Annotated in this window: 53 protein-coding genes (2 of these 53 running past the window's edge); 24 read left to right on the top strand and 29 right to left on the bottom strand. The window is 68.3% G+C overall.

Translation table 11 applies throughout. From position 1 onward, the window contains the following. Positions 1–645 carry the 5' portion of a response regulator transcription factor gene (locus LQZ85_RS00525; protein ID WP_056280043.1) on the bottom strand. 84 nt of this gene lie to the left of the window's left edge, so only the first 645 of its 729 coding nucleotides appear in the window; the start codon lies at positions 643–645; the stop codon falls past the left edge of the window. 163 nt (positions 646–808) lie between these two features. Between LQZ85_RS00525 and LQZ85_RS00520 the strand changes: the two genes are divergently transcribed. Both LQZ85_RS00520 and LQZ85_RS00515 read left to right on the top strand, forming a co-directional pair. After that, the gene (locus LQZ85_RS00520; RefSeq protein ID WP_056280045.1) at positions 809–2,281 is read left to right on the top strand and encodes an ABC transporter permease; all 1,473 of its coding nucleotides are present in this window, start codon (positions 809–811) and stop codon (positions 2,279–2,281) included. 40 nt (positions 2,282–2,321) lie between these two features. Beyond that, the gene (locus LQZ85_RS00515; protein ID WP_082586682.1) at positions 2,322–3,047 is read left to right on the top strand and encodes an ABC transporter ATP-binding protein; all 726 of its coding nucleotides are present in this window, start codon (positions 2,322–2,324) and stop codon (positions 3,045–3,047) included. Positions 3,048–3,103: 56 nt separating this feature from the next. Here the strand turns inward: LQZ85_RS00515 and gndA are convergent, their stop codons facing one another. Continuing rightward, positions 3,104–4,552 (bottom strand): NADP-dependent phosphogluconate dehydrogenase, encoded by a 1,449-nt coding sequence (gene gndA / locus LQZ85_RS00510; protein ID WP_053097041.1) that lies wholly within the window; start codon positions 4,550–4,552, stop codon positions 3,104–3,106. Between the two features lie 97 nt (positions 4,553–4,649). Beyond that, on the bottom strand, positions 4,650–4,775 hold the full coding sequence (locus LQZ85_RS17840) for a hypothetical protein (protein ID WP_256381367.1): 126 nt from the start codon (positions 4,773–4,775) through the stop codon (positions 4,650–4,652). 222 nt (positions 4,776–4,997) lie between these two features. Here LQZ85_RS17840 and LQZ85_RS00505 point away from each other — a divergent pair, with 222 nt between their 5' ends. Together LQZ85_RS00505 and pth are read left to right on the top strand one after the other, a co-directional pair. Continuing rightward, on the top strand, positions 4,998–5,606 hold the full coding sequence (locus LQZ85_RS00505; RefSeq protein ID WP_056280047.1) for a 50S ribosomal protein L25/general stress protein Ctc: 609 nt from the start codon (positions 4,998–5,000) through the stop codon (positions 5,604–5,606). A 120-nt stretch (positions 5,607–5,726) separates the two neighbouring features. Beyond that, positions 5,727–6,308: an aminoacyl-tRNA hydrolase gene (gene pth, locus LQZ85_RS00500; RefSeq protein ID WP_056280049.1), complete on the top strand. Its 582-nt coding sequence runs from the start codon at positions 5,727–5,729 to the stop codon at positions 6,306–6,308. A gap of 35 nt (positions 6,309–6,343) precedes the next feature. On the opposite strand, the gene LQZ85_RS00495 is transcribed toward pth, so the two are convergent. The 8 genes from LQZ85_RS00495 to sdhC all read right to left on the bottom strand — a co-directional run bounded on the left by LQZ85_RS00495 (position 6,344) and on the right by sdhC (position 13,828). After that, on the bottom strand, positions 6,344–7,096 hold the full coding sequence (locus tag LQZ85_RS00495) for a hypothetical protein (RefSeq protein ID WP_230100331.1): 753 nt from the start codon (positions 7,094–7,096) through the stop codon (positions 6,344–6,346). 24 nt (positions 7,097–7,120) lie between these two features. Continuing rightward, positions 7,121–8,125, bottom strand: coding sequence for a tryptophan--tRNA ligase (trpS, locus tag LQZ85_RS00490; protein WP_072591541.1), 1,005 nt, complete (start codon positions 8,123–8,125; stop codon positions 7,121–7,123). A gap of 77 nt (positions 8,126–8,202) precedes the next feature. Then, a complete protein-coding gene (locus LQZ85_RS00485) occupies positions 8,203–9,045 on the bottom strand; it encodes an exodeoxyribonuclease III (protein WP_053097033.1) in 843 nt (280 codons plus the stop codon). A 9-nt stretch (positions 9,046–9,054) separates the two neighbouring features. Beyond that, entirely contained in the window at positions 9,055–10,257 is a 1,203-nt protein-coding gene (locus tag LQZ85_RS00480) for a YihY/virulence factor BrkB family protein (protein ID WP_056280051.1), read from the bottom strand. 77 nt (positions 10,258–10,334) lie between these two features. Further along, entirely contained in the window at positions 10,335–11,102 is a 768-nt protein-coding gene (locus LQZ85_RS00475) for a succinate dehydrogenase iron-sulfur subunit (protein ID WP_053097029.1), read from the bottom strand. A 2-nt stretch (positions 11,103–11,104) separates the two neighbouring features. Further along, positions 11,105–12,931, bottom strand: coding sequence for a succinate dehydrogenase flavoprotein subunit (gene sdhA / locus LQZ85_RS00470; protein ID WP_053097027.1), 1,827 nt, complete (start codon positions 12,929–12,931; stop codon positions 11,105–11,107). A 19-nt stretch (positions 12,932–12,950) separates the two neighbouring features. Beyond that, entirely contained in the window at positions 12,951–13,394 is a 444-nt protein-coding gene (locus LQZ85_RS00465; RefSeq protein ID WP_053097025.1) for a succinate dehydrogenase hydrophobic membrane anchor subunit, read from the bottom strand. Continuing rightward, on the bottom strand, positions 13,394–13,828 hold the full coding sequence (gene sdhC, locus LQZ85_RS00460) for a succinate dehydrogenase, cytochrome b556 subunit (protein WP_072591539.1): 435 nt from the start codon (positions 13,826–13,828) through the stop codon (positions 13,394–13,396). The genes LQZ85_RS00465 and sdhC overlap by 1 nt, the downstream gene beginning before the upstream one ends. 179 nt (positions 13,829–14,007) lie before the next feature. Between sdhC and LQZ85_RS00455 the strand changes: the two genes are divergently transcribed. From LQZ85_RS00455 to LQZ85_RS00410, 10 genes are all read left to right on the top strand, one after another. Continuing rightward, the gene (locus tag LQZ85_RS00455) at positions 14,008–15,123 is read left to right on the top strand and encodes a mannose-1-phosphate guanylyltransferase (RefSeq protein ID WP_053097023.1); all 1,116 of its coding nucleotides are present in this window, start codon (positions 14,008–14,010) and stop codon (positions 15,121–15,123) included. Positions 15,124–15,270: 147 nt separating this feature from the next. After that, positions 15,271–16,383 carry a BMP family ABC transporter substrate-binding protein gene (locus LQZ85_RS00450; RefSeq protein WP_053097021.1) on the top strand — a complete coding sequence of 371 codons (1,113 nt, stop codon included), beginning with the start codon at positions 15,271–15,273 and terminating at the stop codon, positions 16,381–16,383. 161 nt (positions 16,384–16,544) lie between these two features. After that, complete coding sequence (locus LQZ85_RS00445) at positions 16,545–18,059, top strand: ABC transporter ATP-binding protein (protein WP_053097019.1); 1,515 nt, start codon at positions 16,545–16,547, stop codon at positions 18,057–18,059. Beyond that, positions 18,056–19,375: an ABC transporter permease gene (locus LQZ85_RS00440; RefSeq protein ID WP_056280053.1), complete on the top strand. Its 1,320-nt coding sequence runs from the start codon at positions 18,056–18,058 to the stop codon at positions 19,373–19,375. The genes LQZ85_RS00445 and LQZ85_RS00440 overlap by 4 nt, the downstream gene beginning before the upstream one ends. Next, positions 19,372–20,658, top strand: a complete 1,287-nt coding sequence (locus LQZ85_RS00435) for an ABC transporter permease (protein ID WP_056280054.1) — start codon at positions 19,372–19,374, stop codon at positions 20,656–20,658. Before LQZ85_RS00440 ends, LQZ85_RS00435 begins: the two co-directional genes overlap by 4 nt. A gap of 7 nt (positions 20,659–20,665) precedes the next feature. Then, complete coding sequence (locus LQZ85_RS00430) at positions 20,666–21,064, top strand: cytidine deaminase (RefSeq protein ID WP_042536471.1); 399 nt, start codon at positions 20,666–20,668, stop codon at positions 21,062–21,064. Beyond that, positions 21,061–22,353 (top strand): thymidine phosphorylase, encoded by a 1,293-nt coding sequence (locus LQZ85_RS00425; RefSeq protein WP_230100330.1) that lies wholly within the window; start codon positions 21,061–21,063, stop codon positions 22,351–22,353. The genes LQZ85_RS00430 and LQZ85_RS00425 overlap by 4 nt, the downstream gene beginning before the upstream one ends. Positions 22,354–22,405: 52 nt before the next feature. Continuing rightward, positions 22,406–23,521, top strand: coding sequence for an adenosine deaminase (locus tag LQZ85_RS00420; RefSeq protein ID WP_056280058.1), 1,116 nt, complete (start codon positions 22,406–22,408; stop codon positions 23,519–23,521). A gap of 3 nt (positions 23,522–23,524) precedes the next feature. Next, positions 23,525–24,628, top strand: a complete 1,104-nt coding sequence (locus LQZ85_RS00415; protein ID WP_056280060.1) for a polysaccharide deacetylase family protein — start codon at positions 23,525–23,527, stop codon at positions 24,626–24,628. Positions 24,629–24,657: 29 nt separating this feature from the next. Then, on the top strand, positions 24,658–25,515 hold the full coding sequence (locus LQZ85_RS00410; RefSeq protein ID WP_053097007.1) for a carbohydrate kinase family protein: 858 nt from the start codon (positions 24,658–24,660) through the stop codon (positions 25,513–25,515). Positions 25,516–25,534: 19 nt separating this feature from the next. Here the strand turns inward: LQZ85_RS00410 and LQZ85_RS00405 are convergent, their stop codons facing one another. The 8 genes from LQZ85_RS00405 to LQZ85_RS00370 all read right to left on the bottom strand — a co-directional run bounded on the left by LQZ85_RS00405 (position 25,535) and on the right by LQZ85_RS00370 (position 33,264). Beyond that, on the bottom strand, positions 25,535–26,284 hold the full coding sequence (locus tag LQZ85_RS00405) for an alpha/beta hydrolase (RefSeq protein ID WP_082586707.1): 750 nt from the start codon (positions 26,282–26,284) through the stop codon (positions 25,535–25,537). Positions 26,285–26,294: 10 nt separating this feature from the next. Then, entirely contained in the window at positions 26,295–27,614 is a 1,320-nt protein-coding gene (locus LQZ85_RS00400; protein WP_056280063.1) for an NAD(P)/FAD-dependent oxidoreductase, read from the bottom strand. An 85-nt stretch (positions 27,615–27,699) separates the two neighbouring features. Further along, a complete protein-coding gene (locus LQZ85_RS00395; RefSeq protein ID WP_056280064.1) occupies positions 27,700–28,857 on the bottom strand; it encodes a mannitol-1-phosphate 5-dehydrogenase in 1,158 nt (385 codons plus the stop codon). Continuing rightward, on the bottom strand, positions 28,857–29,288 hold the full coding sequence (locus LQZ85_RS00390) for a PTS sugar transporter subunit IIA (protein WP_056280066.1): 432 nt from the start codon (positions 29,286–29,288) through the stop codon (positions 28,857–28,859). Before LQZ85_RS00390 ends, LQZ85_RS00395 begins: the two co-directional genes overlap by 1 nt. A gap of 67 nt (positions 29,289–29,355) precedes the next feature. Beyond that, positions 29,356–30,990 carry a PTS mannitol transporter subunit IICB gene (locus LQZ85_RS00385; RefSeq protein WP_056280068.1) on the bottom strand — a complete coding sequence of 545 codons (1,635 nt, stop codon included), beginning with the start codon at positions 30,988–30,990 and terminating at the stop codon, positions 29,356–29,358. Next, positions 30,987–32,672, bottom strand: coding sequence for a phosphoenolpyruvate--protein phosphotransferase (gene ptsP / locus LQZ85_RS00380; protein ID WP_082586683.1), 1,686 nt, complete (start codon positions 32,670–32,672; stop codon positions 30,987–30,989). Before ptsP ends, LQZ85_RS00385 begins: the two co-directional genes overlap by 4 nt. Next, positions 32,669–32,950, bottom strand: coding sequence for an HPr family phosphocarrier protein (locus LQZ85_RS00375; RefSeq protein WP_053096995.1), 282 nt, complete (start codon positions 32,948–32,950; stop codon positions 32,669–32,671). The genes ptsP and LQZ85_RS00375 overlap by 4 nt, the downstream gene beginning before the upstream one ends. Further along, positions 32,947–33,264, bottom strand: a complete 318-nt coding sequence (locus LQZ85_RS00370; protein ID WP_053096993.1) for a hypothetical protein — start codon at positions 33,262–33,264, stop codon at positions 32,947–32,949. Before LQZ85_RS00370 ends, LQZ85_RS00375 begins: the two co-directional genes overlap by 4 nt. Before the next feature lie 165 nt (positions 33,265–33,429). Between LQZ85_RS00370 and LQZ85_RS00365 the strand changes: the two genes are divergently transcribed. Further along, positions 33,430–35,352: a PRD domain-containing protein gene (locus tag LQZ85_RS00365; RefSeq protein ID WP_056280070.1), complete on the top strand. Its 1,923-nt coding sequence runs from the start codon at positions 33,430–33,432 to the stop codon at positions 35,350–35,352. Between the two features lie 8 nt (positions 35,353–35,360). Here the strand turns inward: LQZ85_RS00365 and LQZ85_RS00360 are convergent, their stop codons facing one another. From LQZ85_RS00360 to LQZ85_RS00350, 3 genes are read right to left on the bottom strand one after another with little or no spacing between them, the layout of a single operon-like run. After that, positions 35,361–35,624 carry an HPr family phosphocarrier protein gene (locus tag LQZ85_RS00360; RefSeq protein WP_072591532.1) on the bottom strand — a complete coding sequence of 88 codons (264 nt, stop codon included), beginning with the start codon at positions 35,622–35,624 and terminating at the stop codon, positions 35,361–35,363. A gap of 5 nt (positions 35,625–35,629) precedes the next feature. Beyond that, a complete protein-coding gene (locus tag LQZ85_RS00355; protein WP_056280076.1) occupies positions 35,630–37,300 on the bottom strand; it encodes a phospho-sugar mutase in 1,671 nt (556 codons plus the stop codon). Continuing rightward, a complete protein-coding gene (locus LQZ85_RS00350) occupies positions 37,297–38,130 on the bottom strand; it encodes a purine-nucleoside phosphorylase (RefSeq protein ID WP_056280080.1) in 834 nt (277 codons plus the stop codon). The genes LQZ85_RS00355 and LQZ85_RS00350 overlap by 4 nt, the downstream gene beginning before the upstream one ends. A 48-nt stretch (positions 38,131–38,178) precedes the next feature. Between LQZ85_RS00350 and LQZ85_RS00345 the strand changes: the two genes are divergently transcribed. Further along, positions 38,179–39,633 (top strand): NAD(P)H-quinone dehydrogenase, encoded by a 1,455-nt coding sequence (locus LQZ85_RS00345; protein ID WP_200955185.1) that lies wholly within the window; start codon positions 38,179–38,181, stop codon positions 39,631–39,633. Between the two features lie 68 nt (positions 39,634–39,701). Here LQZ85_RS00345 and LQZ85_RS00340 read toward each other — a convergent pair whose 3' ends face one another. Continuing rightward, a complete protein-coding gene (locus LQZ85_RS00340) occupies positions 39,702–41,468 on the bottom strand; it encodes a biotin carboxylase N-terminal domain-containing protein (protein ID WP_056280083.1) in 1,767 nt (588 codons plus the stop codon). 78 nt (positions 41,469–41,546) lie between these two features. Beyond that, on the bottom strand, positions 41,547–42,185 hold the full coding sequence (locus tag LQZ85_RS00335) for a nucleoside triphosphate pyrophosphatase (RefSeq protein ID WP_056280325.1): 639 nt from the start codon (positions 42,183–42,185) through the stop codon (positions 41,547–41,549). Between the two features lie 23 nt (positions 42,186–42,208). Here LQZ85_RS00335 and LQZ85_RS00330 point away from each other — a divergent pair, with 23 nt between their 5' ends. The 5 genes from LQZ85_RS00330 to LQZ85_RS00310 all read left to right on the top strand — a co-directional run bounded on the left by LQZ85_RS00330 (position 42,209) and on the right by LQZ85_RS00310 (position 47,865). Further along, the gene (locus tag LQZ85_RS00330; protein WP_056280088.1) at positions 42,209–43,438 is read left to right on the top strand and encodes a TRAM domain-containing protein; all 1,230 of its coding nucleotides are present in this window, start codon (positions 42,209–42,211) and stop codon (positions 43,436–43,438) included. 40 nt (positions 43,439–43,478) lie between these two features. Next, positions 43,479–44,141: a response regulator transcription factor gene (locus tag LQZ85_RS00325; protein WP_053096978.1), complete on the top strand. Its 663-nt coding sequence runs from the start codon at positions 43,479–43,481 to the stop codon at positions 44,139–44,141. Continuing rightward, on the top strand, positions 44,131–45,360 hold the full coding sequence (locus LQZ85_RS00320; RefSeq protein WP_056280093.1) for an ATP-binding protein: 1,230 nt from the start codon (positions 44,131–44,133) through the stop codon (positions 45,358–45,360). Before LQZ85_RS00325 ends, LQZ85_RS00320 begins: the two co-directional genes overlap by 11 nt. Further along, positions 45,357–46,367: a hypothetical protein gene (locus LQZ85_RS00315; protein ID WP_056280096.1), complete on the top strand. Its 1,011-nt coding sequence runs from the start codon at positions 45,357–45,359 to the stop codon at positions 46,365–46,367. The genes LQZ85_RS00320 and LQZ85_RS00315 overlap by 4 nt, the downstream gene beginning before the upstream one ends. Positions 46,368–46,665: 298 nt before the next feature. Then, complete coding sequence (locus LQZ85_RS00310; RefSeq protein WP_053096975.1) at positions 46,666–47,865, top strand: ROK family transcriptional regulator; 1,200 nt, start codon at positions 46,666–46,668, stop codon at positions 47,863–47,865. Between the two features lie 198 nt (positions 47,866–48,063). Here the strand turns inward: LQZ85_RS00310 and LQZ85_RS00305 are convergent, their stop codons facing one another. The 4 genes from LQZ85_RS00305 to LQZ85_RS00290 form a co-directional block, all read right to left on the bottom strand. Then, positions 48,064–48,297 carry an acyl-CoA carboxylase subunit epsilon gene (locus LQZ85_RS00305; RefSeq protein WP_308418038.1) on the bottom strand — a complete coding sequence of 78 codons (234 nt, stop codon included), beginning with the start codon at positions 48,295–48,297 and terminating at the stop codon, positions 48,064–48,066. Continuing rightward, on the bottom strand, positions 48,294–49,892 hold the full coding sequence (locus tag LQZ85_RS00300) for an acyl-CoA carboxylase subunit beta (protein WP_053096973.1): 1,599 nt from the start codon (positions 49,890–49,892) through the stop codon (positions 48,294–48,296). Before LQZ85_RS00300 ends, LQZ85_RS00305 begins: the two co-directional genes overlap by 4 nt. A gap of 99 nt (positions 49,893–49,991) precedes the next feature. Continuing rightward, positions 49,992–50,966 carry a hypothetical protein gene (locus LQZ85_RS00295; RefSeq protein ID WP_056280098.1) on the bottom strand — a complete coding sequence of 325 codons (975 nt, stop codon included), beginning with the start codon at positions 50,964–50,966 and terminating at the stop codon, positions 49,992–49,994. 80 nt (positions 50,967–51,046) lie between these two features. Then, positions 51,047–51,739: a phosphocholine cytidylyltransferase family protein gene (locus LQZ85_RS00290; protein WP_053096968.1), complete on the bottom strand. Its 693-nt coding sequence runs from the start codon at positions 51,737–51,739 to the stop codon at positions 51,047–51,049. 251 nt (positions 51,740–51,990) lie between these two features. Between LQZ85_RS00290 and LQZ85_RS17915 the strand changes: the two genes are divergently transcribed. From LQZ85_RS17915 to LQZ85_RS00275, 3 genes are read left to right on the top strand one after another with little or no spacing between them, the layout of a single operon-like run. After that, on the top strand, positions 51,991–53,718 hold the full coding sequence (locus tag LQZ85_RS17915) for an ATP-binding cassette domain-containing protein (protein WP_321163944.1): 1,728 nt from the start codon (positions 51,991–51,993) through the stop codon (positions 53,716–53,718). Next, positions 53,694–55,259: a hypothetical protein gene (locus tag LQZ85_RS00280; RefSeq protein ID WP_056280101.1), complete on the top strand. Its 1,566-nt coding sequence runs from the start codon at positions 53,694–53,696 to the stop codon at positions 55,257–55,259. The genes LQZ85_RS17915 and LQZ85_RS00280 overlap by 25 nt, the downstream gene beginning before the upstream one ends. A 40-nt stretch (positions 55,260–55,299) precedes the next feature. Beyond that, complete coding sequence (locus LQZ85_RS00275) at positions 55,300–55,566, top strand: DUF3039 domain-containing protein (protein WP_053096965.1); 267 nt, start codon at positions 55,300–55,302, stop codon at positions 55,564–55,566. A 20-nt stretch (positions 55,567–55,586) separates the two neighbouring features. Here LQZ85_RS00275 and LQZ85_RS00270 read toward each other — a convergent pair whose 3' ends face one another. Beyond that, a protein-coding gene (locus LQZ85_RS00270; RefSeq protein ID WP_056280104.1) for a nicotinate phosphoribosyltransferase crosses the window boundary here: on the bottom strand, positions 55,587–56,794 show its 3' portion. It continues 118 nt past the right edge of the window; only the last 1,208 of its 1,326 coding nucleotides appear in the window; the start codon falls outside the window, past its right edge; the stop codon is at positions 55,587–55,589.

The raw sequence follows: 56,794 nt of genomic DNA, 5'->3' as shown, positions 1-56,794 counted from the left end.
GTACGAGATGTACAGCTCGACGACCGAGGACTTGCCGCCGAAGTCGTAGCTCCACACGCGATCGAGGATCTGCGCCTTCGACAGCACTCTGCGTTCGTTGCGCATGAGGTAGCGGAGCAGCTCGAACTCGGTCGCGGTCAGCTCGATCTCGGTGCCATCGCGCATGACCTCGTGGCTGTCCTCATTGAGGGTGAGGTCGGCGACGCGGAGGATCGACTGACCGTCGTCGGCGGTCGCGTGTCCCGTGCGACGGATGATCGCGCGCAGACGTGCGATGACCTCTTCGAGACTGAACGGCTTGGTGACATAGTCGTCGCCGCCGGCGGTGAGGCCGGCGACGCGGTCGCCCACGGCATCCTTCGCGGTCAGGAACAGCACGGGCACGAGGCTGCCCGACTCGCGGAGGCGCCGCAGCACGGCCATGCCGTCGAGGTCGGGCATCATGATGTCGAGCACGAGAGCGTCGGGTTCGAACTCGCGCGCGACCTGCAGAGCTTCGAGGCCGGACGACGCCGTGCGCACCTCCCAGCCCTCCATCCGCAGAGCCATCGCGAGCAGGTCGGTGAGCATCTGCTCGTCGTCGACGGCGAGGATGCGCAGGGGGGAGCCGTCGGGGCGGCGCAGTTCGGGAAGATCAGTGCTCATGAGTACATTCTGCGGAATCACCTATGGGGTTTCTATGGAGTGCGCTATGCGTCGCCTGTGAGAAAGCACCCATAGCCTTCTCATCATCGGTCCCTCGATATCGCAAAAGTCCGGTCTTTAGCGTCGACATCGGCCCCGCGAACGGCGCGGCAGAAGGAGACACATGTACGGGACATATCTGCGGCGCGAGTTGGCGGGCCGCAAGAAGCAGACGATGATCGTCGCGATCGGACTCGCGATCGCGATCGCCCTGGTGATCATCGTGAACGCCCTCACGGCAGGAGTTCGGGATGCGCAGGCGCAGGCGCTGGAATCGGTGTACGGCGTGGGCACCGACCTCACGGTCACCGGTGCCGCGGCGGAACCGGGGGAGGGCGGCGGGCAGCGCTTCGACTTCGGCTCGGAGGACGGCGCGACCGAGGGCGACACGACCACACTGAGCCAGTCGACTCTCATGACGGACTTCATGCGCGGCACGCTCGACGCGTCCGTGCTCGACACGGTGACCTCGACGGATGGCGTGATGGCGGCATCCGCTGCTCTCAGCCTCACGAACTCGACGTTCTCGGGCGAGCTGCCCAGCGGCGGGTTCGGCGAGCAGGACGCCACGACAGAGGGCACTGCGCCGGCCGAGGGTCAGGCGCCGCCGCAAGGTGGAGCGGGTGGCACGGGTGGCGGCTCGTTCGGCGTCGATTCATTCACCGTGCTCGGCATCGACCCGGCCGTGACGTCAGTGGGTCCGCTCGCCTCGGTCGAGGTCGGCGATGGCCGGGCTCTCGACACGGAAGACGCCGGGGCACTCGTCGCGCTCGTCGACGCGACGTACGCGACCACGAACGAGATCGCCGTCGGCGACACCATCGACGTCGCAGGCTCCGATGTGGAGATCGTGGGGATCGTGGCTTCCACCGCGGACTCCGCCGACACCGCTGCCGACGTCTATCTGCCCCTCGACACGGCGCAGGATCTCTCCGCAGCCGGAGACATCGTCTCCACGGTGTACGTGCAGGCCGAGTCCGCATCGTCGATCGACGCGGTGCAGGCGGCCCTCGCAGAAGAGCTGCCCGACGCGACGATCACCTCGCAGTCCGAGCTCGCCGCCACCGTCTCCGGTTCGCTGTCCAGTGCCACGTCGCTGATCACGAACCTCGGCACCTGGCTGTCGATCATCGTGCTCGCCGTGGCCGTGCTGCTCTCGGTGCTGCTGACGCTGTCCGGCGTCTCGCGCCGCACCCGCGAGTTCGGCACGCTCAAGGCGATCGGCTGGTCGAACGGTCGCGTCGTGCGCCAGGTCGCGGGCGAGTCGATCGTCCAGGGGCTGATCGGTGGCGTCGTGGGGCTCGCACTCGGCATCGCCGGCATCGTTGTGATCGATCTCGTGAAGCCGACCGTCGCGGCTGCTGCCGCGAGCACCGCGGAAGGTGGCCCCGGCGGGATGGGCGGCGGGCCCACCGGAGGTGGCGACATGTTCCAGACGCAACAGGCGGCCGACATCGTGCTGCACGCACCGTTCACACCGTGGGTGCTGGTCGCCGCGGTCGGCCTCGCCGTGCTCGGCGGTCTCGTGGCAGGAGCATTCGGAGGCTGGCGCGCGGCCCGCCTCAGCCCGGCAGAGGCACTGCGCTCCGTCGCCTGACGGACCCTCGATCACCCATCGCACGACAAGGAGATACGACATGACCATCGCAGACATCGCCCCTTCTGCGAGCGGCACGGATGCCGCGGCGCCGCTGTACCGCGCGCAGGGTGTCACTCGCACGTACACGCAGAAGGGACGCACGGTGAAGGCGCTCACGGGGGTCGACCTCACGATCCTTCCCGGTGAGTTCGTCACCATCCAGGGGCCGACCGGAGGGGGCAAGTCGACTCTCCTGCAGATGCTGGGCGCGCTCGACAAGCCCTCCTCCGGCTCGTTGAAGCTCGGTGACATCGAGCTGGCGTCAGCATCCGCGAGGGAGCTCAGCCGCATCCGTGCCCAAGAGATCGGCTTCGTGTTCCAAGGGTTCAACCTCATCCCCACGCTGACGGCGGCCGAGAACGTGGACATGGCCCTCGAGCCCACCGACCTGAGCCGGACCGAACGGACGGCTCGCGTCGCCGAGGCTCTCGCTCACGTCGGGCTCGCCGACCGCGGCGACCACCTGCCCACCGAGCTGTCGGGCGGTCAGCAGCAGCGTGTGGCGATCGCGCGGGCGATCGTGAAGCGACCCCGCGTGCTGCTCGCGGACGAGCCCACAGGCAACCTCGACGAGAGCATGCGTGATGAGATCCTCACGCTGCTCCAGGGGCTGTGCGCGGAAGGGATCACCATGATCGTCGTCACTCACGACTCGGCGGTGGCGCGCCGGGCCACCAGACGCCTTCGGCTGGCGAAGGGCACGGTGCAGGACATCACCCGGTGAGACATGACGAAGGCCCCGGCGGAATCGCCGGGGCCTTCTTCATGTCTGCGACGCGCTCAGTGCGTGTCTTCGGCTTCGATCTCGGTGCGGTCGCCCGACCACTGCGTGTGGAAGGTGCCCGGCTTGTCGATGCGCTTGTAGGTGTGCGCCCCGAAGAAGTCGCGCTGGCCCTGCACGAGGGCTGCGGGGAGGCGGTCGGCGCGGATGCCGTCGTAGTACGACAGCGACGACGAGAACGCCGGAGCCGGGATGCCGGCCTGTGCCGCCGCGACCACGACGCGACGCCACGGCGCCTGAGCGCGCGTGATCGCCTCGGTGAAGTACGGAGCCGTCAGCAGCACGGGAAGACCGGGCTCTGCCGCGTATGCATCGGCGATGCGGTTGAGGAACTGCGCACGGATGATGCAGCCGCCGCGCCAGATCTTGCTGATGGCGCCCAGGTCGATGTTCCAGCCGTATTCGGCAGCGCCCGCGCGGATCTCGTCGAAGCCCTGCGAGTACGCGACGATCTTCGATGCGTAGAGCGCGAGACGGACGTCCTCGATGAAAGCGGCCTCGTCGGCGACGACGAACTCCTCGTCCGGGCCCGGGAGGGCTCCGGCGACCTCGCGCTGCTCGGGGTGCGACGACAGCGAGCGGGCGAACGTGGCCTCGGCGATGCCGGAGACGGGAACGCCGAGCGACAGCGCGGTCTGGACGGTCCACGCTCCGGTGCCCTTGGCTCCGGCCTGGTCGAGGATGACGTCGACGAGCGGCTTGCCGGTCTCGGCATCGACCTGGCGCAGCACCTCTGCGGTGATCTCGATCAGGTACGACTCGAGCTCGCCCTTGTTCCATTCGGCGAAGATCTCGGCGATCTCGGCGGGCGACTTGCCCGTGCCGCGGCGGATGAGGTCATAGGCCTCGGCGATGAGCTGCATGTCGGCGTACTCGATGCCGTTGTGCACCATCTTGACGAAGTGTCCGGCACCGTCGTGTCCGACGTGCGTGACGCACGGCTCGCCCTCGGCGATCGCGGCGATCGACTTGAGGATCGGGCCGAGGGTGATCCACGACTCGTCCGAGCCGCCGGGCATGATCGACGGGCCCGTGAGTGCGCCCTCCTCGCCGCCCGAGATCCCGGCGCCGACGAAGTTGATTCCGGTCTCACGGACCGCCTTCTCGCGGCGGATCGTGTCGGGGAAGTACGCGTTGCCGCCGTCGACGATGATGTCGCCCGGCTCGAAGACCTCGACCAGCGAGTCGATCACGGCGTCCGTCGGGCCGCCGGCCTTGACCATGATGATCGCGGTGCGCGGCTTCTGCAGCGAGTCGGCGAACTCCTGGTAGGTCTGGGCGGGGATGAAGCCGGCCTCAGGGTGATCGGAGACGAGCGTCGCGGTCTTCTCGTAGCTGCGGTTGAAGATCGCCACCGTGTTGCCCTCGCGGCTGGCGAGGTTGCGGGCGAGGTTCGAACCCATGACGGCGAGTCCGACGACTCCGATGTTCGCTGATGCTTCGGGCACAGATGGCTCCTAGATCGAGAAGAAGGGGATGCTCCCAGATTATCGCGGCGTCCGGGGTGGTGCTCCCGTGTGACGGGTGGTGACGGACGCGAGGAGGTCAGTCCTTGCGGTATCCCGAGCGCCCCAGGGAGAACAGGGCCGCGAAGGTGAAGCCTGCGGCGCACACGGTCATCGCGCCGATGAGCCAGGCGATCGCGTGGGAGAAGAAGACGCCGTCGAGCATGAGAGAACTCCGTGTTCTGCAGAGAGGGGATCGGTGTTCTCAGCCTACCGGCTCATCCGGTACCATGAGAGGAGTACCTCGGCGAGGGATGCTTCTGCGCGTGCGCTGGCATCCGTTATCGACGCGGCGAAGCAAGCCGGTGGCTTTCCTCACGTGTCTGCGTTCGAGAACAATTCCAAGACCACCGCGTAGCTGTCGCTGCGTGCCCCGAAGGAGAACCCCATGTCTGAAGACACCAAGGTCAAGGCCGAGCTCCGCGAGAGCTTCGGCAAGGGCTTCGCCCGTCGTCTGCGCGCCGCAGGCAAGATCCCCGCCGTGATCTACGGCCACGGCACCGACCCGGTGCACGTCGCACTGCCCGGCCACCAGGTCTCGCTGATCATCCGCCGTGCGAACGCTCTGCTCGAGCTCGACATCGACGGCAGGGACCAGCTCGCCCTCGTCAAGGACGTCCAGCGCGACCCGGTGCACCAGATCATCGAGCACATCGACCTGCTCGTCGTCCGCAAGGGCGAGAAGGTCACGATCGACGTTCCCGTCGTCGTCACCGGAGAGTCGGCTCCCGGAACGATCGTCAACCAGGACGCGAACACGCTGTCGATCGAGGCCGAGGCCACGCATCTTCCGCAGAACGTCGAGGTCTCGGTCGAGGGTCTCGAGGACGGCACGCACATCACCGCCGCCGAGGTCAAGCTCCCCAAGGGATCGACGCTGCTGACCGACCCCGAGGTTCTCGTCGTCGCGATCTCGATCCCGGCCGAGGAGTCGCTCGAAGAGGACGAGGCCGGCGCCGACGAGGCTGCCGCCGAGGAGGCTCCCGCCGCGGAGTGATCTCCGCAGGCGCAGCGCACAGCTGACTGCAACACAGAGGGGGCGCGAGCATATCGCGCCCCCTCTGTCATATTCTGACCCGGGCACCGCGAAGGGCCCGCATTCCGAGAGGACGACCACATGGCATCCACCTGGCTCGTGGTGGGACTCGGCAACCCCGGCCCCCGATACGCGGATACGCGTCACAACATCGGCCAGATGGTCGTCGATGAGCTCGCCTCACGCCGCGGCGAGAACTTTCGGGAGCACAAGGGCGGCGCGCGCGTCGTCGAGACCTGGCTGCGCCCGGGCGGCGACAAGCTCGTGCTCGCCAAGCCGAACACGTTCATGAACGTGTCCGGGACGCCGGTCGCCGCCCTGGCGCGGTTCTACTCGGTGCCGCCGGAGCAGATCATCGTCGTCCACGATGAGCTCGACATCCCGTTCGACACCGTCAAGCTCAAGACCGGCGGAGGCCACGGCGGGCACAACGGCGTCCGAGACATCGCCCGTGCCATCACCACTCCGGATTTCCCGCGGGTGCGGGTCGGCATCGGTCGACCGATGGGGCGCCAGGACCCCGCGGACTGGGTGCTCTCGCCGTTCGGCAAGGACGAGCGCGCGAACCTGCCCATCCTCGTGTCCGACGCGGCGGACGCGGTCGAGCTGCTCGTCGAGGACGGACTGCTCGCCGCTCAGCAGAAGCACCACGCTCCACGGTGAGAGACGGGGCGGTGCACCCGTCGCGTGCCCCGCGGCTACGGCAGGAAGCCGGTCGCCGTTCCCGTCGACAGTGTCACCAGCAGCACGACCCAGAAGATGATCGGGCCGAGCACGGCGACCACGAGGGCGGCGATGCCCGCACCGCGCGCCTGCTTCTTGCGAATGGCGATGATGCCGATGACGATGGCGGCGATGCCGAGGATGGTCCCCGTCCAGAACGAGATCTCCGCCCACAGGACTTGGCCCCTCGCGGGAGAGAGGATCGACAGGAAGTCCGGTGCCGTCGTGTCGAGACCGCCCGGAAGACGACGTCCGATCTCGAAGCCCATGATGCCGGCGACGATCGGCGTGACCACGCTTGCCACGATCGCCAGGATCAAAGCCAGGATGCCGAGCAGCCCTGACTTCTTTTCCGCGATCACCGGTGCCTGGTATGCGCCCGCGGGCGCTGCGTAGCCTCCGACCGGAACCTGGTAGGCGCCGGGAGGAGCCGCCTGCGGTGCGGGAGCGCCCTGGTACGAGGGCGGAGCACCCTGATAGGCCGGGGGAGCGCTCTGGTATGAGGGCGGAGCACCCTGATAGGCCGGGGGAGCGCTCTGGTATGCGGGCGGAGCACCCTGATAGGCCGGGGGAGCGCTCTGGTATGCGGGCGGCGCCGGGGGAGTCGACGAGTACGCAGCGGGCGCTGGCGGCACGGGCGGAGCGAAGTGCTGCTGCTCGTCGGCCGATCGGGGCGCGGGAGGCACAGGGGGGACGGCACCGGACGGGGGCTGCTGCGGATCAGTCACGCCCCCATCCTATGGCTGGCCAGGTCAGACGCGACGAAGCAGTCCGACCCGGTCGTAGACCGCTCCGAGAGTGGCGTCGGCGACGGCATCCGCACGCGCGGCGTTCTGCGCGAGGATCCGATCGAGTTCAGCAGGGTCGTCGAGCAGCTCGAGCGCGCGGGCACGCACCGGCTCGAACTCGTTCACGACGACCTCGGCGAGTCCCTTCTTGAAGTCCCCGTAACCGCGGCCCGCGTACTCATCCTCGATCGCCGGAACCTGACGTCCCGACAGCGCGGCGTAGATGGTCAGCAGGTTGGACACGCCGGGCTTGGTGTCGCGGTCGAAGCGCACCGATCCTTCGTTGTCCGTGACGGCCCGCATGATCTTCTTCGCCGACTTCGCCGGGTCGTCGAGCATCCAGAGGACTCCCGCATCGCTCTCGGCGGACTTCGACATCTTCGACGTCGGGTTCTGCAGGTCGTAGATGCGCGCCGTGTCCTTCTGGATCACGGGGCGGGGCACGACGAACGTGTCCCCGAAACGGGAATTGAAGCGCTCGGCGAGGTCGCGGGTCAGCTCGACGTGCTGCTTCTGGTCGTCGCCGACCGGCACGACATCGGTCTGATACAGCAGGATGTCAGCTGCCATCAGAACCGGGTAGGTGAAGAGACCGACGCTGGTGGCATCCGCTCCGTAGCGCGCTGACTTGTCCTTGAACTGCGTCATGCGACCGGCTTCTCCGAAACCGGTGATCGTCGACAGGATCCAGGCCAGCTCGGCGTGCGCGCGGACGTGAGACTGCACGTAGAGCGTCGAGAGGGAGGGCTCGATGCCGGCGGCGATGTACTGAGCAGCGGTGCGGCGTGTCTTCTCGCGCAGCTCGGCGGGATCCTGTGCGACGGTGAGCGCATGCAGATCGACGACGGAGAAGTATGCGTCGTACGAGCTCTGCAGATCCCGCCACTGCAGGAGCGCTCCGATGTAATTGCCGATCTGAAGCGAGTCGGCGGAGGGCTGCATTCCTGAGTAAAGGCGAGGTTTCGTCACGACATCAATCCTAGGCGGCGCCGGTCGTGCCGGACCGCGCGAACCGGGTCCGTCCGAACCCGGGCGCCGCCTGCTGTTCAGTAGGTGTAATCGACGACCACCGGAGCATGGTCGCTCCAGCGCTCGTCATAGGCGGCCGCGCGGGCGACGTGATAGGCAGTGACCCGTTCGGCGAGAGCCGGAGTGGCGAGGTGGTAGTCGATGCGCCACCCGGAATCGTTGTCGAACGCCTGCCCGCGCATCGACCACCAGGTGTACGGCCCCTCGACCTCGCCGTGGAACACCCGGCCCACGTCGACCCAGCCGAGACCGGTGCCGGTCGAGCCGTCGACGCCCTCGACGGTCTCACCCGCCGCTCCGAGGAATCTGTCGAAGTACGCCCGCTCACGGGGCAGGAATCCCGCCTTCTTGCGGTTGCCGCGCCAGTTCTTGATGTCGAGTTCGCGGTGGCCCACGTTCAGGTCCCCGGTGACGAGCGCGAGTGCCCCGTCGTCCGCGCCGAGCTCGGCCAGTCGGGCACCGAACGCGTCGAGGAACTTCCACTTCTCCTCCTGCTTCGGAGTGTCGGCCTCGCCGCTGTGTACGTAAGCGCTCACGACCGTGAGAGGGCGGTCGCCGATGAGGAAGTCCGCTTCGATCCAGCGACCCTTCGAGTCGAAGTCGGCATCGCCGAAGTCGGTGCGCGAGGCGAGAGCCGGCAGCCGGCTGGCGATGGCCACGCCGGCGCGACCCTTGGCGGTCGCCTCGTCGTGCACGAACGTCCATCCGGGCAAGGCCGCTTCGAGATGCTCGTCCTGGCCGCGGACCTCCTGCAGAGTGAGGACGTCGACGTCTGCCGCGTCGAGCCACGCGCTCATGCCGTTGCGAGCCGCCGCTCGGATCCCGTTGACATTGACCGTGGCGATTCGCAGATGAGGCATGGTTCCAGCCTAACGAGCGCCACCGACATCGCGTGTCCGCTGCAGCTCGGCCAGCAGCCGCTGCGCGAGTGGCGACGCGGTGTCGACGGGCGGGGGCGCGGACGCCTCCAGCTCCGCCAGTTCCCGCTCCGCCGCCTGCACGGCTCGACGCGCGCCCCATACGCCGTACCAGGGTGCGGTGTCGCGTGCCGCGTGCGCGTCGCGGACGCGGATGCGGGCGGCCATTAGCAGGGTCTCATGCTCGACGATCCGACGCTCGGCCTCCGACTGAGCCAGCAGCGGCAGATCCCGGTCCTGGGCGGCGACGGCGATCCATGACGATGCCACGAGCATCACCACCCCGTTCACCCGGAACCACAGCAGCAGGCCGATGAAGATCGCGAACGTGGCCAGAAGCGGGTTGGAGGGCGTGTAGCTGAGGAGGAACCCTGCACCGTACTGCAGCACCGTCATCGCGGCGCCGCCGAGGATCGCGCCGGGCCAGATCGTGCGCCAGTGGAGCGTCGTCCCCGTGAGGAAGCGCACCATCGCGGCCAGAGCGGCGGACATCAGGACGAACGACACGATGACCGTGCCGATGCGGATGCTGAGGTTCAGCCCGTCGGATCCCGAGTCCCAGCCGAGGAGGCTCAGGAGCCAGCTCAGCATCGCCGCACTGGCGGAGCTGAGGATCGACCCCACGATGAGCGAGACGCCGAAGATCAGCGCGGCGAGAAGATCCCGAGCCTTGAGGATCACGTAACTGCGAGTGTCCGGAGGGAGGCCGAAAATGTCCCTCGTGGCGCGACGTGAGAAGGTCACCCACCCGATCGCGGTCCAGATCACCGTGCCGAGGGCGATGAGACCTGTCACTCCCAGGAGGCTGGCCGTGCTCGCGGCGATCTCCTTCACCTGATCCGGGGTGAACACCCCGCCCTGATCGAGGATCAGATTGGGAACGTAGCTGTTGATGATGACGATCAGACCGTCGACCGCCTCCGTGCTGCCACCGAGCCAGATCCCGATGATGGCGAAGGCGAGGTACACAGCCGCGAAGATCGCGAAGAGGGCCTGATAGCTGACCCCGGCAGCGAGAAGGAATCCGTTGTGCTGCAGGAAATGACGCCAGACACGCACGGGGAACAGGCCCAGAGTGCGCTGGGTCAGAGCGGTCGCCCTCTCCACGGCCGCGTCCAGGCGACCGGGCTCGGGGGCGGCGTGGTGTTCGGACACGTCCTCACCCTATCCAAGCGACGAGAACGGGCGGGCACCCATCAGGGTGCCCGCCCGTTCTCAGGTCGGCGACGGTGTCAGGGACGACCGCGCAGGACTGCCTGCTTGACCTCGGCGATGGCCTTCGTGACCTCGATGCCGCGGGGGCACGCCTCGGAGCAGTTGAAGGTCGTGCGGCAGCGCCAGACGCCCTCCTTGTCGTTGAGGATGTCGAGACGGACCGCAGCGTTGTCGTCGCGGGAGTCGAAGATGAACCGGTGCGCGTTCACGATCGCCGCCGGTCCGAAGTACTGTCCGTCGGTCCAGAAGACGGGGCACGACGAGGTGCATGCGGCGCACAGGATGCACTTGGTGGTGTCATCGAAGATCTCGCGATCGGCGATGCTCTGGACGCGCTCCTTGCCCTTCTCGGGCACCGAGTTCGCGACGAGGAACGGCTGCACCTCGCGGTACGACGCGAAGAAAGGCTCCATGTCGACGACGAGGTCCTTCTCGAGAGGCAGACCCTTGATCGCCTCGACGTAGATCGGCTTCGAGATGTCGAGATCCTTGATCAGCGTCTTGCAGGCGAGGCGGTTACGGCCGTTGATGCGCATGGCGTCGGAGCCGCAGATGCCGTGGGCGCACGAGCGCCGGAACGTCAGCGACCCGTCGACCTCCCACTTGATCTTGTGCAGTGCGTCGAGGACGCGGTCCGTGGAGTAGAGCTCCACGTCGTAGTCGACCCAGTGCGGCTCGGAGTCGATCTCCGGATCGAACCGGCGGATGTTGAACGTGACGATGAAGGACTGGATGCCCGTCTCCTCCGTCGTGTCCGCGGGAGCTTCGGCGATGGCGTTCGACATGCTCAGTACTTCCTCTCCATCGGCGGGTAGTTCAACTCGCCCTGCTCGTTCTTCGTGAAGACGACCGGCTTCCAGTCGAGCTTGATGTGATCGCTCGGAGTGGAGGAGTGCGGGTCACCCGTCAGGTAGGCCATCGTGTGCTGCATGTACTTCTCGTCGTCACGCGTGGGGAAGTCGTCGCGCATGTGGCCGCCACGGCTCTCCTCACGGTTCTGGGCCGCGTAGACGACGACCTCCGCGATGTCGAGGAGGAAGCCGAGCTCGACAGCCTCGAGCAGGTCGGTGTTGAACCGCTTGCCCTTGTCGTCGACGTGCACGTTCTTGTAGCGATCGCGCAGCTCGGCGATCACGCCGAGGACGTGCTCGAGCGAGTCGTGCGTGCGGAACACCTGCGCGCCCTTGTCCATCTCGTCCTGGAGCGCCTTGCGCAGGACGGCGATGCGCTCGGTTCCCTGGTTGTTGCGCAGGCCCTCGAGCATGTCGGAGACGAATGCCGCGGGGTTCTCGGGCAGCGGCACGAACTCGGCGGTCTTGACGTACTCCACCGCGTTGCGTCCTGCGCGCTTGCCGAACACGTTGATGTCGAGCAGCGAGTTGGTTCCGAGCCGGTTGGCGCCGTGCACCGAGACGCACGCGCATTCGCCGGCCGCGTAAAGGCCGGGCACGACGGTGGTGTTGTCGGCGAGCACCTCGGCGGCGTTGTTGGTGGGGATGCCGCCCATCGCGTAGTGCGCGGTCGGCATGACCGGAACCGGCTCCACGACCGGGTCGACGCCGAGGTACGTGCGTGCGAACTCGGTGATGTCGGGCAGCTTGGTCTCGAGGACCTCTGCGCCGAGGTGGGTGCAGTCGAGCAGCACGTAGTCCTTGTGCGGGCCGGCACCGCGGCCCTCCGCGACCTCCTGGACCATGCAGCGCGCGACGATGTCACGAGGCGCGAGGTCCTTGATGGTCGGAGCGTAGCGCTCCATGAAGCGCTCGCCCGATGCGTTGCGCAGGATCGCGCCCTCGCCTCGCGCTCCCTCGGTGAGGAGGATGCCGAGGCCGGCGAGACCTGTCGGGTGGAACTGGAAGAACTCGAGGTCCTCGAGGGGGAGGCCCTTGCGCCAGACGATGCCGACTCCGTCACCCGTCAGGGTGTGGGCGTTGGAGGTCGTCTTGAAGATCTTGCCGAAGCCGCCGGTCGCGAAGATCACGGCCTTGGCCTGGAACACGTGCAGCTCGCCCGTCGAGAGGTCGTAGGCGACGACGCCTGAGACCTGGGTCTTGCCGTCGGCATCCTTCACCGTGAGCAGATCGAGCACGTAGAACTCGTTGAAGAAGTTGATGCCGAGCTTGACGCAGTTCTGGAAGAGCGTCTGCAGGATCATGTGGCCGGTGCGGTCAGCGGCGTAGCAGGCCCGGCGTACCGGGGTCTTGCCGTGCTCGGCGGTGTGGCCGCCGAATCGACGCTGATCGATCTTGCCCTCGGGCGTGCGGTTGAAGGGGAGACCCATGTTCTCGAGGTCGATGACCGCGTCGATCGCCTCCTTGGCGAGGATCTCCGCCGCATCCTGGTCGACGAGGTAGTCGCCGCCCTTGACCGTGTCGAAGGTGTGCCACTCCCAGCTGTCCTCCTCGACGTTGGCCAGCGCCGCCGCCATGCCGCCCTGCGCCGCACCCGTGTGCGAGCGAGTGGGGTAGAGCTTGGAGATGACCGCGGTCTTCGCGCCGGAGCCGGCCTCGATGGCCGCTCGCATGCCGGCGCCGCCAGCGCCCACGATGACGATGTCGAACTGGTGGTAATGCACGCCGTCGCGCACGACGGAATCCTGGGTCTCGGTAGTCACTTCTCGTATGCCTTCTCTTCTACTTGCCCAGCGTCTGGCACTGTTCCCACAGTGTGCTCGACTCGGTCACGCCGAGGCACGGGTCGAAGGTGAAGACGACCAGGGTGCCGAGGATGATGAGCAGCGCCGCGGCCAGGCCGAGGGCCCAGGTCAGCGCCTTGCGAGCGGTGTTGTTCGTCACGTAGTCGTTGACGATCGTGCGCATGCCGTTGGCGCCGTGGATCAGTGCCAGCCACAGCATCAGGACGTCCCACCACTGCCAGAACGGCGTGGCGAACTTGCCCGCGATGAACGCGAAGTCGAGGGCATGGATGCCCTCGCCGACCATCAGGTTGATGAAGAGGTGGCCGAAGATCAGCACGACGAGCACGACGCCCGAGGCGCGCATGAACACCCAGCCCCACTTCTCGAGGTTGAAGCCGCGCTGACGGCGGATGGGCGCGGCGACGGTCTGAGCGGCCATCAGTGTCCTCCTCCGAAGCCGGCGAACGCGAGCATCAGGTGACGCGGCACGAAGCCGGCCATGATGATGCCCCAGACGAGGAGCACGCCCCAGAACAGCTGACGCTGGTACTTCGCGCCCTTCGACCAGAAGTCGACGGCGATGATGCGGAGGCCGTTCATCGCGTGGAACACGATGCCGGCGACCAGCACGACCTCGCCGAGGGCCATGATCGGGTTCTTGTAGGTTCCGATGACCGCGTTGTAGGCCTCGGGCGACACCCTGATGAGTGCAGTGTCGAGCACATGCACCAACAGGAAGAAGAAGATGGCGACTCCGGTGATGCGGTGAAGCACCCACGACCACATGCCCTCGCGACCCCGGTAGAGGGTGCCGCGCGGCGTCTTGGAAGTGGTTTCCGAAATCGACGGTGTCAAGCGAGCGCTTGTGGACACGGTCGTCCTCCCTGGATCGATGTGACTCGGTCGCGTGCGATGCGTCTTCCAAGCGTGAGCCTGCTGTCGTCAGGCACGGCCGATCGGACACCATCCTATTCCCGTGTGACGGGTGCGGGCGACGAAGGCGAGCCTAAGTGTCTCGATGTCGAGAGGTTTCGTCGGGATACCCTGACTCTGTGAGCGAACCTATCGAGGACTTCTACGCCGTCATTCCCGCCGGCGGCATCGGCAGCAGGCTGTGGCCTCTGTCCCGCGCGGACGCGCCGAAATTCCTGCACGACCTGACCGGCTCGGGGCACTCGCTGCTCCGGGACACCTGGGACCGGCTCGAGCCACTGGCCGGCGCCGATCGCATCGCCGTCGTCACCGGCCGGGCTCACCGGGCGGCGGTAGAGGCCGAACTGCCCGGAATACCGGATCTGAACGTCTTCCTCGAGTCCGAGCCGCGGGAGTCCGCCGCTGCGATCGGCCTCGCCGCGGCGATCCTGCACCGCCGTGATCCCGACGTCATCATCGGATCCTTCAGCGCCGACCACGTGATCCGCGGCACGCGGGTGTTCGAGTTCGCCGTGCGCGACGCCGTGGAGGTCGCGCGCGAGGGGTACATCTGCACGATCGGCATCTCGCCGACCGAGCCGGCCGTCGGCTTCGGCTACATCAAGAAGGGGCCGGAGCTGGTCGTCGACGGCGCGCGCGAGGCAGCCCTCGTCGAGAGCTTCGTGGAGAAGCCCGACCTCGCCACGGCTCAGGCGTACATCGCGGATCGCGGCTACCTCTGGAACGCGGGCATGTTCATCGCGAAGGCGAGCGTCCTCCTCGACGAACTCGCGGCCAACGAGCCGGAACTCCACGCCGGCCTGATCGAACTCGCCGAAGCCTGGGACGATCGCGATCGTCGGGGGTCTGCGGTCGATCGCATCTGGCCGGGACTGAAGAAGATCGCGATCGACTATGCGGTGGCCGAGCCGGCGGCACGTCGCGGACGCCTCGCAGTCGTACCTGGACACTTCGACTGGGACGACGTCGGGGACTTCGCCTCCCTCACCAAGCTCATCACGAACGGGCGCAAGAACGACCTGGCCGTGCTCGGCCCGAACGCCAGGGTGCTCTCCGACGCGGCCAGCGGCATCCTGGTCAGTCAGACATCGAGGGTGATCAGCCTCGTGGGCGTGCAGGACATCGTCGTGGTCGACACACCGGACGCTCTGCTCGTGACGACGGTGCAGCACGCGCAGCGCGTGAAGGGCGTGGTGGAGTCCCTGAAGCTGACCGGACGGGGCGACGTGCTCTGATGAGCAGGGGTCGCCGCTCATCGGCTGTCTTGGTTTCAGGTTTGTAACCATTCGTCAGCGCCTCGCCCTCGCACGTGCACAAAAGTCGAAACACTAGGTAACTTTGAGCGATCCGCGAGGGCCGCGGCACCGTTCAGGAGGCATGAGTTGACCATCTCCACCACCAAGAAGCTGCTCGGCGCAACCATCGCCGCTGGCGTCGTCTTCGCACTCGCCGGCTGCGGCCAGGCTCCGACCGAATCGGGCGGCACCGGCGGCGGCGAGGCTGAGTCCGACTTCCTTCCCTGCCTCGTCTCGGACGCGGGCGGCTGGAACGACAAGTCGTTCAACCAGTCCGCCAAGGAGGGCATGGATCGTGCCGCTGACGAGCTCGGCGTCAAGCCGCTCGAGTTCGAGTCGGCCAACGACAACGACTACGCGCCCAACCTCGAGACCGCCGTCTCGGAAGGCTGCTCGCTCATCGTCGCCGTCGGCTTCAAGCTGTCGGCCGCGACCGTCGAGTCGGCGCTCGCGAACCCCGAGATCAACTACGCGATCATCGACGACTACGCGGACAACGACTTCGACGGCACCACCGATGCCCCGAACATCAAGCCCCTCGTCTTCGACACCGCTCAGGCCGCCTACCTCGGCGGATACGCCGCTGCCGGCTGGTCGGCTGAGTCCGGCGTGAACAAGGTCGGCACCTTCGGCGGAATGCAGATCCCGTCGGTCGCCGTGTTCATGGACGGCTTCCAGCTCGGTGTCGAGAAGTACAACGAGGACAAGTCGGGCGCCGTCGAGGTCTTCGGCTGGGACACCGCCACGCAGAAGGGCTCGTTCACCGGTGGCTTCGACGCCAACGACACGGCCAAGCAGACCGCTCAGGGCGTGCTCGACCAGGGCGTCGACGTCATCCTTCCCGTCGGCGGACCGATCTACCAGAGCGCTGCGGCCGCTATCGCGGACAGCGGCAAGGACACGCTCCTCGTCGGTGTCGACAGCGACCTCGCCGTCGCCGATGAGAGCGTGGCGGACGTCACCCTCTTCTCGATCATGAAGGCCATCGACGTCGCGGTCGAGGATGCGACGATCGCCGCGTCCGAGGGCGACTTCGACCCGGCTCCCTACGTCGGCACGCTCGAGAACGAGGGTGTGAAGCTCTCGGGCTTCGGTTCCTTCGAGGGTGACCTGCCCGACGGTCTGCTCGACGAGATCTCGGCTCTGCAGGAGCAGATCATCGCCGGCGACATCACGGTGGAGTCCCCGAACTCCCCGTAATTCATCGAGTTCCAGCGCGGGGCGAGTGGTGCACGTGGCCACTCGCCCCGCGCCGTGGACGGACCATGACGACTGTTCACGGTGCATCCGGGTGATCCCCGTGCGATGCGCCGGAGATTCTTCGGACTCCTCTGGATGACACTTCTGGATAAGGTGCAGATATGAAGCTCGAACTTCGCGGTATCACCAAGCGGTTCGGAACCCTGGTGGCCAACGACCACATCGACCTGGTGGTCGAACCGGGTCAGATCCATGCGCTGCTCGGTGAGAACGGCGCAGGCAAGTCCACCCTGATGAACGTGCTCTACGGCCTCTATCAGGCCGACGAGGGCGAGATCCTCCTGGACGACGTCGTCCAGCGGTTCCGGGGCCCCGGCGACGCCATGAACGCCGGCATCGGAATGGTGCACCAGCACTTCATGCTCGTCCCCGTCTTCACGGTCGCCGAGAACGTGATGCTCGGCCACGAGCAGACCAAGGGACTCGGCACCCTCGACATCACGAAGGCGCGTGAGCACGTCCGCGCCGTCGCCGCCCGCTTCGGCTTCGACATCGACCCCGACGCGATCGTGGGCGATCTGCCCGTCGGCGTGCAGCAGCGGGTCGAGATCATCAAGGCGCTCTCGCGCGACGCGAAGGTCCTGGTCTTCGACGAGCCCACCGCCGTGCTCACGCCGCAGGAGACCGACGAGCTGATGGGCATCATGCGTCAGCTCCGCGACGAGGGCACGGCCATCGTCTTCATCACCCACAAGCTCCGCGAGGTGCGCGAGGTCGCCGACACCATCACGATCGTCCGCCTCGGCAAGATCGTCGGCGAGGCGTCGCCGTCCGCGACCAACGCGGAGCTCGCCTCCCTCATGGTCGGACGCGCCGTCGAGCTGACGGTGCACAAGGATCCGCCGCGGCTCGGCGAAGGCGGCCTCGAGGTCTCGGGGCTCCGGGTGCTCACCGCCGCGGGAGCGATCGTCGTCGACGGCGTCGACTTCTCGGTGCGACCCGGCGAGGTGCTCGCCGTCGCCGGCGTGCAGGGCAACGGTCAGACCGAGCTGGTCGAGGCCATCGTCGGCCTCGCGGCGAGGGTCGAGGGATCGATCACCCTCGGCGGCGCGGAACTGGTCGGCAAGAGCGTACGGGGCATCCTCGACGCCGGTGTCGGCTTCGTTCCGGAGGACCGCACGGAGGACGGGCTCGTGGCCGGGTTCTCGGTGGCGGAGAACCTGATCCTCGACCGCACGGGCGACGCCGACTTCAGCCGTGGTGGGACCATCCGCCGTGCCGCGCTCGACGACTTCGCCCGCGCGCGGATCAGCGAGTACGACATCCGGACCCAGGGACCGCACACGCCGGCCGGCACGCTCTCGGGCGGAAACCAGCAGAAGGTCGTGATCGCCCGCGAGATGAGTCGCGAGCTGAAGCTGCTCGTGGCTGCGCAGCCGACCCGCGGAGTCGATGTCGGCTCCATCGAGTTCATCCACAAGCGGATCATCGAGACCAGGGATGCGGGAATCCCCGTGGTCGTCGTCTCGACCGAGCTCGATGAGGTCGCGGCTCTCGCCGACCGCATCGCGGTCATGTACAGAGGCACCATCGTCGGGATCGTTCCCGGCGACACCCCGCGCGAGACGCTGGGACTGATGATGGCGGGCGCCGCCGAGGGAGAGGTGGCCGCATGAGCGGTATCACGCCACAGGGGAGTGGACCGGCGGGCGACGTGTCCGGCGACCAGCTCTCGCTGAACACGACCACGACGCAGCGCGACACGGGTGACGTCCCGCCGCCGCCGCGCGGCAACGTGATCCTCAAGGAGATGCTCCGCGGCAGCGCCGTCACGACGATCCTCGCGATCTTCCTCGCGCTGGTGGTCGGCGGCATCCTGATCGCCTTCACCAACGAAGACGTGATCGAGGCCTCCGGGTACTTCTTCTCGCGTCCGACCGACACGATCGCCGCCGCATGGAACGCCATCTACAACGGCTATGAGGCGCTGTTCCGCGGAGCGATCTTCAACGCACGAGGTGCGGACTTCGCCGCTCAGATCCGTCCGCTGACCAATACTCTCGGATTCGCCGCGCCGCTGATCGCCGCCGGTCTCGGTGTCGCCCTCGCGTTCCGCGTCGGTCTGTTCAACATCGGTGCCCGCGGCCAGATGCTGATCGGCGTCGCCGCGGCAGGACTCCTCACGTTCCAGCTCGACCTGCCGTTCTGGCTGCACATCCCCGTGACGCTGATCGCCGGCATCGCCGGTGGTGCGCTGTGGGGGGCGATCGCCGGTCTGCTGAAGGCACGCACGGGCGCCCACGAGGTCATCCTCACGATCATGCTCAACTATGTGGCGTACTACCTGCTGCTGTGGATGATCCGCACCCCCGGACTGCTCCAGAAGCCCGGAACGAACCAGGCGCTCGGCTATGCCACTCCTGAGAGCGCGCAGTTCCCCTCGCTCCTCGGCCCGCAGTTCCCTCTGCTCGACCTCGGATTCGTGATCGTCATCATCGCGACCCTGTTCGTCTGGTGGCTGATCGAGCGCTCCTCCCTCGGCATGCGGATGCGCGCCGTGGGCGAGAACCCGCACGCCGCGCGTGCGGCCGGCATCAGCGTCCAGCGCGTCTACGTCTACGCCATGCTCCTCGCCGGTGGTCTCGCCGGTCTCGCGGGCATGAACCAGGTGCAGGGCGCCGTCACGACCGGCATCACCGAGACGATCGACGCCGGCATCGGCTTCGACGCCATCACGGTCGCACTGCTCGGCCGCAGTCGCGCCTGGGGCACGTTCGCGGCCGGCATCCTGTTCGGCGCACTGAAGGCAGGCTCGTTCTCGATGCAGGCTCAGGACATCCCGGTCGACATCGTGCTCGTCGTGCAGTCGCTCGTCGTGCTGTTCATCGCCGCGCCGCCGCTGCTGCGCACGGTGTTCTTCCTTCCCAAGACCGACGCGGAGAAGGCGGCCAAGGCGAGAGCCAAAGCCGCGAAGAAGGCGGTGACCGCATGACCTCCCTCGTCCAGAGCGAAGCCGCCGACGGAACCGTGCAGCTCGCCACCGTGCGCGAGCGGCACCTGAAGGCGCCGATCGTCCTCGCCGCAGCCACGGTGCTGCTGGCGCTCCTCTTCCTGCTCGTGCCTCGCAGCGGCACCAGCAGCTTCCGGCTGAACGACCCGTCGTCGCCGTTCGCACTGCCCGATATCGCTCTGCCGACCGGGCCGACCAGCTGGGTCGTGATCGTGATCCTCGCGCTGCTGTCGGTGCTCGCGTTCCTTCGGGCGTGGTCGTATCGCAAGCCGTCGATCTGGCTGGTGATCGCGTTCAGCGTGCTCGCCGTCTTCGGGTTCCTCGTCTGGGCGGGCGCGGGTGGACTCGTGCCCGTCAGCAGCCTGCTCTTCGGAGCCGTCTCGCTCTCCGTCCCGCTCGTGTTCGGCGCGCTCGGCGGCGTCATCGGCGAGCGCGCGGGTGTGGTCAACGTCGCGATCGAGGGTCAGCTCCTGCTCGGAGCGTTCGCGGCCGCTCTGCTCTCGAGCGTCACGGGCAGCCCGTTCGTCGGACTCCTCGGAGCGATGCTGGGCGGCGTGCTCGTCGCCGCGGTGCTGGCCGCATTCGCGATCAAGTACCTCGTCGAGCAGGTCATCGTCGGTGTCGTGCTCAACGTGCTCGTCAGCGGCCTCACCGGATTCCTCTACGGCGCACTGCTCGCGCCGAACGAGGCCGCCCTCAACACGCCGGTGCGCTTCAGCCGCATCGAGATCCCGCTGCTGAGCGACATCCCCATCATCGGCCCGGTGCTCTTCAATCAGACCTTCATCGTGTACCTGATGTTCATCACCGTCGCGATCGTCGCCTGGGGGCTCTACCGCACGAAGTGGGGACTCCGCGTCCGTGCGGTCGGCGAGCACCCGCAGGCCGCGGACACGGTCGGCATCAAGGTCAATGCGACCCGGTTCTGGAATGTGCTGCTCGCGGGCGCGATCGCCGGAATCGGTGGAGCGTACTTCACGCTGGTCTCGGTGCCGCAGTTCGGCAAGGACATGACCGCCGGCCTCGGCTTCATCGCCCTCGCCGCGGTGATCTTCGGCCGGTGGGATCCGATCCGCGCGACGCTCGCGGCGCTGCTGTTCGGCTTCGCCACGAACCTGCAGAACCTGCTGTCGATCCTCAAGACCCCCATCCCCGGCGAGTTCATGCTGATGCTCCCGTATGTCGTGACGCTGCTCGCGGTCGCCGGCTTCGCCGGTCAGATCCGCGGTCCGGCAGCCAGCGGCAAGCCGTACATCAAGTCCTAGGAGAGACATGACAGACATCGACTGGGACGAGCTCCGTCAGGTCGCGACCGACGCCATGACCAAGGCCTATGCGCCGTACTCCCGCTACCGCGTCGGAGCCGCCGCGCTCGTCGGCGACGGCCGCATCGTGGCCGGCTGCAACGTCGAGAACGCCTCGTACGGGGTGACGCTGTGCGCCGAGTGCGCGCTGGTGGGCGACCTGCACATGTCGGGCGGCGGCCAGCTCGTCGCCTTCGTGTGCGTCAACAACGACGGGCAGACCATCATGCCGTGCGGCCGTTGCCGTCAGCTGCTCTACGAACACGCGATGCCCGGAATGCTGCTGGAGACCGTCTCCGGCATCCGGACCATCGACGAAGTACTGCCGGACGCCTTCGGCCCCCGAGACCTGGAGGACGCCCGATGAGCGTTGAGCCCTTCGACGCCGTCGATGTGATCCGTGCCAAGCGCGACGGCGGTGCGGTGCCCGAGAAGGCGCTGCGCTGGATGGTCGACGCCTACACCCGCGGCTACGTCTCGGACGCACAGATGGCGTCGTTCGCGATGGCGATCTTCCAGCGCGGCATGGAGCGCGACGAGATCCGCGTGCTGACCGACGCGATGATCGCGTCGGGGGAGCGGATGAGCTTCGCGACCCTCGGCAAGAAGACGGTCGACAAGCACTCCACGGGCGGCGTCGGCGACAAGATCACTCTTCCGCTCGCTCCGCTCGTCGCGGTCTTCGGGGTGGCGGTCCCGCAGCTCTCCGGTCGCGGTCTCGGCCACACCGGCGGAACGCTCGACAAGCTCGAGTCGATCCCCGGCTGGCGCGCCGCGCTCAGCAACGAGGAGATGTTCGCCCAGATGCAGGGCGATGTGGGCGCCGTGATCTGCGCGGCAGGCTCAGGCCTCGCGCCCGCCGACAAGAAGCTCTACGCGCTGCGCGACGTCACCGGCACCGTCGAGGCGATCCCGCTGATCGCCTCGAGCATCATGTCGAAGAAGATCGCCGAGGGCACCGACGCTCTCGTGCTCGACGTGAAGTTCGGCTCCGGTGCGTTCATGCAGGACATCGACCGGGCACGCGAGCTCGCGCGCACCATGGTCGCACTCGGCACGGACTCCGGCGTCGCCACCACCGCCCTCCTCACGGACATGAACGTGCCGCTCGGTCGCGCGATCGGCAACGCGAACGAGGTTCGCGAGTCCGTCGAGGTGCTCGCCGGAGGAGGACCCGCCGACGTCCGCGAACTGACGATCGCCCTGGCGCGCGAGATGCTCTCGCTCGCAGGACAGCCGGATGTCGACGTGGAGGCCGCTCTCGACGACGGACGCGCGATGGACGGGTGGAAGGCCATGATCCGCGCTCAGGGCGGCGACCCCGACGCGCCGCTGCCCACGGCCCGCGAGACCCATGTGGTCACGGCTCCCCGCGACGGCGTGGTGTCGCAGATGGACGCGCTGCCGTTCGGCATCGCGGCGTGGCGTCTCGGTGCGGGGCGCGCGCGGGCTGAGGACCCGGTGATCTTCGAGGCCGGGATCGACCTGCACGCCAAGCCCGGTGATCGAGTAGCGGCCGGACAGCCCTTGTTCACGCTCTCGGCAGCCGACGAGGCTCGGTTCCCCCGCGCTCTCGAGGCGCTCGAGGGGTCCTGGGCGATCGGCGACGAGGCTCCGGCCGCAGGGCCGATCGTGCGGGAGCGCATCACGGCCTGATCCGCCGACCGCTAGCCTGAACAGAGCGAATCCGCGACCGAGAGGAATCCCCATGTCGATCGACGCGAACGGCGATGTCACCATCCAGGGGGCATCCCTGCGCAGCCTTCCCAAGGTGTCGCTGCACGACCATCTCGACGGCGCGGTGCGACCCTCGACGATCATCGAGCTGGCGGATGTGATCGGGCTCGAGGTTCCCGAATCGAAGCCGGCCGCTCTCGGCAGGTGGATCGCGAAGCAGGGCGACTCGGGGTCGCTGGTGGAGTACCTCAAGACCTTCGATCTGACCACGGCTGTGATGCAGACGCAGGAGGGCCTGACCCGTGTCGCTCGCGAGTTCGTGCAGGATCTCGCGCACGACGGCGTGATCTACGGCGAGGTGCGCTGGGCGCCCGAGCAGCATCTCACGCGTGGGCTCACCCTCGAGCAGACCGTCGAGGCTGTGCAGCAGGGGATCGAGGAGGGTGAGGACGCCGCGGATCGCGACGGCCACAGCATCCGCGTCGGTCAGCTGATCACCGCCATGCGCCACACAGACCGCTCGCGCGAGATCGCCGAGCTCGCCGTCGGCTTCCGCGGACGAGGGGTCGTCGGCTTCGACATCGCCGGTCCCGAGGACGGATTCCCGGCGTCGAACCATCGCGCCGCCTTCGACTACCTCGCGGAGAACTTCTTCCCTGTGACCGTCCACGCGGGGGAGGCTGCCGGGCCGGACTCGATCCGCTCGGCGCTCATCGACGGGCGAGCGCTGCGACTCGGCCACGGCGTGCGCATCGCCGAGGACCTGCAGGTCATCACGCAGGAGGGCGACGAGGTGCAGGTCCAGTTCGGCGACCTCGCCCGCTGGGTGCGAGACCGAGAGATCCCGCTCGAGCTGTCCCCGTCGTCGAATCTGCAGACCGGCGCGATCGCGTCGTGGGGCAACACGCTCGCCGACCATCCCTTCGACCTGCTCTACCAGCTCGGCTTCGCCGTGACGGTCAACGTCGACAACCGCACCATGAGCGCGACCTCGCTCACCCGGGAGCTGTCGCTCCTGGTCGAGGCGTTCGAGTACGATCTCGACGATCTCGAGACCTTCCAGTTCAACGCGGCGGCCGGAGCCTTTCTGCCCGTCGAGGAGCGCGAGGAGCTTGTCGAGATGATCGCCGACGGATTCGACATCTAGATCATGGCTTCCGGGGGGAAGCGACGCCGTATCGGCGTCGCAGTGATCGTCAGCGCCGTCGTCATCGTCGTCGGCGGTGCAATCGCGGCCTTCTCATGGTCGACCCGAGTGCCCGAGGTGCTCGTGCCGCGAGCGGGCGGCGACGCCATCGAGCGTCCGCTGACACCTGCGCAGCAGCTCGTCGCGGATGCCGGCGACCCGCTCGCGTGCGCGGTGAGCTTCATCGGCGACGGTGCGCCGCAGGAACCGATGCTGCAGCGGCAGGACGCACTGTACGTGGCGCTTCCGATACCGGCGCAGGACGGTCGGGTGTTCGCCGGCTGGTACTCGACCGCAGCGGATGCCGCCGGGGGCACGGTCGCCGCGCGGATCAACGGAGCCGACCCCGTCGTGTGCGTCGATCAGCAGATCGAGCTCTTCGCGGCGTGGACGACGCCCGAGGCGAATGCCGCGGCGGACGTGCAGGTCCCGATCCTGATGTACCACCAGTTCACCTCGAACCCCGAGGGCGAGACCGGCTGGCTCCGCGGCAACTACGCGTACATCGGCGACTTCGAGGCGCAGATGAACCACATCGCGACGACGGGCTTCTACCTGCCGACCTGGGATGAGCTCAGCGCGTTCATCGACGGTCGACTGTCGCTGCCTGCTCGTTCGGTGATCATCACCGACGACGACGCCGACCAGAGTTGGTTCGACCTCGCGGTTCCGGTGATCGATGCGCACAGGCTGCTGTCGACCTCGTTCATGATCACCGCCGACCGCCAGGACCCCGCGCCGTCGATGTACGTCCTTCGCAGATCTCACACGCACGACATGCATCAGGCCGGCGACAACGGCAAGGGCCGGATGGTGAACTGGACGGCGGACGAGATCGCCGCCGATCTGAACGCATCCGCCGACGTGCTCGGGGTGCGCGAGGTGATCGCGTATCCGTTCGGTCACTTCGACGACACGTCGAAGCAGGGCGTCGCTCAGGCCGGGTTCGAGATGGCGCGGACCATCGAGCCCGGGTATGTCGAGATCGGCACGGACAAGCTCGCCCTGCCCGTCGTGCGGATCGACTACGGCATGGGGTTGGACTCGCTCATCAAGCGGATCGGCTGAACCGGGGTCTCGGACGGCAGGATGTACTCATGACCGCCACCGTCTTCATAGCCGGACCGGCATCGTGGAACTCGATCGTCGTGCTCGATCGATTGCCTGAGCCGGTGCCGCACATGCAGTTCGCCGAGGAGACCTGGGAGACCGTCGGCGGCACGAGCGCGGGGAAGGCCCTCACACTCGCCTCGCTCGGGCGCTCCGCTCTGCTGTACGCCCTCACCGCGGCGGATGAACCGGGACACCGCGTGCGCGATGCGCTCGCACATGCCGGTGTGCGTGCGCGGTGGGGAACGGGCGACGCCACCGAGCGCCATCTGAACCTCATGACCCGCGAGGGCAAGCGAGTCTCGCTGTATCTCGCGTCCCCCTCGGCGACGGACGGGAGAGATGACTCAGCTCTGCACACCGCGATGAGCGGCGCTGAGGTGATCGTGCTCGACCTCGCGGCCGAGCCGCTACGACTCCTCCCCGCGGCCGTCGCGACCGGGCGCCCGATCTGGGTCGACGTGCACGACTACGACGGCGAATCCGAGTTCCACCGGCCCTTCCTCGCTGCAGCGCAGGCCGTGTTCTGCAACGCCGACCGTCTGGCCGATCCGGTGCGCTTCCTCCGGTCATGCGTCGCTGGCGGCGCCTCGCTCGCCGTGTGCACCCTGGGCGCCGACGGGGCGGTCGCGATCGACGCAGACGGCACCGAACACCGTGTCGCAGCCGTGCCGGTCGATGTCGTCGACACCAATGGCGCGGGCGACGCGTTCCTGGCCGGCGTCCTCGATGCCCGGCTCTCGGGGGCCTGCGTTCCGGACGCCCTCGCTGCGGGCTCACGCGCGGCGGCATCCGTGCTGGGCACACGGCACCTGCATCCGCTGCTCGACCCCGTCATCGGCTGAGCGGAGCAGTCGACGCTGCTCAGCGCGCGGCGACGTCCGCCATGAAGGCATCGAGGATCTCAGAGACCTGTGCGTGCATCTCGTCGCTCGAGATCGTCGGCTCGCCGTCACCGGCCTGGGGCCCGTAGTCGCCGAACGACGCGTGCGACGCTCCCTCGATCTCGACCATCTCGGCGTCGGCCGGCAGCAGGTCACGAGCGTCGGCGATCTTCTCGGGCGTCGACAGTCCGTCCTCGCTGCCCGAGATGCTGAGAACGGCGAGATCGGTGTCCGACACGTCCGTCGTGCAGTAGGAGCCGAACAGCACGAGTGCCTCGGCATCCGCGGCGAGCTGGCACGCGCGCACGCCGCCCAGCGAGTGTCCGCCGACCGCCCAGTCATCGATGTCGGGGGCCGCAGAGGTGAAGGAGTCGAGACCGCGCAGATCGAAGAACGCGAGGTTCAGCCACGGGCGGGTGATCACCACCGTGACGCCCTCTTCGGCGAGGCTCTGCAGGATCGGTGCGTACGCCCACGGATCGACCTTCGCACCGGGCACGAACACCAGGCCGAGGTCTGATTCGCCGTCGGCCGGGGCGAGCACGATCCCCTGCTCGGTGTCCTCGACATGGATGGCGGAGTTGTCCTCGACGCTGGCGAGCGGATCCTTCTCGGCCGACATGACGCCGATCTGGCTCCAGGCGAGTATTCCGACGATGCCGATCACGAGGACGCCGACGACTCCCCAGAGGATCACTTTCAGGACACGACGACCACGCTTCTTCTGCACTCGCCCCACGTTACGGGGTGCGGATGTGAGCGTGCTCGGGGAGGGGCCGCTCGAGCGCTGATCGCTCGCGTCGCACCGCACCCCGATATGCGTCCTTGTTCACGTAGTAGGCCATGCGGTCGAGGCGCAGGTATCGGTAGCCGCCGGTCAGATCGGGCCACGGCTCGGAGGTCACCCGATCGCGGAATCGCACCGCCCGAGGCGGATCGTTCTCCGCCGCGTCCAGGTATGCGGCCAGCAGCTCCGCCTGCTCGTACCGCCCCTGCCAGCCGATGCCGGACGCCTCGATCATGCCCATCACGAAGAGACCGTTGAACGATGCGGGGAAGACGTGGAGGAACAGCCGTGGTGCCGCGCCGCTCCAGTGCAGGTGCTGTGGGTCGACGAACGGGTAGTCGAGCCGGTATCCGGTCGCGAGCAGGAGCAGATCGTAGTCGTCGGACGTCCCGTCCCGGAAGCGCACGGTCGTGCCGTCGAGGCGCTCCACATCGGGGCGGATACGCAGGTCCCCCTGCCCGAGGTGATTGAGGATCATCGTGTTGACGATCGGATGAGCCTCGTAGATGCGGTAGTCGGGCTTCGGGAAACCGAAGCGCGCAGGGTCGCCGGTGAACGCCCGGAGCACCCGGCTGTCGACCGCCTGCTTGACGCGCGCGGGCAGGGGACGGCCCTGATTCAGGGTGTCGCTCGGCCTGCCGAACAGATAGCGCGGGACGAAGTAATAGCCGCGGCGGACGCTCATGTCGACCGAGGAGGCGTGGTGCACGGCATCCACCGCGATGTCGCACCCCGAGTTCCCCGCCCCGATCAGCAGCACACGCCGGCCGGTGAGCTGTGCGGCCGACCTGTACTCGCTCGTGTGCATGATCTCGCCGTTGAACTCTCCGACGAAGGTCGGCACGTTCGGTTCGGCGAGCGTGCCGTTCGCGAGCACGACGCCGGCGTACCACCGGGTCTCTTCGCCGTCGGGCCCCGAGCTCGTGAGATCCCAGCCGTCGTCCCGCGGCTCGAGTCGCGTGACGGTCGTCTCGAACCGGAAGAGCCCGGTGAGACCGAAGTGCTCGGCATAGTCCTCGAAGTACTGTCGCAGCGTCCGATGGTCGGGGTAGTCGACGGTCGAACGCATGGGGTACTCGGCGAACTCGGTCGTCGTGCGCGAGGAGATCAGATGCGCGGACTCGTACATCGTGCTGCGGGGGTTGTCGATGTCCCACAGGCCGCCCACACCGGTCGAGGCCTCGTACCCGTCGATCCCGACGCCGCGCTTCGTCAGCGCCCGAGCGGCGGCGAGGCCCGACGGACCTGCACCGATGACGGCGTATCTGTTCATGCTGCTCCCGCACCTCGCTGTGCTCGCCACTGCGCCCTCCGCCGATCGTATCGGCAGAGGGCGCAGAACACGGCGTGCGACGTCGTCAGGAGGCGTTCAGTGCTGTCTGACGGGAGACGACTGCGTCGCGGACCGCCGGGAACAGCGGATGCTCGGGGTCGAGCCCCGTTGCGGACGAGGTGAACGCCAGCGCATCCTCCGTGCGCAGGAGCTGCTGCAGCTCGACCGCCTGCTCGTCATCGGGATCCTCGAACTCGAGCGCTGCGGTGACCGCGCCGACCAGCGCGATCGTGGAGAGCCCTCTCTCGGCAGCCATCGCCGCCGGTCCGATGAAGCGCTCGTGTCGGGAGATCTTGCGCAACGGCTGACGGCCGACCCGCTGCACGGTGTCGACGAGCGCCGGATTGCGGAACCGCTCGAGGATCGTCGCTCGGTACGCGGCCAGTTCGGCCGGGTCGAGCCCGTGTTCGGCGACCAGCACCGCGGAGGTCTCCTCGAGAGCGGCCGAGACGCGTGCGACGATGTCGGGGTCGGCCAGGGCGTCGGAGATGCGCTCGATGCCGGCCCGTGCGCCGAAGTACGCCGTCGCGGCGTGGCCGGTGTTCACCGTGAAGAGCTTGCGCTCGATGTACGGGGCGAGATCGTCGACGAAATGAGCGCCGGGAATGTTCGGCAGCGCGCCGCCGAAGGCCTGGGATTCGATCGCCCACTCGAAGTACGGCTCGACCGTGACGTCGACGCCGCCGTCTGCGGGCTGACCGGGGACGATGCGGTCGACGGCGGTGTTCGCGAACACCGCACGCGACAGCAGCTCCTCGGCGTCCGCGCCCGCCGCCTTCTCGATCTCCGCCCGGAGGGTGTCCGTCGCCCCGATCGCGTTCTCGCAGGCCATGACCTGCAGGGGAGCGGCTCCGGCAGGGCGCAGGGCGAGGCCCGCGACGATCGTGGGGGCGACGAAGCGCAGCACGGTCGGTCCGACCGCCGTCGTGACCACATCGGCGGTCGCGACCTCGTCGGCCACGGCATCCGGATCGGTCCTGCTGTTGACCGCCCGGAAGCCGGTCACCACGTGGTCGGTGCCGCCGGGTCCGGCCTCGTGCACCGTGTACGAATCGACGGCGTTGATGGCGTCGACGAGAGCGTCGGCGACATCGGAGAACACGACCTCGTATCCACCCTCGTGCAGGAGCAGCCCCACGAATCCGCGGCCGATGTTGCCCGCGCCGAAGTGCACGGCCTTCATCAGTCGTTCACCGCCGAGAGCAGGGCGTACAGCTCGTCGGGCGTCTGCGCCGCGTTGAGCTTCGCGACGTCGTCCTCATCGGAGAACAGGATCGCGATCTGCGAGAGGATCTCGAGGTGCTCGTCGCCACGGCCGGCGATGCCGACGACGAACGTCGCGGCCTCCCCGTCCCAGTCGACTCCGCCGTCGTAGCGGACGACAGACAGCGCGGATCCGAGGATCGCATCCTTGGCGTCGTTCGTGCCGTGCGGAATCGCCAGACCGTTGCCCATGTAGGTCGAGACCGTCTGCTCGCGCTGACGCATCGCGTCGACATAGGCGGGGGTGACGGCGCCTGCCGCGACGAGGATGTCGGTCGCCTCCTGGAGGGCTTCCTCCTGCGTGCTGCTTCCGGAGTGGATGCGGACCTGATCGAGGGTGAGAACGCTCATGGTGATTCCTTCTTTCTGAGTATGTGGAGGCGGGGCGGATGCCGCAGCACCCGCCCCGCCTGGTCTGTCACGCGTCGGTGTCGCGCTGTTCGCGCACCATCTCGACGACCTCTTCGTACTTCGGAGAGTTCATGAAGTTGTCGACGGACACGTGCACCGAGTTCGGCGACTGCGCCTTCGCCCGGTCGGTCAGCTGCTGCTGGGTGATGACCAGGTCGGCGCTGCCGTCGAGGTTCGCGATGGCCTGGTTCGTGACGGTGACGCCCTCGACCCCTGCCTTCTTGAACTTGTTGCGCAGCACGCTCGCGCCCATGGCCGACGATCCCATTCCGGCGTCGCAGGCGAACACGATGTTCTCGATGCGACGGTCCGTGGCGACGCCCGTGCCAGCCGCAGCGGCTGCTCCGGCAGTTCCCGTACCCGACGAGGCGCGAAGGGCGTCCATCGCGGCGGAGGACTTGCCCTTGTTCGCCTCGGTCTGTGCGATCGCGTCGCCGAAGCTGTCGCCCTCGGCCTCGAGGTCGCGCTTGCGGGAGGCCCGCAGGATGACGCCGGTGATGAGGAACGTGACGACCGCGGCGATGATCACCGAGAGGTAGACCACGAGCAGGTTCGGGACGCCGGGGCCGACGGCGGCCGCGGTCACGGCGATGATGCTGCCGGGGGCTGCCGGGAACGCCAGGCCGCCTCCGAGCACCATGTTGGTCGTGACACCGGCCGCGCCACCCGCGATCAGGGCGAGGATGGTGGTCGGCTTGCTCAGCGCGTACGGGAAGTAGATCTCGTGGATGCCGCCGAAGAACTGGATGATCGCCGCTCCGGGCGCAGACGCCTTGGCCGCACCGACGCCGAAGAACGAGAACGCGAGCAGCAGACCGAGGCCCGGACCGGGGTTCGCCTCGATCAGGAAGAGGATCGACTTGCCGGTCTCGGCCGCCTGCTCGATGCCGAGCGGAGTGAACACGCCGTGGTTGATGGCGTTGTTCAGGAACAGCACCTTCGCGGGCTCCACGATGATCGACACGAGGGGCAGCAGGTTCAGCGCGACCAGCCAGTCGACGGCACCGCCGAGAACCGCGCTGATGCCGAGCATCACGGGACCGAAGGCGAAGAATCCCACGATCGCGAGGATCATGCCCAGGATGCCGGCCGAGAAGTTGTTCACCAGCATCTCGAAGCCGGGGCGGATCTTGCCGTCCCACATCCGGTCCATCTGCTTGGTGATCCAGGCCGCGAGCGGCCCCATGATCATCGCGCCGAGGAACATCGGGATGTTGGTGCCGACGATGACACCCATCGTCGCGATCGTCGCGACGACTCCACCGCGCTCGCCGTAGACCATGCGGCCCGCGGTGTTGGCGATGAGGAGCGGCAGCAGGTACGTGACCATCGGTCCGACGAGGCCCACGTACGCGAAGATGTTGCCGTCGGCGCCTTCGGCCACCGCGGTCATGGCGCCCTGCCAGCCGACCACTGCGGAATCGCCGCCGCCGCCGATGGTCTCGGCGACACCGGCCCAGTGCCAGCCGAACGGGCTCTCGGACCCGAAGAATCCGGCCGGGATGAAGAGCATCGTGATGAATCCCCACGCGATGAACGCGGCGATGTTGGGCATGATCATGCCCGAGAGGAACGTGCCGAAGCGCTGCACGCCCGTTCGGAGGCCGCCTGCCTTCGTGGCGGCGGGTGACGTCGTCGTCATGATGTCGTCTCTTTCTGGTGAGGGGGGAGGGGTGCCGCGGCGTCAGCCACGGCGAGGCGAGCACCGGCGGCGTCGTCCGCCGCCAGTGCGAGTCCGGCGAAGTTGCGGGCTTCGTCGAGAGTGTGCTGCGACAGGGTGTGACGCACGTCCGCCAGGGCGGACGGCGCCATGGAGAGGCTCGTTGCGCCGAGCCCGACGAGCACGACGGCGAGCATCGGATCGGCGGCGGCCTCACCGCAGATCCCGACCGGCTTGCCGAGCCGGGCACCTGCCGTGCCGACCTCACGGATGAGACGGAGCACGGCGGGGTGCCACGGATCCTGGAACGCCGCGACGGAGCCGAGCAGACGGTCGGCGGCCATCGTGTACTGCGTGAGGTCGTTCGTGCCGATCGAGGCGAAGTCGGCGTGCGCGAGGATCCGGTCGGCGAGCAGCGCACTGGACGGGATCTCGACCATGACACCGGCGGTCTTCAGGCCGTACTCCCGGGCGAGCGAGGTGAAGTACTGCGTCTCCTCGACGGTCGCCACCATCGGCGCCATGACCCAGAGGTCCGCCTCGGTCGCGGCATCCGCTTCGGCGAGGGCCGTCAGCTGCTCGCGCAGGATGTCCTCGCTCGCCCGCAGAGCACGCAGCCCCCGCAGGCCCAGGGCCGGGTTCTCCTCGTGCGCGTCGTTGAGGAACGCCAGCGGCTTGTCGGCGCCGGCATCCAGCATCCTCACGACGACTTTCTTGCCGGGGAAGGCCGCGAGCAGCTCCCGATAGGACTCTCGCTGCTGCTGCACCGTCGGCGCCTGCGCCGACGAGAGGAACAGGAACTCGGTGCGGAACAGCCCGACGCCCTCGGCCCCGCGTTCGACGGCATCGGATGCGTCTGCAGGCTTCCCCAGGTTCGCCAGCAGCGGGATCGGCGTGCCGTCGGCGAGGGCGCCGGGAGTGAGTGGTGCGGCGTCCGCCGAACGGCGGGCGGCGGCGCGCTGCTCGGCGCGCGCCTTCTCGTCGTCGGTCGGATCGACGGTGACGATTCCGGCTGCGGCGTCGACGATGACCGGGCTGCCGGTCGCGAGCTCCGAGGCTGATGCCGCTCCGACGATCGCGACGATGCCCTTCTCGCGGGCGAGGATCGCGGTGTGCGAGGTGGGTCCGCCGTCGAAGGTGACGAGGGCGAGCACCTGATCGAGGTTCAGCAGCGCGGTGTCGGCTGGTGCGAGGTCGCGAGCGACGAGGACGAACGGATGCCCGGGGTCGGGGACCCCTGGCGCATCCACGCCGCGAAGCCGGGCGAGCACCCGCTGCGCGATGTCGTCGAGATCGGCGGCGCGCTCGCCGAGGTAGCCCCCGACGGCCTCGAGCGTCGCCCGGAAACCGGCGAACGCGTCATGCACGGCCCATTCGGCCGTCGCGCCGTCGTCGATGCGTGCGTCGACCTCGTCCTGCAGCGTCGGGTCCTCGGCGATCATCGCCTGCGCCTCGAGCACCTCCTGGGCCGAGCCGCCGGCGGCCTCGCCGCGGGCCGTCAGCTCCTGTGCGACGGCCGTCACGGCCTCGCGGACACGTGCGCGCTCCGTGTCGGCTCCCTGACCGCTGGGGGTGTTCTCCGGGGCGGGCAGCGCCTCGGTCATCCGGACGACGACGCCCTGGGCGACTCCGAGACCGATGCCGACTCCACGCAGTTCGCTCATACTCCGGCGTCCTGATCATGGTCGGTCGTGAGCAGCTCGGTGAGCGTGTCGAGCACGCCTTCCGCGCTGTCGCCGTCGGCCGTCAGCGTGACGTAGTCGCCGTGCTCGATCGCCAGTGCGATCACGCCGAGGATGCTGGCCGCGTTGACCGCCTTCCCCGAGTCCTTCGCGATGGTCACGGGAATCCCCGAGTCCTTCGCCGCCTGTGCGAACAGCTTCGCCGGACGGGCGTGGAGTCCATGGGATGAGCCGATGCGGACGGTGCGAGAGACGGTCATGATGTTCCTTTCGGGGTGTTCCTGGCGCTGGAGACGATCGACTGTGCGAGTGCCAGCGTGCGGGTGCCGTCCCGATCGGCGAAGACGTCGTCGGGGAGCACGGCCACCTGAGCGGGCGCCGCCTGGCGGATCGCCTCGAGGCGATCGGCGAGATGAGGGCCGATGAGGATGAGGTCGTGGTCGCTGCCGGCGACGGACTGCTCCATGCCGGCTGCGGCGTCCCAGTCGAGGCCGGCTTCGGAAGCCGCCCGGCGGAGTCGTTGCGCGACGAACGTGCTCGACGCGCCAGCGCCGCACACCACGAGGATCTTCATCGATGCTCACCTTTCCTGAGAACAGTCTGGGAACAAGGGGGGTGTGCTCGCCAACAGGTTCCTTTCCGCCCCTGCGGAACCTCGGTTTCGGAGCACCGCCCCCCGCTTGCTGACATCATGGAAGTCACGTCAGGACAGTGCGGTCGGCACGGAGGAGGGAGCATCATGTCGCGACAGCGTCAGGATCAGCTCCTGTCGTCCCTGCTCCGTCAGGGCGAGTGGGTGACGGCCGCCAGTCTCGCCGATCAGCTCGGGGTCACCCCGCGCAGCATCCGCTCGTACGTCGCCGCGCTGAACGCGAGAACCGGTGGAGCGGATGCCGTCGAGTCGGGCCCGGCGGGATACCGCGCCGGGTCGGGGGCTCGCGACGCACTGCGCACGCGTCAGAGCGGCGACTCCGCCCCGCGTGACCGACTGCACGGTCTCGTCCGCACCCTGCTCGATGTGCCGGAAGGTGTCGACGTCTTCGCCACGGCCAGTGCGCTCCATGTGAGCGAAGCCACTCTCGAGGCGGACCTCGCCCGCGTCCGCACACTGCTCGACGGCACCGATCTCGCACTCGAGAGAGACCGCGAGATCGTGCGACTGCGAGGCAACGAGGCGGCACAGCGTCGTCTGCTGTCGCGACTCGCACATGACGAGATGGATGCCGCGTCGTTCCACCCCGAGACGTTCCGCCGAGCGCTCGCCGGAGGAGTCATCGCCGCCGACGCCGTCGGGCCTTTCAAGTCCGAGCTCGTGCGCGAACTCGGAGAACAGGGCTACTACGTCAACGAGCTCGCGATCTCCGATGTCCTTCTGCACATCGCGATCGCCGCCGAGAGGGTTGCGGCCGGCCACGCGCTCGAAGCCGGTCCTGCCGGTGCGCGGGAGGAGATCCCGCGGGTCGGGGCTGTGATCGCCCGGCTCGCCCAGCAGCACTTCTCGGTCGCGCTGGGCGACGGGGACAGCGGGCATCTCGCGTCCCTCGTCCTCACGCGCATCGTGGCTCCGGGGGAGGACGCTGCGGGCGATGTCGCCCGCAGCGGCGTGGACCCGGGTGTCGAGGCGGCCGTGCGGGCGGAGATCGCGAGGGCGGCGGAGGATTTCCAAGTCGACCTGGTCGACGAGACCTTCGTGCTGCGCCTCGCCCTGCACGTGCAGAACCTGATGCGTCGCGCCGAGGAGAGCGCGCTGACCCGCAATCCGCTCACCCGCTCGCTCAAGACCTCGTATCCGATGATCTTCGAGGTGGCGGTCTCGATCGCCAGCGGACTGCACGATCGCCTCGGCACGCCCATCCACGACGACGAGATCGCCTACATCGCGATGCACGTCGGCGGACGACTCGAGCGCAGCCGCAAGGCCGAGTCGATCCTCACCGCGACCATCGTGTGCCCGGGGTATTACGAGCTGCACGAGCTGCTCCGATCGAGCGTCGACCGCTCGCTCGGGTCCGCGATCGAGGTGACCAGCGTCATCACCAAGGTCGACCCGGACTGGGCGTCGTTCGACACCGACCTGGTGCTCAGCACGATCGAGCCGGGCGCTGCCGGCGATCGCTTCGTCCGCATCCAGCCGTTCCTCACGGATGCCGATGTCGACCGGATCCAGCAGGCCGCGGCACGCGTCCGGCGGGGCCGACGCCTCACCAGGCTCCGTGGCGAGCTCGCACGATACTTCGATGCCGACGCCTTCGTCTATCCGCTGCCCGATGCGGGGGAGGAGGCGATCATCCGGCGACTGGGCGGTCTCCTCGTGGATGCGGGGCTGATCGGCGACGACTACGTCGAGAACACCATCCTCCGCGAACGGATGTCGTCGACGGCGTTCACAGACGCGCTCGCGGTGCCGCACGCGCTCCAGATGACCGCCACGCGCACCGCGATCGCGATCGGCGTGACGGACGGGTCGGCAGCGTGGGGTGAGGGCCGCGTGCAGGTGGTCGCTCTCGCCGCCTTCAGCGAGAGCGACCGCGCCGCGTTCCAGACGGTGTTCGAGCAGCTCGTCGAGGTGTTCAGCGAACGGGAGAGCGTGCAGCGAATCCTCCGCCGGGGCACCACCTTCGAGGCGTTCCTCGACGAGCTCGTCGCCGTCATCGACGGGTGACCGCCGGGTCAGCCCCGAGGGTCGAGGACGCCGGCGAGGGTGTCGAGCACGGCGTCGGCGCCGGCCGAGTCCGCCGTCTCGAGCACCACGGCATCGCCGGGCGCGAGTGCGAGGTCCATCAGCGCGAGAACGCTGCTGAGGTCCACGACCGCGCCCGACGACGTCCGCAGGGTCACCGCGTGCGAATGCGCCTGCACGAGCCGCACGAGCTCGGCGACGGGGCGCGCGTGCACCCCGTTGTGCGCGCTGATCACGACATGTCTTCTCGGCATGCGGCCTACGAGCGTTCTTCCAGGAGCAGGCGCACCGCGGCCTCGAGCTCGGCGACGGTCGCGGTGGCGCGCTCTGCGGAGTCCGCGGCCGCGTCGATGTAGACCTTGAGCTTCGGCTCGGTGCCGCTCGGACGGACGATGATGCGCGAGCCGTCCGTGAGTCGATACCGCAGCACGTCGCCCGAGGGCTGCCCTGCGTCGGCGTGCAGCAGATCCTCCACGGAGGCGATCGAGTGGCTGCCGAAGTGCGTCGGCGGCAGCGTGCGCAGCGAGAGCATCACGGTGCCGATGACCGAGAGGTCCTGCACGCGGACCGACACCTGACCGCTGGCGAAGTGACCGTACGTGTCACCGAGCTCGGACAACAGGTCGGCGAGAGAGCGTCCGCGCTCGTGCGCCTCGGCGGCGAGTCCGAGGATCGCCACGGTCGCCGAGATGCCGTCCTTGTCGCGCACGGTCTCGGGATTCACGAGGTAGCCGAGTGCCTCCTCGAAGCCGAAGACGATGCCGGGGGCGCGGGAGATCCATTTGAAGCCCGTGAGCGTCTCGTGGAAGTCGAGCCCGTGATGGGCGGCGACGGCGCCGAGGCCGGGCGATGAGACCAGGGAGCACGCGAGCGATGCACCCGGCGTGCCCTCGGCGGCCCTGGCGGCGCGAGCGCCCAGGAGGAGCCCGACCTCGTTGCCGGTGAGTCGCCGCCATCCGCCCTCCGACGACGCATCCGGGATCGCCACGGCGAGTCGGTCGGCATCCGGATCATTGGCGATGATGAAGTCCGCCTGCACGCGGCGGGCCCGGGCGAAGGACAGGTCCATCGCCCCCGGCTCCTCCGGGTTGGGGAACGACACGGTGCGGAATGTCGCGTCGGGTTCGAGCTGCTCTCCGACGACCATCGGCTGAGGGTATCCGGCGGCCGCGACGATCTTCGACAGCGTCTCCCAGCCGACCCCGTGCATAGCGGTGTAGACCCAGCGCAGATCGGACGCGCCGGCTGGTGCGGGAGCGACCGCCGCTGTCGCGGCGACGTACGCGTCGACCACGGCTTCGCCGGCCGTCTCATAGTCGGTGGAGCGAGGCGACGACGTGACGTCGTCCGCATCGGCGACCCGCTGGATGTGCGCGGCGATCTCGGCATCGGCGGGTGCGACGATCTGCGAGCCCTGATCGGCGCCGCCCAGATAGACCTTGTATCCGTTGTCGTTCGGCGGGTTGTGCGACGCGGTCACCATGACACCGGCATCCGCGCCCAGGTGACGCACCGCGAACGCGAGCACGGGCGTGGGCAGCAGTCTGGGCAGCAGGATCGCGCGCAGCCCTGCTCCGGCGAACAGCTCGGCGGAGTCGGTCGCGAACACGCGGGAGTTGCGGCGTCCGTCATAGCCGATCACCACGGTCGGCGTGCGGCCGTGCGACTTCTCGCGCAGGTACGAGGCGAACCCGGCGGCCGCCTGCGCGACGAGCACGCGGTTCATGCGGTTGCTGCCGGCCCCCAGGGCTCCGCGGAGACCGGCGGTGCCGAACGCGAGTCGGGTGCTGAAGCGATCATCGAGGTCGGCGGCGGCCGACTCGTCGCCATCCGCTGCCCGCGTGATGACCACGGCCAGCTCGTCGCGGGTCTCGTGATCGGGGTCCTGTCTCATCCACGCGCGCGCCTGCGCGAGACGCTCGTCGTTCACAGCGCCTCGACCACTCGGGCCAGCAGCGCCGAGATGACCGGTTCGGCCTCTCGACCGGCCTCGATGACCTCAGCGTGGCTGAGCGGCGTCTTCTGGATGCCGGCGGCGAGGTTGGTGATGAGCGAGAACCCGAGGATCTCCATACCGGCCTCGCGAGCGGCGATCGCCTCGAGCGCTGTCGACATTCCCACGATGTGTCCGCCGATGTGCTTGGCCATCTGCACCTCGGCCGGCGTCTCGTAGTGCGGGCCGCGGAACTGCGTGTACACGCCCTCGTCGAGAGTGGGGTCGACGCTCCGGGCGATGTCGCGCAGACGTGTCGAATAGAGGTCGGTCAGGTCGATGAACGTCGCGCCCTCGAGAGGGGAGTCGGCCGTGAGGTTGATGTGGTCGCTGATCAGCACGGGCTGGCCGGGGGTCCAGGTCTCGCGCACTCCGCCGGCGCCGTTCGTCAGCACCATGATCTTGGCGCCCGTGGCCGCGGCGGTGCGCACCGAGTGCACGACACGGCGCACGCCGTGGCCCTCGTAGTAGTGGGTGCGAGCACCGATGACGAGGACTTTCTTGCCATCGGGAGTGCGGATGCTGCGCAGGGTGCCCACGTGGCCCTCGAGAGCGGGCTTCGAGAAGCCGGTGACCTCGGTGGCGGGGATGGTCGCCGTGGTCTCGCCGATGATGTCGGCGGCCTTGCCCCACCCGCTGCCGAGGGTCAGGGCGATGTCGTGCTTCTCGACTCCGGTCAGGCGCGCGATGTCGGCGGCTGCGTCGGCTGCGACCTCGAACGGGTTCGCATTCGGGTCGTCGAGGGGGTTGCTGTGTGTTTCAGACATGGATCCACTCTAGGAAGGTGCAGGCTCCGGGGCCAGGATTGCGGAAGAATGGAGATCATGTCTTCCACCCCTTTTGAGCGCACACAGCGCGTCGCCGTCCTCGGCGGCGGTCCCGGCGGTTATGAGGCGGCCCTCGCGGCCGCTCAGCTCGGAGCCGAGGTGACCCTGGTCGAGCGTGTGGGCGTGGGCGGAGCGGCAGTGCTCACCGATGTCGTCCCCTCGAAGAGCCTGATCGCCACGGCGGATGCCGCGGTCGCGATCTCGGAGGCCTCCGACCTCGGAGTGCAGTTCTACGCCAAGGGCGAGCACGGCAAGCCGCTCAAGCCCGAGATCGCCATCAACCTCGCCGCGGTGAACAAACGTCTGATCGCGCTCGCGGGCCAGCAGTCCGAGGACATGCGCACGACGCTGCTCGAGGCCGGCGTGCGCATCCTGTCCGGCCACGGCCGTCTGGAGGGACCGACGGCGATCGTGGTCTCGACCGGGCAGAAGGGCACCGACTTCGACCGCGTCGAGGCCGACACGATCATCGTGGCGGTGGGCGCGTCGCCGCGCGAGCTGGATTCGGCCAAGCCCGACGGCAAGCGGATCCTCACGTGGACGCAGCTCTACGACATGAAGGCGCTTCCCGATCACCTGATCGTGGTCGGCTCCGGTGTGACGGGCGCCGAGTTCGCGTCCGCCTACATGAACCTCGGCGCCGAGGTCACGCTGATCTCCAGCCGCGAGCAGGTGCTGCCGGGTGAGGACCAGGATGCCGCGCACGTTCTCGAGAAGGTCTTCAAGCGCGGCGGGATGACGGTGCTCTCCAAGGCCCGCGCCGAGAAGGTCGAGGTCACCGAGGACGGCGTGCGCGCGACGCTCTCCGACGGCCGCACGGTCGAGGGGAGCCACTGCCTCATGGCGGTCGGCTCGATCCCGAACACCGCTGGCATCGGTCTCGAAGACGCGGGAGTCGAGCTCGACGAGACCGGGCACGTGCGGGTCAACCGCGTCGCGCGCACCTCTGTGCCCAACGTCTACGCCGTCGGCGACTGCACGAACTTCTTCCCACTCGCCTCCGTCGCGTCTATGCAGGGCCGCACGGCCGTGTTCCACGCGCTGGGCGACATCGTGATCCCTCTGGAGCTGATCAAGATCACCTCCAACATCTTCACGGCGCCCGAGATCGCCACGGTCGGCTATTCCGAGAAGGACGTCGAAGACGGCGTCGCGGACGGCCTCGTCTACAAGCTGCCCCTCGCCGCGAACCCTCGGGCCAAGATGATGGGCATCAAGGACGGTTTCGTGAAGCTGATCGCACGCAAGGGATCCGGCACCGTGATCGGCGGCGTGATCGTCGCGCCCAAGGCCTCCGAGCTGATCTACCCGATCGCGGTCGCCGTGGAGCGTCGTCTGACGGTCGACCAGGTCTCTCGCGTCTTCGCGGCATACCCGTCGCTGTCGAGCAGCATCACCGACGCGAGCAGGGCGATGCACCTCGTCAACGCGAACATCTCCTAGATCCGCCGCGGATCAGACGAGAAAGGCGCCCCGCAGCAGCGGGGCGCCTTTCTCGTGTGCGAGGGTGGTCAGCTGATCGTGAGCAGCTGGTGTCCGGCCGAGACCGTCGCACCGGCGACGGCGCCGATGTTGCCGATCGTGCCGTCCTTGTGAGCCTGCAGCGGCTGCTCCATCTTCATCGCCTCGAGAACGACGACCAGATCGCCCTTGACGACCTGCTGCCCCTCTTCGACGGCGACCTTGACGACGGTCGCCTGCATCGGCGACTTGACGGCGTCTCCCGATGCGCCGGCGCTGACCGAGGTCGCGTGGCTGCGGCGGGACGGCGGAACCGCGGCCGGTCGTCCTGCCGTGCCGGCCGCCACCGCGACGCGATCGGGAAGGCTGACCTCGAGGCGCTTGCCGCCGACCTCGACCACGACGGTGTGCCGGTTCTCGCCGGCGGAGGGCGACTCGAGCTCGCCGTCCCAGGCGGGGATGTCGTTCTCGAACTCGGTCTCGATCCAGCGGGTGAAGATGCCGAACTCGCCGTTCTCCGCGGTGAACGCGGGGTCGTTCACGACCTTGCGGTGGAACGGGAGCACGGTGGGCAGACCTGCGACCTCGAACTCCTCGAGGGCGCGGCGCGAGCGCTCCAGAGCCTCGGCGCGGTCCTTGCCGGTGACGATGATCTTCGCGAGAAGCGAGTCGAAGGCGCCCGAGACCGAGTCGCCCGCGGTGACGCCGGAGTCGAGGCGGATGCCGGGTCCGCCGAAGGTCTTGAAGACGTGGATCGGACCCGGCTGCGGGAGGAACCCTCGACCGGGGTCCTCGCCGTTGATGCGGAACTCGATCGAGTGTCCGGTCGGCTTCGGGTCGTCGTAGTCGATCGTGCCGCCGGCGGCGATGCGGAACTGCTCGCGCACCAGGTCGATGCCGGTGACCTCCTCGGAGACGGGGTGCTCGACCTGCAGACGGGTGTTGACCTCGAGGAACGAGACGGTGCCGTCGGCGCCGATCAGGAACTCGCAGGTGCCTGCGCCCACGTAGCCGACCTCCTTGAGGATGGCCTTCGACGCGGAATAGAGCAGGTCGTTCTGCTCGTCCGTGAGGAACGGCGCGGGTGCCTCCTCGACGAGCTTCTGGTGGCGGCGCTGCAGCGAGCAGTCGCGCGTCGAGATGACGACGACGTTGCCCTCGGCATCCGCCAGGCACTGGGTCTCGACGTGCCGCGGCTTGTCGAGGTACTTCTCGACGAAGCACTCGCCGCGGCCGAAGGCGGTGACCGCCTCGCGGGTGGCGGATTCGAAGAGCTCCGCGACCTCGTCGAGCTCGCGGGCGACCTTCAGGCCGCGACCGCCGCCGCCGTACGCGGCTTTGATCGCGATCGGCAGACCGAACTCCTTCGCGAAGGCGACGACCTCGTCGGCCCCGGAGACGGGTCCCGGCGTTCCGGGAGCGAGCGGCGCGCCGACCTTCTCGGCGACGTGGCGGGCGGTGACCTTGTCGCCGAGCGCCTCGATGGCGTCGGGGGAAGGCCCGATCCAGGTCATCCCCGCACCGATGACGGCGCGGGCGAATTCGGCGTTCTCGGCGAGGAAGCCGTATCCGGGGTGCACGGCGTCGGCGCCGGCGCGGCGGGCGACCGAGAGGATCTTCTCGATCTGCAGGTAGGTCTCGGCGCTCGTGGCGCCGCCGAGGGCATAGGCCTCGTCGGCGAGGCGGGTGTGCAGAGCGTCGCGGTCCTGGTCGGCGTACACGGCGACGGAGGCGATCCCCGAGTCGCGAGCGGCACGGATGATGCGGACGGCGATCTCGCCGCGGTTGGCGATGAGCACCTTGGCGATATCAGGCATGCTTGCCAGCCTAGCGAGAAGGCTCCCGTTCGCTTTGACGACTCTCCACAAGAAAGAGGCAGAAACGTCGACGAGACTCTACGACCAGAGGTCGGTCCACGTGACGCCGAGATCGGCGGCGAGGCGGCGCACGGTCGACAGCGACATCCCGACCACCGTCGACGGGTCGCCGTCGACGCGGGTGATGAAGGCGCCGCCCAGACTGTCGACCGTGAACGCACCGGCGACGAGCAGGGGCTCACCCGAGGCGACGTAGGCGGCGATCTCGGCATCCGTGACGTCATCGGCGAAGGTCACCGAAGCCTCGGCCGTGGCGGTGGCCTCGACCGGGTCGGTGCCCGGCGAGACACGGAAGACCGAGTGCCCCGAGTGCAGGATGCCGGTGGCCCCGCGCATCTCCTGCCAGCGTCTGGTCGCCTCCTCGGGCGTGTAGGGCTTGCCGTACACGCGCCCGCCGAGTTCGAACATCGAGTCTCCGCCGATCACGATGCCGTCGAACTCGCCGTCCGCAGAGAGGCGCTGCGCGACGTCCGCCGCCTTCGCCCGGGCGAGCAGGAGCACGAGGTCCGCCGGAGTCAGCTCCGCGCCCCGTTCGGCCGTGGCAGCGGCGGCGACCGCATCCTCATCCACTCCCGGCGACTGGGTCAGAGGCTCGATACCCGCCTGACGCAGCAGCATGAGGCGGGCGGGAGAGGTGGAGGCCAGGCAGACGCGCATGTTCACCACCGTATCCTCGAAGGATGACTTCCTCCCCAGTCCTGCTCGATCTGGACATCACCGGCATCGCGCACGGCGGCACGTTCATCGCCCGACACGAAGGCCGGGTCGTCTTCGTCTCCGACGCCATCCCCGGTGAGCGGGTCCGCGCGCGGCTCACCGAGGACTCCACGGGTGAGTCCAAGAGCTTCTGGCGTGCCGAGACTGTCGAGGTCCTGGACGCCTCGCCGCATCGTCGCCCCCACATCTGGGCGGAGGCCGACGTCTCCCGCGCGCCCGAGGACCGGCCGGGGGGCGCCGACCTGGGGCACATCGATCTCGCGCATCAGCGCGTGCTCAAGCGTCAGGTGCTCACCGAGGCGCTCGATCGTTTCGCCGGACCCGGTCTCGAGGCTCCCGAGATCGAGGCCGTGGACTCGACCGACGGAACCGGCTGGCGCTCCCGGGTGACCCTGCACGTCGACGACCAGGGGCGCGTCGGACCCTACGCCGCTCGCAGCCACCGGGTGATCCCGGTCAGCTCCCACCCGCTCGCGCGTCCGGCGGTCGCACAGGCGGCCCTCCGTCTCGCGGGTGGCGAGGCGGGCAGCGTCGACCTGGTCGAACCGGGCGACGGCCAGGTGCGGGTCATCCGACGAGATCGCCTCGACGAGCGACCGGCCAGGGGGCAGCACCGCCGCCCGGCGCCCGAAGTCGTCTACGAGCAGGTGGGCGATCGCCGGTTCCAGGTCGACGCCGGTGGATTCTGGCAGGTGCACCCGCGAGCCGCCTCGGTGCTCGACGGCGCCGTCTACGGCATCCTCGACGGGCACGTCGATCCGGAGACGACGCACTTCGACCTCTACGGAGGAGTCGGGCTCTTCGCCGCATCGCTCGCAGACCTCGGTGGCACCGACATCGTCACCGTCGAGTCCAGCAGGCGGGCGACGACTCACGCGCAGCAGAACCTCGCGCCCCTCGCCGTGAATGCCGTCACAGCACGGGTCGACCGCTATCTCGCCGGTCTCCCCTCCGACACGCGAGCAGGAGCGGTCGTACTCGATCCGCCGCGTGCCGGTGCCGGACGCGCGGTGGTCGATGCACTGAACTCTCTGGCCCCCGAGGCGATCGCCTACGTCGCCTGCGACCCTGTGGCGTTGGCGCGGGACCTCGGAACCTTCCGCGAACACGGGTGGAACGTGGGGACGCTGCGCGGTTTCGACCTGTTCCCGCACTCGCATCACTTCGAGGTCGTCGCGCTGCTCACCCGGTGATCGTGATCTGCGGGGGCTGAGTACTCAGTAGGCTGGGCGGATGAGCAGGGTCGCACTCATCGACGATCACGAATCCGTCCGCCTCGGTCTCGAGGCGGCGTGCGCTCGTGACGGAGAGCAGACCGTCGTCTTCTCCGGCAGCACCGTCGTGTCCTACCTCGAGTGGAGGTCGACGACGTCGTCGCAGCCTGCCGACGTGGTGGTGCTCGACCTCACCCTCGGAGACGGCACCACGGTGACCGAGAACGTCCGGTCGCTCGTCGCCGACGGCGCGAGCGTCGTGATCCACAGCGTCGCCGATCGACCGGCGGCCGTGCGCGAGGCCCTCGCTGCCGGTGCCGCCGGCGTCGTGAGCAAATCCTCTGCGCTGGACGACGTGCTCGACGCCATCCGCACCGTCGCGCAGGGCGAAGCCCTCAACAACGTCGAGTGGGCGAGCGCTGTCGACGGGGATCGCGACTTCGCGGACGCCCAGCTGTCGACACGCGAGCGGGAGGTGCTCCGGCTGTATGCCACCGGCCTGCCGCTGAAGGCCGTGGCCGAGCGCCTCGGAGTCGCGTACTCGACCGCCAAGGAGAACATCACCCGGATCCGGGTCAAGTACGTGGAGGTCGGGCGACCGGCCCCGACGAAGGTCGACCTTCTGCGGCGAGCGATGGAGGATGGGATCGTCGCCGCAGACGGGGCGCCGAGTGGCCGCTGACCCGCTCAGCATCCGGGAGGCATGGAGCAAGATCCCTTCGCCCGGCAGCGTGGAGACCGAGTTCGAGCGCTTCACCGGCAAACGCATGGAGCGCATCCTCGCCACGGTCGTCGCGATCGGATCGGGTGTTCTCGGCGCACAGGCACTGATCGCGGGGGTCACGACGACGGGATCGGATGCCGCGCGCATCACGATGCTGCTCGTGGTCTTCGTGCCGCTGATCGTCATGCTCGTCGCGTGCGTCATCGGACGTGGCGTCAGGACCGCGTCCGGCGCGTTCGCCATCGTGTACACACTCGCGCTCGCCGCCTGGCCGAGTCTGGTCGACCCTGTGGGCAGAGCCGCCGACCAGCCGTGGATCTTCTTCCTCGTCAACGTGGGCGTCGTGGCTGCGATGCTCGCCTTCCCTCTGTGGCTGCAGTTCGTCTGGGCGGTGTGCCTGCCGTTCGTCTACGGCTATGTCCGCCTCGTCGAAGGCGATTTCTCGCGAGACTTCTGGGTGACGACGGCGTTCGACGTGTCGTTCACCCTGATCCTCGGATGCGTCATCATCGCGTTGGGATGGATGTTCCGCTCGGTCGCCGCGGGTGTCGATGAGGCCCGTGCCCGAGCCGTCGCGTCGTACGCGGGCGCAGCGGCAGCCGCCGCAGCCGAGGAGGAGCGTGCGGCGATGTCGGCGCTCATGCACGACAGCGTCCTCGCAGCGCTGATCGCCGCGGAACGGGCCGAAGGCGATCGGGCGCAGGACCTCGCCGTGGGGATGGCCCGGGAGGCTCTCACCCGCCTGGCGAACACCGAGGCCGCGGTGGCCCAGGAGGGCAGCGACGAACCGGTGGGCGCCGCTCAGATCGTCGTCGAGCTCCGTCGTGCCCTGTCCGAGCTCGGGGCGGATGCGATCGTCGAGGAACGGGGAGGGATCGGCCTGATCCCCGGGCGCGCCGCGAGAGCACTCGTGCTCGCCGCCAGACAGGCGCTCGGCAACGCGGTCACCCATGCGGGTGGGCGCGGGCTGCACATCCTCGTCGAGGGCCGCGGTGACGAGGGGATCACGGTGACGATCACGGACACCGGCCCAGGATTCGATATCGGGGCGATCGGCGCCGACCGCCTCGGGATCAGAGCGTCGATCTTCGCACGGATGGCCGGGGTGGCGGGCACCGCCGAGATCGATTCGAGAGAGTGCGGCACCACCGTGACGCTGGGCTGGGAGCGGCCATGAATCGCACGGTGCGCAGTGTCGCGACGTCACTCGCGGTGGGCTTCGCGATGTACTTCGCCGCGAGAGGGGTGTGGTGGATCGAGCAGCCCTCCGCGCCGCTGCTGATGGTCGCGGCGATCGCGCTGTACCTCGTCGTCGTCAACGTCGCGATCCTCTGGGACTCGGCGATCTCGGTGCGGATGCCGCTCTGGGCGGCGCTGCTGACGCTGGTCTCGAGCGTCCTCATTCCGATTCTCGTGACGCTGTCACTCGATCCGCTGACACGCACGGCGCCGTTCGCCACCTGGTACATCGGTGCGCTCGGTCTGATGGGCGTGGTGTGCGTCGTCCGGCGCCGCTTCGTGATCGGCTGGCTGGTGGTGCTCGTCCTCGTCGCCACATCGTCGGTGTATCTGGGTGTCTTCGTGGCGCTGTCCCTCGGCCTGGTGGGCTCGCTCGTGTGGGTCGCGATCGCTCACCTCCTGGTGATCTTCTGGGACAGAGCCGTCCGCGACACCGAGCGCCTCGCCGGCATCCAGCAGGCGGTGTCCGCCTGGCACGCGACCCAGCAGGTGCGCCAGAAGGAACGTCGTCTGCGCACGCAGTTCGCGCTGGCGGTCGCGGGGCCGGTGCTCAGTCGCACCGTCGCATCGCGTGGCGCGCTGAGCGAGGAGGAGCGTCTGCAGGCGCGTCTGGCGGAAGGTCGCCTGCGCGACGAGCTCCGGGGAGCCGATCTGCTCAACGATGCGGTGCGGGATGCGATCGAGGACGCGCGTCGCCGCGGTGCCGTCGTCACCGTCTTCGACGAGGGCGGCTTGGACGACGTCGATGAGGGACGACGCGCGATGATCCGCGACGAGCTCGCCCGGGTGCTGCGCGATGCGGATGCGGAGCGGTGGATCATCCGAGCGGCCAGGGATGCTCACACGGCCGTGACGGTGGTCGGCCGGGCCGGCGCCGGCGGGCAGAGCGACGACGATGCCGTCGACGTGTGGCACGAGATCCCGAGAGACGCTCCACGCCAGTGAGGCCCCTGTCCTCGGCTCTGGCCGGGGGAGGGGGTCAGAGTCGAGGTCAGACAGAGTGGGCGAGGGGCGGCGAATCCGCCAGCCCCTCGCCATGCGGACCAGTTACCCGAAAACCGTCCGCTGGTGGCCGGTCTGCGTCTATCTACCCTGGGACAGAGAGACCAGCCGAACGCGAAGCGTCTTACTCAGTCTCATGGTTAGTCAAGTCGTTGTCTGTAGGTATTTTGGGGGACACGGAATCGACGCCGGTGCGAGATGATGAGGCATGGGAATGCGTCGCGGAACCAATCTCCCCCGCATGGGTGACTTCAACCAGTCCGTCATCCTCGAGGCCATCCGCCGGTCCGGAGAGGGACTCAGCCGGATCGAGCTCGTCGATGCGACCGGCCTCTCGGCGCAGACGATCACGAACATCACCCGTCGCCTTCTCGACGAGGGGCTGATCACCGAAGCAGGGCGGACCATCAACGGGCCCGGCAAGCCGCGAGTCACGCTGCGCCTGGTCGCGGAGAGTCGTTTCTCGGTGGGGGTGCATCTCGACCCGTCGGTGATCACCTTCGTGCTGCTGAACATGTCCGGTGCGGTGATCGCACGACGAGTCGTGCGCACGCACGACCGGGACCCGCACCGCATCGTCGAGACGATGGCGCAGACGATCGATGGCCTCGTCGACGAGGCCGGCATCGATCGCGCACTCGTCGCCGGGGTCGGCGTCGCTGCCCCCGGGCCGCTCGACGCGGCGAAGGGCACGGTGGTGGACCCCCCGAAGCTCGACGGATGGCATCGGGTGCCGCTGCGTTCCGTTCTCGCAGAAGCGACGGGCTTCGAAGTCACGCTGGAGAAGGACACCACTGCCGCCGCAGTGGGGGAGCTGTGGACCGGCTCCGCGACAGCCGAGGACTCGTTCCTGTTCGTCTACCTCGGCACGGGGCTCGGGGCCGCCGCAGCGCGTGAGGGGGTTGTGGTCACAGGCAGCACCCACAACTTCGGCGAGATCGGCCACATCATGGTCGACCCAGACGGGCCGCCCTGCGCGTGCGGCTCGCGAGGATGCGTCGAAGTGGTATGCACCCCGCAGGCGATCGTCGAGCAGGCGGAGGCGGCCGGGGTGTTCCGCGATGAGCCGGACGACGGAGGTGCGCGCGGAGTGGAGGAGCGGTTCGCCCGTCTGTGCGAGCTCGCTTCCGCGGGCGAGATCCGCGCACTGGGCGTTCTGCGTCGCTCTGCCGAACATCTCGCAGTGCTGATCTCGGTGCTCACGAACATCCTCGATGTCGATCGTGTGGTGCTCGGCGGGCCGTTCTGCGCCCCTCTGTCCGAGGTCTATCTGCGCGAGATCCCAGAGCAGCTGAACCGTCGCAGTGCGACGAGGTCGGTTCGGGCCTTGCGCGTCGACAGCGCGGTGGTGGGAGAGGATGTCGGTGCCGTGGGGGCCGCCTGCGTCGTGCTCGACGCGGTGCTCACGCCTCGAGCATCCGACCTCTACCTCGAGGATTGAACGGAGCCATCAATTCGCATACCGGTATATCGGTTGAAGCGCCCTCAGTGATTACTCCAGTCGATGTATTATCGAAGAGATGCGCCGTCTGGGGTTTACAGGTGCCAGGGGCGACGGCCCCGCATCAATCGGAGGGTCGTCTGCGTGGCCCGGTAGCTGGGGGGCTCCGGGTCTCGCAGACTCTCCGATGCGAGGGCGTCAGCGTGCGAAGCGGCCCCACGGGATGTCTCGTCGCAGTGCGCGTCGCAGCGGTCGCTGGGTGCGGGCCCACGCCGATACGCGAGGCTCCTCGGCCACGGCATCCGCCGCCTCCTGCGAGTAGGCGTCGCTCACCACGGCGATGAGAGCGGCGAGCTCCTCCTCGGTCGCAACGCCCCGGGTGATCTCCATCGTCGGGAGCTGGCGCTCGTCCGACGTCGCGGGCTCGGTCACAGCGGGATGTTCCCGTGCTTCTTGGGGGGCAGCTCGGCGCGCTTCCCACGGAGGGCTCGGAGCGCCTTGGCGATCGAGACTCGGGTGTTCGCCGGTTCGATGATGCCGTCGATCTCGCCGCGTTCGGCGGCGAGGAACGGCGAGGTCACGCTGTAGGTGTACTCGTTCGCGAGCCGCGTGCGCACGGCGGCGACGTCCTCGCCGGCCTCTTCGGCACGCTTGATCTCGCCGCGGTAGAGGATGTTGACCGCACCCTGGCCGCCCATCACGGCGATCTCCGCCGTCGGCCAGGCGAGGTTGACATCGGCGCCCAGCTGCTTCGATCCCATCACGATGTAGGCGCCGCCGTAGGCCTTGCGCAGGATGACCGTGACCAGCGGCACGGTCGCTTCCGCGTAGGCGTAGATGAGCTTGGCGCCGCGGCGGATCACGCCGGTCCACTCCTGATCGGTACCGGGGAGATACCCGGGCACGTCGACGAGCGTGACGATAGGGATCGAGAACGCGTCGCAGAACCGCACGAATCGGCTGGCCTTCTCACCCGCCTCGATGTTGAGCGTTCCGGCCATCTGGGACGGCTGGTTGGCGATGATCCCGACCGAGCGCCCTTCGACCCGGCCGAAGCCGATCACGATGTTCGGCGCGAAAAGCGGCTGGACCTCGATGAAGTCTCCCGCGTCGACGACGTGCTCGATGACCGTGTGGATGTCGTACGGCTGATTGGGGGAGTCGGGGATGATCGTGTTCAGAGAGCGATCGGCATCCGTGGTCTCCCACTCGAAGCCGCTCTCGTACGCGGGGATCTCCGCCATGTTGTTGTCGGGGAGGAAGCCGAGGAGCGTGCGGGCGTAGTCGATCGCGTCGTCCTCGTCCTCGGCGAGGTAGTGCGCGACACCCGAGCGAGTGTTGTGCGTGAGGGCTCCTCCGAGCTCCTCCATGCCGACGTCCTCGCCGGTGACCGTCTTGATGACGTCCGGGCCGGTCACGAACATCTGGCTGGTCTTGTCGACCATGATCACGAAGTCCGTCAGAGCGGGGCCGTAGACGGCTCCACCGGCGGCCGGGCCCATGATGATCGAGATCTGCGGGATGACCCCCGACGACCGAGTGTTCAGGCGGAAGATCTCGCCGTACTTGCTGAGGGCGAGCACGCCCTCCTGGATCCGGGCTCCACCGGAGTCGAGGATGCCGATGATCGGCATACCGCCCGACAGCGCGAACTCCATGATCTTGATGATCTTGTCGCCGGAGACCTCGCCGAGAGATCCGCCGAACGTGGTGAAGTCCTGCGAGTACACCGCGACCGTGCGGCCGTGGATCGTGCCCACACCCGTCACGACGGAATCGCCGTAGGGCCGGTTGCGATCCATGCCGAACGCGGTGGTGCGATGGCGCACGTACTCGTCGAACTCGACGAAGCTTCCGGGGTCGACGAGCAGTTCGATGCGCTCGCGGGCGGTCATCTTGCCCTTGGCGTGCTGCTTCTCCTGCGCGACCTTCTCGGCGTCGACAACGGCTTCGTTGTAGCGAGCGCGGAGGTCTGCGATTCTGCCGGCGGTGGTCGAGAGTTCGGGCTTGTCCGTCACGGATTCCACCCTATCGTCGCGGTGGCCCCGTCCGTTGGATGCTCGCTACAACGGGTCGTCAGATCCTTTGGCGGCTCTCGTGAACCCCGCGTGTCCCGAGGGCGGCCGTCACTCGCGGTGTTCGGCACCGAGCGTGCCCGGCAGGTCGTGGGTGCCGGCCTGCTCGATCTCGCCGACGTCCTTGTTGCGGCCACGTCCGACCGACGCGATCTTCCGTCCCGCCCAGCCGACGCCGCGGACCGCCGATCCGGCCGCTCCGGCCACGGCGCCCCCGACGAACTGGGCACCGTGCAGCATTCGCAGCTCCATCTTCTCTGCGCCGGCGACGGGCTCCAGCTCGAGCGGCATGTCCAGAGGTGCCGCTCCGAATGCGTGGTGCGACGTCGTCAGCACGCGGCGTCCGAGAATGTGGTTGCCCGCGCCTCCGACGGCCGCGCCGACGCCGAACGGCAGTGCCTTCCCGATGAACGAGGCACCGCCCTTCGCCGCGAACTGCTTCACGAACATGCTCTTCAGTCGATCCACGAGGGGGCCGACGGCAGCGCGCGGCAACGACTTCGTCACCATCTCGCCCCAGTACGACGACCTCGAGCCGCCGCGGCCGGTGGCCTCGCCTGCCAGCTGTCCGACGAGGGCCACGCCCTCCTTGCCGAGCATGAGGGTCATCACCAGCGCGCGGGCCCGGTCGGGGTTCGACACCGCGATGCCATGGACCTCTGCGACGGACTGCGCGAAGAGCGCCGTCGATTCGACGAAGCCCACCGTCTCGACTCCGGAGAGGGCGAGTGTGATGCCGGTGCCGATCCCCGGCACGACGGCGGTCGCTCCGACCGCCGCGCCGCCCGTGGTCACCGCCGCGAGATAGCGCCGCTCGAGGATGCGGATGATCTGCTCGGGCGAAGCGTGCGGGTTGCGCAGGCGGATGCTGCGGATGTGCGCCAGCACCAGCGGGCGCTGGATCGCGAGAACGCGGTCCAGCCCGCGGACCATCAGCGGATGCTCGGCCGAGCCGACGGGCGGCACCCCCCTGTCCCACGCGGCGTCGTCGGGGAGGGAGTGGATCTTGTGCACCTTGGGGGCCATGGATCGATCCTAGGAAGCCAGGCCGCGAAAAAGCCGAAAGCCCGGCTCCCTTGACGGGGCCGAGCTTTCGTGGAAGGCGATCAGACGAACAGGTTCGCCCGCTCGAGGTCCTCGGCGAAGTCGACCTCGACCGCGTAGAGATCGGAGACGTCCATCGGCTCGAGGAGCAGGCCGTCTTCGGCGATCGCGAGCTCGAGGCCGCGCTCGAAGTAGTCCTGGTCTTCGACGCGCTGCAACTGGCGCATGAACGCCTTCTTGTCTGCGGAGGAGATGTAGTTGATGCCCACAGCCTCACCGAGACCGCCCTTGACGGTCTTCGACAGCTCGTTGATGAAGCCCTCGGCCGTGACCGTGTACTTCACCTCCTCGTCGCTGACTTTGGAGGTGTTCACCGTGACGAAGGACTGGTCGCGCTCGATGTACGCCGCAGCGCGGCCCAGGATCATCGGGTCGAACACCACGTCGCCGTTCATCCAGAGCACGCCCGACTTGCCGGTGGCGCCGAGAGCGCGCAACAGGCTCTTCGACGTGTTGGTCTCGTCGTAGCGCTCGTTGTGCACGTAATTGACGTTCGGGAACGCCTCGATGATGGTCTCTGCGCGGTACCCGACGACGGCGGTGATGCGGGCGTCCGATCCGAAGGCGGCGCGGATGTTGTCGTGCTGCTGGCGCATGATCGTGCGGCCGTCGCTCAACTCCGTGAGCGGCTTCGGCAGCGCGCGGCCGAGGCGTGAGCCCATGCCTGCTGCGAGGATGACGGTCTGAAGAGTCACGAGTGCTCCTAAATGAAGTATGTGTTCATGGTCGGTTCACCGACCGGACACTTCGTCGTGCCGAGAGCCATGCTAGCGATCCCGCCTGAGAACCCGCGGGGGTTGACATCGCTGTGGCCAATTCGTGATCCAGTACACACCCAACACTCAGATTCGTCCAGATCCGGAGTGAAATGTCCAACGGGCTCACCAGGTCGGCGAAATGTTGCGGTGACCCGAAGAAATCCTGCCCCCGTTGATACCGTAGGACGGTGACTGCTTCTTCCCCCGACGATCCCGCTGCTCAGGCGGTCGACGCCACGCCCGCCGCCCCGAAGAAGACTTCCGCTCGCACGACGCCTGCCAAGAAGACGGGTGGAGCGCGCGTTCCCTCCAAAGCTGCGGCGGACAAGGCCGCAGTCACCGTCGAGGTGGTCGCCGAACCGGCGCTGAAGATCGACCGGACCACCGAGAGCGGCGCTCCGCGATCGGCGGCATCGAAGAAGACCGCCGCCGCTCGCACGACTGCCGCCAAGAACGCGACCCGCGACACGACCGCCCGCGCGGCTGGGGCGAAGACGTCATCGGCGCGATCCGCTGCTGCCAAGACCACCGCTGCGAGGACCACAGCCGCGAAGACGGCTGCGGCCAAGACCGCTGCTGCGAAGACCTCAGCCGCGCAGGGATCCACTCCGGCCGCCAGGGCGGCCGCGGCGAAGACGGTCGCCGCCAAGGCTGCGGTGGAGAAGAGCGCGTCGGCGAAGTCCGCAGCACGCACTTCCGCGGCGAAGACCACGGCGGCCAAGGCCGCGGCCGCGAAGGCCGCTGCGGCGAAGACAGCTGCCGCGAAGGCTGCTGCGGCCGAGGCCGAGGCCGAGGCAGAGGCGGACGCTCAGGTCGAGAGCGAAGCGGCGATCGAGATCGAGATGCCGGCTCCTGCCCACGTTCAGGGAGACGAGCCTGAGGCTGCAGCCGAGGGGGCGAAGACAGATCTGCCCGCTCCGGCGGAGGAGACCCCTATGAACGACGCCGCACCGGTTGTCGACGCGACGCCGGTCGACGACGCCACGCCGGTCGACGACGCCACGCCGGTCGACGACGCGACGGCGGACGTCGCCGACGCCACCGCGTCTGCAGAAACGGCATCCGCCGACGAGAGCACGACATCCGAGATCTCCGAGCCGGTGTCCGATGCGGACGCGACCGAGGAGGCTGTCACCGGAGTCGAGGCGGCCTCCGGTGCGGAGGCCATCCGCATTCGGGGCCTCGTCAAGAACTTCGGGGATCACACCGCGGTCAACGGCATCGACCTGACGGTGCCTGCAGGTTCGTTCTACGGCATCGTCGGTCCCAACGGCGCCGGCAAGACGACGACCCTGTCGATCGTCGCCGGGCTGCTGCGCGCCGATGCAGGCGACATCGTGATCTGCGGCATCGATCAGTCGGCGAAGCCTCTTGCCGCGAAACGCATGATGGGTGTACTGCCCGACCGGCTCCGCACGTTCGATCGACTCACCGGGCGGCAGCTGCTCTACTACTACGGGCTCCTGCGGGGGCTCGCCTCGGCGGTCATCGAGAAGCGCGTCGCCGATCTCGCGCGCGCATTCGATCTCGGAGAGGCGCTCAATCGCGTCGTCTCCGACTATTCGGCCGGTATGACCAAGAAGATCATGCTCGCGGGAGCCATGATCCACTCGCCGAGGGTCCTGGTGCTCGATGAGCCGTTCGAGGCCGTCGATCCGGTGTCCTCCGCGGTCATCCTCGACATTCTGCGCGCCTATGTCGCGCACGGCGGAACGGTGGTGCTCTCGAGCCACGGGATGGATCTCGTCGAGCGGGTCTGCTCGCGCGTCGCGATCATCGTCGGGGGAGAAGTGCTCGCCGAGGGCACCATCGACGAGGTCCGCGCAGGCCAGACGCTCGAAGCGCGGTTCGTCGAGCTGTCCGGTGGCATCGGCGAGGTGGAGGGGCTCGAGTGGCTGCACACGTTCTCCGACTGAGAGCCGCGCTCCTGATCGGATCGCTCCGCGGCGAACGTCGGGTACGGACGCTCATCATGCTCGCCGTCGTGGCGATTCTCACGGGTGTGGTCTGCGCGGCGATCCTCAGCCTCGACGACGCACCCGTCGCTGTCGCGCGCACGGTCATCGTCCTCGGCAGCGCGGCACTGCTCCTGGGATTCCTGGTGGGTCCCATCCTCGTGGGTGCCGTGGATCAGCTGGATCCCCGCAGATTCGCCGTGTTCGGGGTCGACGAGCGGCAGATGCCATGGATCCTCGCGCTCGCCTCACTGGTCAGCGTTCCCAGCCTGGCTCTCATCGCTGTGAACATCAGCGTGTGCATCGTGGCGATCAGGCTCGGAGCGCCGTGGTTCATCGCGGTGCTGATGAGCGTCGTCTGCCTGTTCTCGACGGTGCTTGCGGCGCGTATCGGCATGGCGGTGAACGCGCTGCTGCTGCCGGAGCGTCGATCGCGCGAGCTCACCGCCCTCTTCGCGCTGGCCGTGATCGTGATCGCATTCCCCGTGGCGGTGTTCCTCGCCTCGCTCAAGTGGGACGGGCAGGTCCCCGCCGCAGTGGGGGCACTGACGGCGACGATCGGGTTCACCCCTTTCGCCGCATCGTCGAGGTTCCTGTTCTCGTTCGCGACGGATGACGATGCCGGCAACTCGATCAGCGGGATCGTGGCCCTCCTCACCGCGGTGGTGCTCTGGGCGGTGTGGTCGTGGCTGGTTCGCAGACTGCTCACCACGACCGAGCGTCCTGTAGCCTCTCGCGAGCGCTCCGGTCTCGGCTGGTTCGGACTGCTTCCCTCGAACGCCTTCGGTGCGATCGCGTCTCGCAGCCTCGTCTACTGGCTGCGTGACCGCCGCTACATCATGAATCTCATCGTGGTCCCGATCGCCGGCGTGCTGTCCGTCCTGCCACTCCTCGTCGCGGGCGTGCCGCTCGAGATCGCCGCTCTCGTGCCCGTTCCGGTGATGGCCCTGTTCTTCGGCTGGCTGCCGCACAACGATGTCGCCTACGACTCCACCGCACTGTGGACGCACGTGGCGAGCGGCGTGCGCGGCATCCCCGATCGTCTGGGCCGACTCGTCCCGGTGATGCTCGTGGCCGTTCCCGTGCTCGCGATCGCTGTGCCTCTCACGATGCTCTGGATCGATGACTGGCGTCTCCTTCTGCCCCTCACCGGCCTCGGGGCCAGTCTGCTGCTGTCGGCGCTCGGTTTCTCGAGCATCGTCTCTGTGATCGCGCCGTACGCCGTGTCGCGTCCCGGAGACAGCCCGTTCCAGCAGCCTCAGCGGCCGACGTCGCGTGGCGCGTACGGTCCTGCTGCGGCGTTCCTCGGAGCGATCCTCGTGAGCGTGCCGACCATCTGGCTGCTCGTGCTCACGATGCTCGAGGGATCGCAGTTCGCCCCCGCGACGTTCTGGGCCGGACTCGCGACAGGGGCGGCGCTCTTCGCGATCGGTGTCGGCGTCGGCGGGCGGATCTTCGAGCATGAGGGCGAGCGACTGATGGAGTTCGTCGAGACCGCGTGACGACCGCCCAACCGGGTGCGTCCGAGGCTAGACTCTCGGCATGAGTACTCCGCTGGACAGCCCCGATCAGGGCGGCGTGGCAACGCTTGATCGCGAACTGGAAGAACTCCTCCGCGAGGAGAATGTCGAGCCGGGCGACCACGAGCGCTTCTCTCATTACGTCAAGAAGGACAAGATCCTCGAATCGGCGATCACCGGCAAGCCGGTGCGTGCGCTGTGCGGCAAGAAGTGGACGCCGGGCCGTGATCCGGAGAAGTTCCCGATCTGCCCCACGTGCAAGGAGATCTACGAATCGATGGTCGGCTGAACTGAACCGCCTCGGCCGCGTCAGCTCGCGTCGACGTAGACGGTGGGGATCGCCGGGTCGGACTTGCTCAGGGCGAGCGCTCTGACCGGAAGCTCCTCCCGCACCCGCAGATGGTGCGCTCGGGCGGAGGCCGTTCCCTCGGGTCCTTCGAACGAGTCGTCGATCTCGCCGTTCTCGACGAAGGTCGTCTGCAGCGCCCGCCCGTCCGAATGCTCGGCCGGGGTGTCGAGTTCCTCGAATCCGTCGGAGACAACGACGGTCTCTGCCTCCGCCACCCCGTCGACGAGGGTGCGGAACGCTGCTTTGCGCCCGCCGTGGGATGCCTTGTCGGTCGACGCCTTCGCGACGCCGATCCATGCGCCGTCCGAGTCCTGTCGCGCCACGAGCTTGTAGACCATGCTCGCGGTGGGGTATCCCGATCCCGTGACCACCGACGTGCCCACGCCGTAAGCGTCGACGGGCGACGCGGCCAGCGCGGCGATCGCATACTCGTCGAGATCGCTCGTGACCGTGATGCGTGTCCCGGTCGCACCGAGCTCGTCGAGCTGCGCCCGCACCTCGGCGGCGACGATCGGCAGGTCACCCGAGTCGATCCGCACGCCGCCGAGTCCCGTACCTGCGACGCGGATGGCCGTCTCAACTCCGGCGCGGATGTCGTAGGTGTCGACGAGCAGTGTGGTGTCGGTTCCCAGGGAGTCGATCTGCGAGCGGAACGCCTCCTCTTCGGTCTCGTGCAGCAGGGTCCAGGAGTGCGCGGCCGTGCCCATGGTGGGGATACCCCAGCGTCGTCCGGCCTCGAGGTTGCTCGTGGCCCGGAAACCGGCGATGTAGGCCGCGCGCGCGGCTGCGACGGCGGACTGCTCTGCGGCACGCCGAGAGCCCATCTCGGCCAGCGGACGCTCGCCCGCCGCGATGCTCATGCGGGAGGCGGCGGTGGCGACGGCGGAGTCGTGGTTGAGCACGCTGAGAGCCAGGGTCTCGAGCAGGACAGCGTCGGCGAAGCTGCCCTCGACCGTGAGGATGGGGGAGCCGGGGAAGTACAGCTCGCCCTCGCGGTAGCCACGGATGGAGCCGGTGAAGCGGTAGTTCTCGAGGTACGTCAGGGACTCGGCATCCACCACCTGGTTGTCACGCAGGAATCGCAGTTCGTCATCCTCGAAGCGGAACTGTCGCAGCAGCGTGAGGAGCCGACCGGTACCGGCGACGACTCCGAAACGTCGTCCTCCCG

The sequence above is a fragment of the Microbacterium sp. Bi98 genome (assembly GCF_918698045.1).
Taxonomy (GTDB): domain Bacteria; phylum Actinomycetota; class Actinomycetes; order Actinomycetales; family Microbacteriaceae; genus Microbacterium.
Note: the sequence above shows the minus strand (reverse complement) of the source record. Positions and strands in the feature narration are given on the sequence as shown.

Coding starts and splice junctions, on each gene's coding strand:
- LQZ85_RS00520 (WP_056280045.1), top strand. CDS start 809: ATGTACGGGACATATCTGCGGCGCGAGTTGGCGGGCCGCAAGAAGCAG.
- LQZ85_RS00515 (WP_082586682.1), top strand. CDS start 2,322: ATGACCATCGCAGACATCGCCCCTTCTGCGAGCGGCACGGATGCCGCG.
- LQZ85_RS17840 (WP_256381367.1), bottom strand. CDS start 4,775: ATGCTCGACGGCGTCTTCTTCTCCCACGCGATCGCCTGGCTCATCGGC.
- LQZ85_RS00505 (WP_056280047.1), top strand. CDS start 4,998: ATGTCTGAAGACACCAAGGTCAAGGCCGAGCTCCGCGAGAGCTTCGGC.
- pth (WP_056280049.1), top strand. CDS start 5,727: ATGGCATCCACCTGGCTCGTGGTGGGACTCGGCAACCCCGGCCCCCGA.
- LQZ85_RS00485 (WP_053097033.1), bottom strand. CDS start 9,045: ATGCCTCATCTGCGAATCGCCACGGTCAATGTCAACGGGATCCGAGCG.
- LQZ85_RS00475 (WP_053097029.1), bottom strand. CDS start 11,102: ATGTCGAACGCCATCGCCGAAGCTCCCGCGGACACGACGGAGGAGACG.
- LQZ85_RS00465 (WP_053097025.1), bottom strand. CDS start 13,394: ATGGCCGCTCAGACCGTCGCCGCGCCCATCCGCCGTCAGCGCGGCTTC.
- LQZ85_RS00445 (WP_053097019.1), top strand. CDS start 16,545: ATGAAGCTCGAACTTCGCGGTATCACCAAGCGGTTCGGAACCCTGGTG.
- LQZ85_RS00440 (WP_056280053.1), top strand. CDS start 18,056: ATGAGCGGTATCACGCCACAGGGGAGTGGACCGGCGGGCGACGTGTCC.
- LQZ85_RS00435 (WP_056280054.1), top strand. CDS start 19,372: ATGACCTCCCTCGTCCAGAGCGAAGCCGCCGACGGAACCGTGCAGCTC.
- LQZ85_RS00430 (WP_042536471.1), top strand. CDS start 20,666: ATGACAGACATCGACTGGGACGAGCTCCGTCAGGTCGCGACCGACGCC.
- LQZ85_RS00425 (WP_230100330.1), top strand. CDS start 21,061: ATGAGCGTTGAGCCCTTCGACGCCGTCGATGTGATCCGTGCCAAGCGC.
- LQZ85_RS00420 (WP_056280058.1), top strand. CDS start 22,406: ATGTCGATCGACGCGAACGGCGATGTCACCATCCAGGGGGCATCCCTG.
- LQZ85_RS00415 (WP_056280060.1), top strand. CDS start 23,525: ATGGCTTCCGGGGGGAAGCGACGCCGTATCGGCGTCGCAGTGATCGTC.
- LQZ85_RS00410 (WP_053097007.1), top strand. CDS start 24,658: ATGACCGCCACCGTCTTCATAGCCGGACCGGCATCGTGGAACTCGATC.
- LQZ85_RS00400 (WP_056280063.1), bottom strand. CDS start 27,614: ATGAACAGATACGCCGTCATCGGTGCAGGTCCGTCGGGCCTCGCCGCC.
- LQZ85_RS00395 (WP_056280064.1), bottom strand. CDS start 28,857: ATGAAGGCCGTGCACTTCGGCGCGGGCAACATCGGCCGCGGATTCGTG.
- LQZ85_RS00390 (WP_056280066.1), bottom strand. CDS start 29,288: ATGAGCGTTCTCACCCTCGATCAGGTCCGCATCCACTCCGGAAGCAGC.
- LQZ85_RS00385 (WP_056280068.1), bottom strand. CDS start 30,990: ATGACGACGACGTCACCCGCCGCCACGAAGGCAGGCGGCCTCCGAACG.
- ptsP (WP_082586683.1), bottom strand. CDS start 32,672: ATGAGCGAACTGCGTGGAGTCGGCATCGGTCTCGGAGTCGCCCAGGGC.
- LQZ85_RS00375 (WP_053096995.1), bottom strand. CDS start 32,950: ATGACCGTCTCTCGCACCGTCCGCATCGGCTCATCCCATGGACTCCAC.
- LQZ85_RS00370 (WP_053096993.1), bottom strand. CDS start 33,264: ATGAAGATCCTCGTGGTGTGCGGCGCTGGCGCGTCGAGCACGTTCGTC.
- LQZ85_RS00365 (WP_056280070.1), top strand. CDS start 33,430: ATGTCGCGACAGCGTCAGGATCAGCTCCTGTCGTCCCTGCTCCGTCAG.
- LQZ85_RS00360 (WP_072591532.1), bottom strand. CDS start 35,624: ATGCCGAGAAGACATGTCGTGATCAGCGCGCACAACGGGGTGCACGCG.
- LQZ85_RS00350 (WP_056280080.1), bottom strand. CDS start 38,130: ATGTCTGAAACACACAGCAACCCCCTCGACGACCCGAATGCGAACCCG.
- LQZ85_RS00345 (WP_200955185.1), top strand. CDS start 38,179: ATGGAGATCATGTCTTCCACCCCTTTTGAGCGCACACAGCGCGTCGCC.
- LQZ85_RS00340 (WP_056280083.1), bottom strand. CDS start 41,468: ATGCCTGATATCGCCAAGGTGCTCATCGCCAACCGCGGCGAGATCGCC.
- LQZ85_RS00335 (WP_056280325.1), bottom strand. CDS start 42,185: ATGCGCGTCTGCCTGGCCTCCACCTCTCCCGCCCGCCTCATGCTGCTG.
- LQZ85_RS00330 (WP_056280088.1), top strand. CDS start 42,209: ATGACTTCCTCCCCAGTCCTGCTCGATCTGGACATCACCGGCATCGCG.
- LQZ85_RS00325 (WP_053096978.1), top strand. CDS start 43,479: ATGAGCAGGGTCGCACTCATCGACGATCACGAATCCGTCCGCCTCGGT.
- LQZ85_RS00315 (WP_056280096.1), top strand. CDS start 45,357: ATGAATCGCACGGTGCGCAGTGTCGCGACGTCACTCGCGGTGGGCTTC.
- LQZ85_RS00310 (WP_053096975.1), top strand. CDS start 46,666: ATGGGTGACTTCAACCAGTCCGTCATCCTCGAGGCCATCCGCCGGTCC.
- LQZ85_RS00295 (WP_056280098.1), bottom strand. CDS start 50,966: ATGGCCCCCAAGGTGCACAAGATCCACTCCCTCCCCGACGACGCCGCG.
- LQZ85_RS00275 (WP_053096965.1), top strand. CDS start 55,300: ATGAGTACTCCGCTGGACAGCCCCGATCAGGGCGGCGTGGCAACGCTT.